Genomic DNA, 56014 nt, shown 5'->3' on the forward strand with positions numbered 1-56014 from the left:
CACCCGTTCCCATACCGAACACGGAAGTTAAGCTTCTCAGCGCCGATGGTAGTTGGGGCCTTGCCCCTGTGAGAGTAGGACGCTGCCGGGCAAATAAAAAGACAATCTATAAAAGGTTGTCTTTTTTGTGTTGTCTTTTAAAAAGAAGCTTCTCATAAAGTTGAAAAATTGATCAAGCCTGTGTTATGGAAAAGTTAACTTCAAGGCACATAGCCCCAGTCTATCTACCGTTTAACCGGCAAAAAGTTAGTACTGAGGGTCCATAGATCCTCTCTATCAGCCATCTACCCAGTGAAAGATCAATACATAGGGGATATAGACCAAAGTTATCGCCCTGTATCATATCCAAGTAAAAGCTCAATACAGAGGTTATATAGAGAGAACCTAATCTCCCTTATCTTGGAAAGAATATAAAAGTATTCTTTAATTACCTCAAACCTCCCGTAAGTCCCCAAAAAATCCCAAAATTCATCCAGATAATTTATAAAAAAAGCAGAACCTCTAACTAAAATAGTATTTTTTCCCGCAAATTAGAGGTTTCATAACCGCGAGATTTGGAAAAAATCATAATGTAGTGAATCGTTGCATCTTGAAAAAATTTTAAGTATAATTAATGTCAAATATAGTCAAAGTCAGATATAATAAATGGGGGGTGGAAAGATGAGGAACATCTCCGATATTATTGAAAAATATTTAAAGCAAGTTTTAGAATTGAGTGAAGCTGATCATGTGGAAATTAAACGTGCCGAAGTTGCTGATAAATTTCAATGTGTTCCTTCACAAATAAATTATGTAATAAACACCCGTTTCACTATTGAAAGGGGTTATATTGTCGAAAGCAAACGCGGCGGCGGCGGGTATATCCGTATCATGAAGGTGGAATCCAATGATTATATTGAATTAATTGATCAATTATTGTCGTTAATTCAAAGCAGGATTAGTCAAGTGAGTGCCGAAAATGTTATAGAGAGATTAATACAAGAAGAAATCATTACAAAACGGGAAGCTAAAATTATGCTGAGTGTTATTGACCGATCCGTATTATATATTGATCTCCCATATCGTGATGAACTAAGAGCAAGAATGTTAAAAGCCATGCTTACTACTTTGAAATATAAATAAATTTTTACAATGATTCTCCTCCTGCATCGTGGAGAGAGTACCAAGCTTTAGGAGAGGTGAAAAATATGCTTTGCCAAGAGTGTGGTCAAAGACCTGCGGCACTTCATTTTACTAAAATTATTAATGGTGAAAAAACCGAAGTAAATCTTTGTGAAGTATGTGCCCAGGAAAAAAGTGGAATGTTGATGTTTAGCGGACAACCAGGATTTGATTTTAATAATTTATTAGCTGGTTTATTAAAGATAGATCCTTCATTTCAAAAGCCGAGTCAAAGCCCGCTTCAGCAGGAGGAACTGCTCCATTGTGAATACTGTTCCATGACATTTCCGCAATTTCTGAAGTTAGGCCGATTTGGATGTGCTCATTGTTATGAAACTTTTAAAGACCAGCTCCAACCTGTTTTGAGAAGGCTTCACAGTGGGAACTGGACACATAATGGGAAGATTCCAAAAAGAATTGGCGGCGACATCCATCTACGCAAACATGTAGATGAACTAAAACAAAGCCTGCAACAATGCATTGCCAGTGAAGAGTTTGAGAAGGCAGCTCAAATCCGCGATGAAATTCGCAGTATTGAGAAGAAATTAGCAGGCAATGCTGAGGGAGGGGAATAATTATGTCGCTCGAGCATTTTTTAAACCAAGCGGTAAGCTCTTGGATGAGTGAGGAAGGTCCAGACTCCGATATCGTCTTAAGTACACGTATCCGCTTAGCACGTAATATTGAGCAATATAAATTTCCATCCTTGTTTTCACATGAAGAAGCTAAAATGGTTGTTGCAAAGATGGAACATCTTTTAAAAACATCAGGATTTGAAACGTTTGGACCAATGGAGCTGTTAAAAATTAACGAAATGCAGCCGCTTCAGAAGAGAGTCTTGATGGAAAAACATTTAATAAGTCCTCAGCTCGCAGAAGAATCACCTAATGGGGCAGTGGTATTAACCGAAAATGAAGAAGTTAGTATTATGATTAATGAAGAAGATCATATCCGGATTCAATGTTTATTCCCTGGTCTTCAATTAGCCAATGCCCTGGAGGCAGCAAACGAGATTGATGATTGGCTTGAAGATCATATTCAATACGCTTTTGATGAAAAGTATGGCTATTTGACCAGTTGTCCGACAAATGTCGGTACAGGGATTCGGGCTTCTGTAATGATGCATCTGCCGGGGCTGATTTTGACTCAGCAAATGAATCGAATTGTTCCAGCAATTAATCAATTGGGCTTTGTCGTAAGAGGAATTTATGGAGAAGGCAGTGAAGCGCTGGGGAATATCTTTCAAATATCCAATCAAATTACCCTGGGAAAATCAGAAGAAGATATTTGCCGGGATTTGATGGGGGTTGTCAGCCAGCTAATTTCACAAGAAAGGTCAGCAAGAGAAGCATTACAAAGAACTTCCAACATACAATTAGAAGACAGGGTGTTCCGCTCTTTGGGCGTTTTAACTAATAGCAGGATTATTGAATCTAAGGAAGCAGCCCGTTGTTTATCCGATGTTCGACTCGGTATTGACATGGGCTACATTCATCAAATGTCAAAAAGCATCCTTAATGAATTAATGATCCTGACCCAGCCTGGCTTCCTGCAGCAGTATGCTGGGGGACAGCTAAGGCCGCATGAAAGGGATATCAGACGTGCCGCTTTAATCCGCGAACGTCTTAAAATGGAATCTAAAAACATAAAAGGTGAGGAGTGAACGCTATGATGTTTGGCCGTTTTACTGAAAGAGCACAAAAGGTGCTGGCTTTAGCACAGGAAGAGGCAATCCGCCTTGGACACAATAATATTGGTACTGAACATATTTTATTGGGACTTATTCGTGAAGGAGAAGGAATTGCAGCTAAAGCCCTTTATGGACTTGGATTAGGTTCTGATAAGATTCAAAAAGAAGTAGAAAACCTAATTGGCAAAGGCCAAGAATCCTCACAGATTATTCACTATACACCTAGAGCAAAAAAAGTTATCGAGCTTTCCATGGATGAGGCAAGAAAATTAGGACACTCCTATGTGGGTACTGAGCACATTCTGCTTGGTTTAATCCGTGAGGGAGAAGGGGTTGCTGCCCGTGTCCTCAATAATTTAGGCGTCAGCTTAAATAAAGCTCGCCAACAGGTTCTACAGCTGCTTGGCAGCAATGAATCAGGCGGACATCAAGGCGGTGCTGCTGCAAATGCCAACACACCGACACTTGACAGCCTTGCCCGTGATTTAACTGCAATTGCAAGAGAAGGAAGCCTTGACCCCGTTATTGGTCGCAGTAAGGAAATCCAGCGTGTCATTGAAGTATTAAGCCGCCGGACAAAAAATAACCCGGTATTAATTGGTGAGCCTGGTGTTGGTAAAACAGCTATTGCAGAGGGCCTTGCACAGCAGATTGTGAATAATGAAGTTCCGGAAATACTCCGCGATAAGCGGGTTATGACCTTGGATATGGGGACTGTGGTTGCCGGTACGAAATACCGTGGTGAATTCGAAGACCGTTTGAAAAAGGTTATGGATGAAATCCGCCAGGCAGGTAATATTATTCTATTTATTGATGAGCTGCACACATTAATTGGTGCCGGTGGAGCAGAGGGAGCCATTGATGCTTCTAACATCTTAAAGCCGTCTCTTGCCCGTGGAGAGCTTCAATGTATTGGAGCTACAACACTTGACGAATACCGTAAATATATCGAAAAGGACGCAGCACTTGAGCGCCGCTTCCAGCCAATTCGGGTGGATGAGCCGACTGCGGAGGAATCCATTCAAATTTTAGAAGGATTGCGTGACCGTTATGAAGCTCATCACCGTGTATCAATTACAGACGATGCGATTGAAGCAGCAGTTAAGTTATCTGACAGGTATATTTCAGATCGATTCCTGCCGGATAAAGCGATTGACCTAATTGATGAGGCTGGTTCAAAGGTAAGACTTCGTTCTTATACCACTCCTCCAAATTTAAAAGAGCTGGAGGTTAAACTTGAGGAAGTACGTAAGGAAAAGGATGCAGCTGTTCAAAGCCAGGAATTTGAAAAAGCTGCCTCATTAAGAGATTCCGAGCAGCGATTGCGTGAACAATTGGAGGAAACGAAGAAAACGTGGAAAGAAAAACAAGGAAAAGAAAACAGTGAGGTGACAGTTGAGGACATTGCAGCAGTTGTTTCCAGCTGGACAGGAATTCCAGTTTCTAAACTAGCAGAAACAGAGACTGCTAAGCTTCTTCACTTAGAGGAAATCCTGCATTCACGTGTTATCGGACAGGATGAAGCAGTTGTGGCTGTTGCGAAGGCTGTCCGCCGTGCAAGGGCTGGATTAAAAGATCCGAAACGCCCTATTGGTTCCTTTATCTTCCTTGGCCCTACAGGTGTTGGTAAAACAGAATTAGCCCGCGCCCTGGCAGAAGCTATGTTTGGTGATGAAGATGCTATGATCCGTATCGATATGTCCGAGTATATGGAGAAACACTCGACATCTCGTCTAGTTGGTTCGCCTCCAGGATATGTAGGTTATGAGGAAGGCGGACAGTTAACTGAAAAGGTCCGCAGAAAGCCCTATTCTGTCATTCTCTTGGATGAAATTGAAAAGGCGCATCCAGATGTGTTTAATATCTTGCTTCAAGTACTTGAAGATGGCCGGTTGACAGATTCAAAGGGACGTACCGTTGATTTCCGCAACACAGTTCTGATTATGACATCTAACGTCGGTGCTGAAGCATTGAAACGGAATAAGTTTGTCGGCTTTAACATTCAGGATACAGCTGCACAAGATTACAAGGATATGAAAGGAAAAGTAATGGAAGAGTTGAAAAGGGCTTTCCGTCCTGAATTCTTGAACCGAATTGATGAAATCATCGTCTTCCATGCACTTGAAAGAAAGCATTTAAATGAGATTGTTACACTGTTAGCGGATAGTTTAATTAAACGTTTAAAAGAACAGAATATTTCTGTTGAATTGACACCTGCTGCAAGAGATAAAATCTCAGATGAGGGATATGATCCTGAATACGGTGCAAGACCGTTGAAGAGGGCTATTCAAAAACATATTGAAGACCGTCTCTCAGAGGAGCTGTTAAAAGGTACTTTATTAACAGGCCAGCATGCTATAATAGATGTTGAGAATGGTGAATTCACAGTAAAAACAGCTGAGAAAGAAACTGTAGCAAAGTAATTCAGCTGTAAAGTATTTTAACCGGTTTTTAAAATAAGAGGTACACGTGAATAAAATTAACCCGTGTACCTCTTTTTACATATGACACTAAATTCTCTGTAAGACTAGAGGGGAAGAACAGATGGTAAAAAGGAAAACAAAGTTTATCTGTCAAGAGTGCGGGTATGAATCCCCAAAATGGATGGGGAAATGCCCGGGCTGCGGTACTTGGAATAAGATGGTGGAGGAAGTAGAGGTAACAGGAGCTTCGAGAAGGGGAGCGTTTGCCCACTCTCAAGGCGGTACGATTTTAACCAAACCTACTCCGATTACGTCCATTGAAACCGTGAGTGAACCAAGGATTTATACAGATTTGGTGGAGTTTAACCGTGTCCTTGGCGGCGGTGTGGTTAAGGGGTCGTTAGTACTGATTGGGGGAGACCCGGGAATCGGTAAGTCGACACTTCTTCTTCAAGTTTCATCACAGCTTGCCGGGAAAGGACAAAAGGTTTTATACATATCAGGTGAGGAATCACTAAGACAGACTAAATTAAGGGCGGAACGTTTAGGTATTTCTTCTGAAAACTTGTTTGTCTATGCAGAAACGAATTTGGAGGAAATAAACCGGACCATTGATCAGACCAATCCAAACTTCGTCATTGTTGATTCCATTCAAACCGTTTTTCACCCCGATGTTACATCAGCGCCGGGGAGTGTGTCCCAGGTTCGTGAATGTACGTCAGAATTGATGCGGATAGGAAAAACAAAGGGGATTGCCATATTTATTGTCGGTCATGTGACAAAGGAAGGGTCGATTGCAGGTCCTAGATTGTTAGAGCATATGGTGGATACGGTACTTTACTTTGAGGGGGAAAGACACCATACCTACCGGATTCTTAGGGCAGTTAAAAACCGATTTGGGTCTACAAATGAAATGGGTATTTTTGAAATGAAGGAATTCGGGCTGGAAGAAGTGGCTAATCCTTCTGAAATATTTCTTGAAGAGCGATCCCGCGGAGCGGCTGGTTCAACGGTGGTTGCTTCAATGGAGGGAACCAGGCCGGTCCTGGTTGAAATTCAAGCCTTAATCTCCCCGACGAGTTTTGGAAATCCAAGGAGAATGGCAACAGGAATTGATCATAACCGGGTTCCATTATTAATGGCTGTCCTCGAAAAAAGGGTTGGAATGCTTTTAGCCAATCAAGATGCCTATGTAAAAGTAGCCGGCGGTGTGAAATTGGATGAACCGGCTATTGATTTAGCAGTGGCCATCAGTATTGCCTCAAGTTTTAGGGACCAGCCGACAAGACCAACAGACTGCATAATTGGAGAAGTCGGTTTAACCGGAGAAATAAGGCGGGTGTCAAGGATAGAACAGCGCGTTCAAGAGGCAGCAAAGCTTGGTTTTGAGCGGGTTATTTTACCAGCTAATAATTTAGGCGGCTGGAGGGGACCAAAGGGTGTCGAACTTATTGGGGTTTCATCAGTAAGCGAGGCACTTAAAGCAGCATTAGGGGGATAAGAGATGGAGCATAAAAAGACTGGAGAACAGTCTATTACAGATTTATTGCAATTAATCGCCCCGGGCACGCCCATCCGGGAAGGACTGGATAATGTCCTGCGGGCGAATACTGGCGGATTGATTGTTATTGGCTGTAATGAAAAGGTAAAAAGCGTGGTAGATGGCGGTTTTGTAATCAACTGCCCATTTTCGCCAAGCTTTTTATATGAGCTGGCAAAAATGGATGGAGCCATTATCCTTAATGAAGAGGCCAATAAAATTTTAATTGCCAATGCGCAGCTGGCTCCGGACCCGCAAATTTCGTCCACTGAGACTGGAATGCGGCACCGCACGGCGGAAAGAGTAGCCAAACAAACGAAGGCGCTTATCATTGCGATATCACAGCGAAGGAATGTGATTACCTTGTACCAGGGCAATCACCGCTATGCGTTAAAAGATATTGCGGTGATTTTAACGAAAGCCAATCAGGCCATTCAAACACTGGAAAAGTATAAGGCCGTGATGGAGCAGACGATTATGAACTTCAGCATTCTGGAGTTTGAGGAGTCCGTTACATATAATGATTTTTTATTGGTGCTTCATCGGTTTGAAATGGTTTTGAAAATAAAAACTGAGCTGCTGACGTATTTGTATGAGCTGGGAACAGAAGGGCGGCTCATCCGCTTGCAGATGAATGAAATATTAACAGAGCTGGAAAATGAAATGATGCTGATTATTAAGGACTATGCTTTTGACCGGGAAATTAAGCCGGAGGAAGTCTTGCAACGTATCCAAGTGTCGGTAACCAGCAGTAATCTGGAGGATGCATTCCTGCTTAAATTATTGGGCTATCTTGGATATGTTCATCTGGAGGAAAATAAAAAGTCCCGCGGCTACCGGATTCTTCATAAAATTCCAAGACTTCCTGGTGTGATTATTGAGAATCTAATTGAAAACTTTGGTGACCTTTGCAGCATCATTGCGGCATCCGTTGAGGAGCTGGATGAAGTAGAAGGGATTGGAGAAGTAAGGGCAAAGAAAATCAAAGAGGGATTTAAATTAATTAAAGACCGGCTTTATACAGATAGACATCTTTAAAAAGGTTTATTTTGGAGGAATTTTATTTTTTATCCTGCCTGTAAATGCCGCTGGATCAATCCGTAACAAATGGATTTCAAGATGTTTACATTTTCGAAAAATAATTGGCAAATCACGGTTTCATTTTTACAAATATGTTTATAATTATTAGAGGAGGTGAAGAAATGTTAAAACGTATTGTGCAAGCATGCTTCCTGATCATCGGCGGTACGCTTGGAATATTATTTTTGCCGGAATTATTTAAAGTTTTAGGTTTAGGGTCAGCTGGTCTTATAAATAATTCCTATGTTACTGCTATTTTAGGGGCTATTATTTTTTATCTTCTTACCTTTTGGGCAGTAGATTATGTGTTTGATTTTATTAAGTGGGCTGAGGATTCGCTCGTTAAAATTCCGGTTACCGATGTATTATTTGGAAGCGTCGGATTATTTTTTGGATTATTAGTCGCCTTTTTAGTTGGGTTTGCATTAAATGCTGTCCAAGTGCCAATCTTGAACGCGGTTGCCCCGATTGTTCTAACATTATTATTCGGCTACCTTGGTTTTCAGGTTGGGTTTAAAAAGCGCGATGAACTGCTTAGTCTTTTTGGAAAAGGCGGCAGTAAGAAAAAGTCTGTTGAAGAGGAGTCAGAAAAGCCTTCCGGACGGTCTTTGAAGATTTTGGATACAAGTGTCATTATTGATGGACGGGTAGCGGATATCTGCCAAACAGGATTTTTGGAAGGAACCATTGTTATTCCACAGTTTGTCCTTGAAGAGCTGCAGCATATTGCCGATTCCTCTGATGTGCTAAAGCGGAACCGTGGGAGAAGGGGCCTGGATATTTTAAATCGAATTCAAAAAGAGCTGGCTATTAAGGTGGAAATTTATGAAGGTGATTTTGAAGAAATTCAAGAGGTAGATTCCAAGCTTGTGAAGCTTGCGAAATTAACAAATGGTATGCTTGTCACCAATGATTTTAATTTGAATAAAGTATGTGAGTTTCAAAAAGTGGCTGTTTTAAATATCAATGATCTGGCAAATGCAGTAAAGCCGGTTGTACTTCCGGGAGAGGAGTTAACCGTTCAGGTCATTAAAGACGGTAAAGAACACCATCAGGGGGTTGCTTATCTTGATGATGGTACCATGATTGTAGTGGAGGAAGGCAGAGAGTATATTGGAAAGAGAATTGAAGTTCTTGTGACCAGTGTTCTTCAGACATCTGCCGGCAGAATGATTTTTGCTAAACCAAAGCTGTTAGAAAAGGCATTATAAAGAAAAACCTAGTAAAAAGACTTGGGTTGAACAAATAGAGAGAATGAGGTTTTAGTATGACTTACCAGGTCATTATCCCGGCTGCTGGTCAGGGGAAAAGAATGGGAGCAGGGAAGAATAAACTGCTGCTTGAACTGGATGGAATTCCTGTACTGGTCCATACGTTAAAGGTATTTGAAGCTGATGCGGCCTGTACAGGAATTATTTTAGCCATTCATCCACAGGATGAGGCAGCATTTAAAGTGATAATTCGTAAACATAAACTGACGAAGGCAAAACGTTTGGTGCCTGGCGGGGAGGAACGCCAGCATAGTATTTTTAATGCTTTAAAGACAGTTACAGATCATGGGATTATTCTTGTTCATGATGCTGCTAGACCTTTTATACAAAAGGACGATATTAAGCGTTTGACAGAAACAGCGGAAAAAACAGGCGCTGCCATTATTGGTGTTCCGGCAAAAGACACGATGAAAAAGGTGGAAAATGGTGTTGTGACAACGACTGTTGAACGTTCTAGCTTGTGGGCAGTTCAAACCCCGCAAGCTTTTCGTGTTCCATTGCTCTTGCAGGCATATGAGCAGGCAGACAGAGATCACTTTCTTGGCACAGATGATGCCAGTCTTGTCGAGCGAATAGGCTATCCGGTTACCATTGTAGAAGGCAGTTACGATAATATAAAATTAACAACACCAGAGGATTTATTTTTTGCGGAAGCTATTTTGAAAAAGCGAAAGACGTAGGCGTGCCCTAAATCAGGCACTGAAGCTGGATAAAAGGAGTTTATGAAAATGTTTCGAATAGGACAAGGGTTTGATGTGCATCAATTAACAGAGGGAAGACCGCTTATTATCGGCGGCATTACAATCCCTTATGAAAAAGGGCTGCTGGGGCATTCAGATGCAGATGTATTATTGCATACAGTTTCTGATGCCTGTCTTGGTGCGATTGGTGAGGGAGATATCGGCAAACATTTCCCTGATACGGACCCCCAGTTTAAGGATGCTGATTCCGCCAAACTGATGGAACATATCTGGCAGCTGGTCAAAAATCAGGGATATGAGCTTGTGAATGCAGATTGCACGATAATTGCCCAAAAGCCTAAAATGGCGCCATACATTGAACAAATTCAGGCAAGAATTGCGGAATTGCTGGAGGCTGAAACAAGCCAAATTAATGTTAAGGCGACAACAACAGAGAAGTTAGGCTTTACCGGAAGAGGCGAAGGGATTGCAGCACAAGCTATTGTTCTGCTTAAAAAGGTGAATGTTTAGACTTTATCCGGTAAAATCATAGTGGTAAAATGAATCAGGTGAAAACCAACTGGGAAAGCGGAGGCATTAGAATGTCAAATGAAATACGTGTAAGATATGCACCAAGTCCGACCGGACATTTACATATCGGAAATGCCCGTACGGCGTTGTTTAATTATTTATTTGCCCGTAATAAAGGCGGGAAATTTATTATCCGGATAGAAGACACTGATAAGAAGCGCAATATTGAAGGCGGCGAACAAAGCCAGTTGAAATATTTGAAATGGCTTGGAATCGACTGGGATGAAAGTGTAGATATCGGCGGAGAATACGGCCCCTACCGTCAATCAGAGCGGAATGATATTTATGAGGGCTACTACAAACAGTTATTAGAAAATGGACAAGCATATAAATGTTATTGTACGGAAGAAGAATTAGAAAAAGAGCGGGAAGAGCAGATTGCCCGCGGCGAAACACCGCATTATTCAGGTAAATGCCGTCACTTGACTGCAGAAGACCGGGCACGATTGGAAAATGAAGGGCGGAAACCAAGCATTCGGATCATTGTTCCAGAGGATAAAACTTATACCTGGGATGATATGGTAAAGGGCGTTGTTTCTTTTGAATCTGAAGGCATGGGTGATTGGGTTATAGTGAAAAAAGATGGTACACCGACCTATAACTTTGCGGTTTCCATCGATGATCACTTAATGGAAATGTCACACGTACTTCGTGGTGATGATCATATTTCAAACACTCCGAAGCAGTTGATGGTTTATGAGGCACTAGGCTGGGAACCGCCTATTTTTGGCCACATGACTTTAATTGTAAACGAAAGCCGGAAAAAGCTGAGTAAGCGTGATGAATCTATCATTCAATTTATCGAGCAATACGAAGAATTAGGCTATCTGCCGGAAGCCATTTTTAACTTTATTACTTTGCTCGGCTGGTCGCCTGCAGGCGAAGAAGAGCTGTACTCGAAGGAAGAGTTTATTAAGCTTTTTGATGCAAATCGTCTTTCTAAATCACCGGCACTATTTGATAAACAAAAGCTGTTGTGGATGAACAACCAATACATTAAAAAGGTTGACGTGGAACGGGTGATAGACCTTGCCTTACCACATCTTATTAAGGCTGGCCGTGTACAGGAGAACATGACAGCGGATGAGAAAGAATGGGTGCATCATCTTGTATCCCTGCTGCAGGAAAAAATGAGCTATGGTGCGGAAATTGTGGAGCTTTCTGATTTGTTCTTTAAAGATCAGGTAGAATATGAAGAAGAAGCAAAAGAAGTTCTTGCAGGTGAACAGGTGCCGGAAGTATTAAAGGCATTCTCTGAAGAGATTGACCACATGGAAGGCTTCGAAGCTGACAAAATCAAAGCGGCCATGAAGGCTGTTCAAAAGTCTACTGGACATAAAGGGAAAAACTTGTTTATGCCGATTCGTGCTGCGGTCACAGGACAAACCCACGGTCCTGATTTACCTAAATCCATTGAACTTATAGGAAAAGAAAAGGTTCAACAAAGAATTAAGCAAATTATTAGTTAACATTAAGGTTAAGATGTAATATAGTAAATATAAATATTTTATCCTGCTTAAAGGGACAGTAAGATCCCCGCTTCAATGCTAAGTACAAGCAGGATGCTTAAACGGGTGATCAACGGCCCGTAAAAGCCCGATTAGTTCAACTAACAATCTGCGGGAGAAAAAGTCTCCTACAGACTCAGTTACACCTTATATGAGCTAAAACGTAGAAGAGGAAAAGTAAAAAAATGATTGCTTGAAAGAGAGAACCATCACCGGCTGAAAGTGGTTTAAGCCCCTCATTTTTTGAAATGCACCTCTGAGTCCCATTTCAAAAGAATGTAATCGAGTAGATTTGGGCGGAACCTTTCCGTTAACAAGCAAGAGTGAGGCATGGAAGCTTGCTGCTATTCCTTTTAAGAGATTGCAGGGAAGTTTTATCCGGCCTAATCAGAGTGGAACCACGCACGAGCGTCTCTGTCATTATGACAGGGGCGTTTTTTAATAGTAAAGAACGAAAAATTTCGTAATTCAAGCTGCTGACCAAGGCGCCTTACGCTTTTCGTATTGTTTAGCTTCAGGCGCCAGCGGCTCGAGGTCACAAGCCAATCCGTCTAAAAGGTTAAAAAGCAACCTTTCAGCCGGCTTGTCTTGTGCTTGTCGCCGCTAAGCAGGCGCCTTACGCTTTTAGTATTGTCTAGCTTCAGGCGCCAGCGGCTCGAGGTCACAAGCCAATCCGTCTAAAAGGTTAAAAAGCAACCTTTCAGCCATCTTGTCTTGTGCTTGTCGCCGCTAAGCAGGCGCCTTACGCTTTTAGTATTGTCTGGCTTCAGCGCCTAGCCCCTCGAGGTCATAAGCCAATCCGTCAAGAAGGCTAAAAAGCAGCCTTCTAGCCGGCTCGTCTTATGCTTGTCGGGGCTGACCAAGGCGCTTACGCTTTTCGTATTAGGGGGGATGGAAATGTTTAGAATGTTAATGGAAGATGTTGATGTTGTATTTGATCAAGACCCGGCGGCACGGACGAAATTAGAGGTGGTTTTAACCTATTCAGGTCTGCATGCAATTTGGGCGCACAGGTTTGCTCATTCGTTCTATAAGCGGAAATTATTTTTTCTGGCACGGGTTATTTCCCAAATCAGCCGCTTTTTCACGGGAATTGAAATTCATCCAGGGGCAAAAATAGGCAGGAGATTTTTTATTGACCACGGGATGGGCGTGGTTATTGGAGAAACCTGTGAAATCGGAGATAATGTAACTATCTATCAAGGGGTAACATTAGGCGGAACAGGGAAAGAAAAAGGAAAGCGGCATCCGACCATTAAGGATAATGTTCTTATTTCTACAGGGGCAAAAGTGCTTGGCTCCATTACCATTGGGGAAAATTCTAAGATTGGCGGCGGGTCGGTGGTCTTAAAAGAGGTGCCCCCTAACTCTACTGTGGTAGGTATTCCAGGAAGGGTCGTCATTCAGGACGGCAAGCGGATTAAAAGAGATCTAAATCATAGTGATCTGCCAGATCCAGTTTCTGATCGTTTTAAAGAAATGCAGGCCGAATTAGAATGGCTGAAATCTGAACTAAAAGAATTAAAACAGGAAGGGAAAAACGTTAATGACCATTCAACTGTATAATACACTGACACGAAAAAAAGAAACATTCGTACCGCTGGAAGAAGGAAAAGTGAAAATGTATGTGTGCGGTCCGACTGTCTATAATTATATTCATATTGGTAATGCTCGTCCGGCCATTGTTTTTGACACGGTCCGCCGTTATTTTGAATTTCGCGGCTATAATGTCCAATATGTTTCTAACTTTACCGATGTGGATGATAAATTAATCCGGGCAGCGAAACAACTTGGGGAAGATGTTCCTACGATTTCCAATCGCTTTATTAATGCTTATTTCGAGGACGTATCAGCATTGGGCTGCAAGAAGGCCGATATTCATCCAAGGGTAATGGAAAATATGGATATCATTATTGACTTTATTGAACAGCTTGTTGAAAAAGGATATGCATATGAATCAGAGGGGGATGTCTATTTCCGGACACGCAGCTTTGATGATTATGGGAAACTTTCGCACCAGTCCATTGATGAACTGCAGGCAGGAGCCAGAATTGAAGTGGGCAATAAAAAAGAAGATGATTTGGACTTTGCTTTATGGAAAGCCGCAAAGGAAGGGGAAATCTTCTGGGAAAGTCCATGGGGACCAGGACGCCCAGGATGGCATATTGAATGTTCAGCGATGGCAAAGAAATATCTTGGAGAAACAATCGATATTCACGCCGGCGGCCAGGATTTGACCTTCCCGCACCATGAGAATGAAATTGCCCAATCTGAAAGCTTATCAGGGAAAAACTTTGCAAACTATTGGATGCACAATGGTTATATCAATATTGACAATGAAAAGATGTCAAAGTCACTCGGTAACTTTGTCTTGGTACATGATATTATCAAGAAGCATAATCCGCAGGTTTTACGATTTTTTATGCTTTCGGTTCATTACCGCAATCCAATTAACTATAGTGAAGAGCTGCTGGAAAGCACAAAGGCAGCATTTGAACGATTAACAACATCTTATCAAAATTTAAAGTACCGCCGGGAAGCAAGTACAAATTTAACAGAAAATAATCAGGAGTGGATTGATAAAATAAAAGCATTAAGGGCGGAATTTATCGAAGCCATGGATGATGATTTTAATACCGCACTGGCTATTTCTGTACTGTTCGAACTATCCAAATTGGCGAATTATTATCTTTTAGAAAAGAATACAGCGGTGGAAGTTATTGATGCATTTACAAAACAATTTGAGGAATTATTTACCGTTCTTGGTTTAACGATTGGTCAGGAGGAAATGCTGGATGAAGAGATTGATGCGTTAATTGAAACTCGGATCCAAGCAAGGAAGGACCGGAACTTTCAATTAGCTGACCAGATTCGTGATCAGTTAAAGGAAATGAACATTATCTTGGAAGATACTCCTCAAGGTACAAGGTGGAAAAGAGGCTAATTCATGCTTGATTATGAAAATACATTAGATGCATTCCAGTTAAAAGCTCTTGCCCTTGCTTATATGGGTGACGCAGTATTTGAAATATATGTCCGCCGTCACCTTCTTTACAGCGGTCAGGTCCGGCCGCACCTTTTGCATCGTGCTGCAACGGGATATGTCTCTGCTAAGGCTCAATGTAAGATTCTGTTTCAGATGATGGACGACGACCTTTTACATGAGGACGAGTTGTCAGTCGTATCACGTGGAAGGAATGCAAAGTCGGGGACAGTTCCAAAAAATACGGATGTGCAAACCTATCGATATAGTACGGCCTTCGAAGCATTAATGGGCTATTTATATTTATCAGGTAAACAAGAGCGGCTGGAAGAGCTTATCCAGAAGGCCATTCGATATGTTGAAGAACAGCAGAAAGGAGGAGCATCACATTGAATCAAGAATACATCATTGGCAAAAACCCGGTGATTGAGGCTTTAAAATCCGGCCGGGATATTAATAAAATTTTAATTGCGGAAGGGTCCCAGCATGGCCAGATGCAGCAAATTACCAGGCTTGCAAAAGAGGGAAATGTTTTGGTCCAATTTGTGCCAAAGAAAAAGATTGACCAAATCACTGATCAAAACCATCAGGGTGTTCTCGCCTATATTGCAGCCTATCAATATGCTGAACTAGATGATATTTTTACTGCTGCCGAAAGGAAAAATGAGCCTCCTTTCTTTTTATTATTGGATGAAATCGAGGACCCGCATAATTTGGGCTCCATTATGAGAACAGCGGATGCTTCCGGTGCTCACGGAATTATTATCCCAAAACGCCGGGCTGTCGGATTAACTGCAACGGTTGCAAAAGCTTCAACAGGGGCAATTGAATATATACCTGTAGTCAGGGTCACGAATATGGCCCGAACCATTGATGAACTAAAAGAACGAGGAATTTGGATTGCCGGAACGGACGCTGCTGGTACTCAGGATTATCGGCAGTTTGATGGTACACTGCCGCTTGGACTGGTCATTGGCAGTGAAGGAAAAGGAATGGGCCGGCTGATTAGGGAGAAGTGTGATTTCCTTATTCGTCTTCCGATGATTGGGAAAGTTACATCATTAAATGCGTCTGTTGCAGCAGCATTGCTTATGTATGAGGTTTATCGAAATCGACACCCTCTTGGGGACTAGGGCTTATGGATATCCTGCTTGTAGACGGCTATAACATTATTGGTGCATGGCCCGAGTTAAAAGCGCTAAAGGATTACGACCTAGCTGCAGCAAGGGACCGCTTAATTGATAGAATGGCAGAGTACCAGGCCATTTCAGGCTATCGGGTAATAGTGGTTTTTGACGCATATTATGTACCTGGGACGGAAAAAAAGTATAGAAATTATAAGGTGGAAGTTATTTTTACAAAAGAGAATGAGACGGCTGACGAACGAATTGAAAAGCTGGCCATCAGTTTAAATAATCGAAGGACGCAAATCCATGTGGCCACCTCTGATTATACGGAGCAGTGGGCGATTTTTGGACAAGGGGCATTAAGAAAATCTGCTCGTGAACTGTTGAATGAGATGTCTTCAGTCGAAAAAGGCATTGAAAGGAAAGTGAAAAACATACAAGAAACAAAACCGGTCAGCAAAATCCCAATTAGCGATGAGATGGCGGAAATTTTCGAAAAGTGGCGCAGAGGACAGGAATGACCCTCGACTTCAAAAAATTTCTAATGTATAATAATGTTATCTATGCTTGTTCGGTGGAGGGGATCGCGCTTGAGTACTGACTTCGGAGCAAAGGTCAATGAGCAGCTGTTCGTTATGGAAGACGAGAGTATTATTGATTTAGTGCACAAAGGTGACAGTGATGCATTGGATTATTTAATTCATAAGTATCGGAATTTTGTTCGTGCAAAGGCAAGATCCTACTTTTTGGTGGGAGCAGATAAGGAAGACATTGTCCAAGAGGGAATGATTGGACTATATAAAGCAATTCGTGATTACCGCGAGGACAAGCTTACTTCATTTAAGGCATTTGCTGAGTTATGCATTACCCGCCAGATTATTACGGCTATTAAAACAGCCACAAGGCAGAAGCATATTCCATTAAATTCATATGTTTCCCTAGACAAGCCTATCTATGATGAGGAATCAGACCGAACGCTGATGGATGTATTGTCAGGTGCGAAAGTATTGGACCCGGAGGAACTCATTATTAATCAAGAGGAGTTTGATCATATTGAGTTTAAAATGACTGAATTATTGAGCGACCTGGAACGTAAAGTCCTTGCACTATACTTGGATGGTCAATCTTATCAGGAGATTTCTGAAGAACTGAACCGTCATGTGAAGTCCATTGATAATGCCCTCCAAAGAGTCAAGAGGAAGCTTGAGCGTTATCTGGAGATACGTGAATTTTCTTTATGAACGCTTTAGCAGTTGAAAAGATGGGTGCTCTTTGAGTAAGGTTTCGATGGTTGTTGACAATAAATTGGGTCACATGTTACATTTTTAAGATATACAGAAGGTGCTAAAAATGAGTAAAAAAGTGGTACTTGCTTGTGTTGAATGTGGTTCGCGAAATTATTCAACTATCAGCAAAGAGACACAAAACACTAGATTGGAATTGAAAAAGTTCTGCAAAACTTGTGCAACCCATACCATTCACCGAGAAACAAAATAAGGTACAGATTTTAGCAGTGCTATTTGCCATAGTTGGGGGTTACAAAGAATGCAACGCATTAAGAAATTCTTCAGCGATGTTGTTCGCGAAATGAGAAAAGTCAGCTGGCCAAGGAAGGGCGAGCTTACCCGTTCGACGGTTACTGTACTAACAACAGTTGTATTTTTTACCGTGTTCTTTGCGGTATTGGACTTAGGAATTTCAAAGTTGATTCGTTTAATTCTTGAATAATTAATAATATTTCATGGTATAATGGTAATCAATAAGGAAATTTTATCTAAAGGCCCGTTTTGACGGGTTTTTTAATTTGGTTTAAAAAGTGAAATACTGCTTTTTAGGCGGCTGGAACGCGGCTGAACAAAATAGATGAATCTCCAATTTATCAAGCAGGGAGGGACGGACAATCTAGTCCTCTGAAATGGAAAAGAACTGGTATGTTGTTCACACTTATTCAGGTTATGAAAATAAGGTAAAAGCGAATTTGGAAAAGCGTGTTGAATCAATGGGTATGACAGATAAAATATTTCGTGTTGTCGTACCAGAGGAAGAAGAAACAGAAATCAAAAACGGCAAGAAAAAGGTTGTAAAAAGAAAGGTATTCCCTGGTTATGTACTTGTGGAACTCGTGATGACTGATGACTCCTGGTATGTTGTAAGGAATACACCTGGTGTAACAGGATTTGTCGGTTCTGCCGGTTCAGGTTCAAAGCCCACTCCATTGCTTCCGGAAGAAGTAACGTCGCTTTTGAAACGCATGGGTGTGGAAGAAAAACGTGTGGATGCTGACTTTGAAATTGGCGAAACGGTACGCGTGAAGGAAGGGCCATTTGCGAACTTCACTGGTAATATTGAGGAAATGGACAAGGATAAGGCGAAACTGAAAGTGCTGGTTAATATGTTTGGACGGGACACTCCAGTAGAGCTTGACTTCACACAAATTGATAAATTATAAACTGTTATTGTAAAAAAACTTGAAATCAATTATAAAAAGTGGTAATATTTCAAGGGTCAGTATGTCTCAATTTAAGAGACAGGACTATTGTCGATTTCTTTATTTTTAATATAAAGAAGATAGATGAGTGGGAGGGAACAACCTAAAAGGTGCCCTATTAACCACATCACGGACTTTAAGGAGGTGTGTCTCGTGGCTAAAAAAGTAATTAAACTTGTTAAATTGCAAATCCCTGCTGGTAAAGCAAATCCAGCGCCGCCAGTTGGTCCTGCATTAGGTCAAGCCGGTGTTAATATCATGGGATTCTGTAAGGAATTTAACGCTCGTACAGCAGATCAAGCTGGATTGATTATTCCTGTTGAAATTACGGTATTTGAAGACCGTTCATTTACATTTATTACGAAAACTCCTCCTGCTGCCGTTCTTTTGAAAAAAGCAGCTGGAATCGAGTCTGGTTCAGGCCAGCCTAACCGTAATAAAGTAGCAACAGTAAAGCGTGATAAAGTACGCGAGATTGCGGAAACAAAAATGCCCGACCTAAACGCAGCTAGCGTTGAAGCAGCAATGCGCATGGTCGAAGGTACTGCACGCAGCATGGGCATCACTATTGAAGACTAATCCATGTAAACTGTGAATGTAATGAAAGGGTTGCGTAGTCCAAAAGTACTCGCAACCTTTTTCGTGGGAGGTCCATTCCGCTAAAACCACAAATCGAGGAGGAAATTTTAAAATGGCTAAAAAAGGCAAAAAATATATTGAAGCTGCGAAACTAATTGATCGTTCAAAAGCTTATCCAGTTGCAGAAGCAATTGACCTAGCTAAGAAAACAAACTTTACAAAATTTGATGCAACCGTAGAAGTTGCTTTCCGTTTAGGCGTTGACCCTAAGAAAGCTGACCAAAACATCCGCGGTGCTGTAGTGCTTCCAAACGGAACTGGTAAAACTCAACGCGTATTAGTATTCGCAAAAGGTGAAAAAGTGAAGGAAGCTGAAGCAGCAGGCGCTGATTATGTAGGAGATTCAGAATACATTAATAAAATTCAGCAAGGCTGGTTTGATTTTGATGTAATCGTAGCAACTCCAGACATGATGGGTGAAGTTGGTAAGCTTGGCCGTGTATTAGGACCTAAAGGCTTAATGCCAAACCCTAAAACAGGTACAGTTACATTTGATGTAACAAAAGCAATTAACGAAATCAAAGCAGGTAAAGTAGAATACCGTGTTGACAAGGCTGGAAATGTCCACGTGCCAATCGGTAAAACTTCTTTTGAAAACGAAAAGTTAGTTGAAAACTTTACTACTGTATTTGATACAATGGTAAAAGCAAAACCTTCTGCTGCTAAAGGAACCTACATGAAGAACGTTACTGTTACTTCAACTATGGGTCCTGGCGTGAAGGTAGATCCTTCTTCCGCAGGAGCTAAGTAATTTTTACCAATTGACAATGTAAACAACATTCTCTATAATATGATTTGTTGTTTAAAAAATAAACATTTGTACCGTAGACAGCAGGTGCTGCTAAAGCTTAATTTCCTGCCGAGGTTAGCGTATAGAAATTTATGCATCCTCCATGTCTCGTGTTCGATATGGAGGATTTTTAATGCCTGGTATAAATGTAGACAATCTACAGGAGGTGTAAAAATGGGCAGTGTAATCGAAGCTAAAAAACAAGTTGTTGAAGAAATCTCTGAGAAATTAAAAAACAGTGTGTCAACAATTGTAGTTGACTACCGAGGTTTATCAGTTGCACAAGTAACTGAACTTCGTAAACAACTTCGTGAAGCTGGCGTAGAATTTAAAGTTTACAAAAACTCAATGACACGCCGCGCCGCAGAAGCTGCTGAGCTATCTGGATTAAACGAAGTATTAACAGGTCCAAATGCTATTGCGTTCAGTACTGAAGATGTAGTAGCACCAGCAAAAATTTTAAACGAATTCGCGAAAAAGAACGAAGCGCTTGAATTAAAAGCAGGTGTAATCGAAGGAAACATCGCAACAGTTGAGGAAATTAAAGCTCTTGCTGAACTTCCTTCACGCGAAGGCTTACTATCAATGCTACTCAGCGTACTACAAGCTCCAATCCGCAACCTTGCTCTTGCTGCAAAAGCTGTTGCAGATCAAAAAGAAGAACAAGGCGCATAAGAAGGCGAAAACGTCTTTTTTATGGATGGAAAAGCACAAGTCGTTCTGGCCGGAAGGCTGCTATTTAGCTTTCTTAACGAATGGTCTTGCTGCCTAAAGCCAATAGGCTTCCTGGGCTGGAATATCAAACTTATATAACAATAAATGAACGAAAATTAAGGAGGAAACTTAATCATGACTAAAGAACAAATCATTGAAGCGGTTAAAAACATGACTGTTTTAGAACTTAACGATCTAGTAAAAGCAATCGAAGAAGAATTCGGCGTAACTGCTGCTGCTCCTGTAGCTGTTGTTGGCGCTGCTGGTGCTGCAGCTGAAGAAAAAACTGAATTTGATGTAATCCTATCTGGCGCTGGCGACCAAAAAATCAAAGTTATCAAAGTGGTTCGTGAAATTACTGGTCTTGGACTTAAAGAAGCAAAAGAACTTGTTGACAACACTCCAAAAGCACTTAAAGAAGGCATCTCTAAAGAAGAAGCTGAAGAAATCAAAGCTAAGCTTGATGAAGTTGGAGCTAACGTCGAAGTTAAGTAATTTAGACAATGAAAAAAGAGCTCGCTGCATAAGCGGGCTTTTTTTAACTATTCCTCAATTTCCTCAAATATCTGCTATTTGCCGGAGGTGAGTCTATATGACAGAACACTACTATTCTCGAACCCAGAATGTTGAAAGTAATCCGCAGTATTGGGACTTTTCTCTTAGAAACCATAGGCTTCGCTTTAAGACGGATAATGGTGTCTTTTCAAAAAGGGAAGTAGACTTTGGCTCACGTCTGTTGATCGAATCTTTTATCAGCCCAACAATTGAAGGCCCAATCCTTGATGTGGGCTGCGGTTATGGCCCAATCGGATTATCGATTGCAAAGGATGAACAGGACCGGATGATACATATGGTTGATGTCAATGAACGAGCAATTCAGCTGGCAAAGGAAAATGCCGGGCTGAATAAAATTCAAAACGTAGAAATCTATGAAAGTGACCGGCTGTCATCAGTTAACGAAATGAACTTTGCTGCTATTTTAACCAATCCACCTATTCGGGCAGGTAAAAAAACCGTTCATGATATTTTTGAACAAAGCGCTTTGCATCTTGTGCCAAACGGAGAGCTTTGGATAGTGATTCAAAAAAAACAAGGTGCACCTTCCGCTTTGGAAAAGTTGAAAACAATTTTTTCACAAGTTGAAACAGTAGACAAATCCAAAGGCTATTTTATTTTTAAAGCAGTAAAAAACAGTTGACTTGGAAGTTGCTGTGTGTTAGCATTATAAAATGCCATCATAATATTTACCGTTTTATTCCTTTAAATACTAATTTTACAGTATAAAATCAGGATAAAAAGGGAATGATGACAAAATAATACTCAAAATGTGAAAATGTGGTTTTTGAGCAAAAAACCCTTTTTCTTTTTGTCTTGCGAGAGAGCTTTTGCTCTGACTCAAAAGATATAAATTTTTTTAAATAACGCTTGATTTGAGGGGTGAATCAGTTGACAGGTCAACTAGTTCAGTATGGACGACACCGCCAACGAAGAAGTTACGCACGAATCAGTGAGGTTTTAGAATTACCAAATCTAATTGAAATCCAAACCTCTTCATATCAGTGGTTTCTTGATGAGGGATTGCGTGAAATGTTCCAGGATATTTCACCGATTGAGGACTTTACTGGTAACCTATCACTAGAATTTATTGATTACAGTCTTGGCGATCCAAAGTATTCTGTTGAAGAATCAAAAGAACGGGACGTTACATATTCTGCTCCATTACGTGTAAAAGTACGTCTTGTAAACAAAGAAACAGGCGAAGTGAAAGATCAAGATGTATTCATGGGTGATTTTCCACTTATGACGGAAACAGGTACATTTGTTATTAATGGAGCAGAGCGCGTTATTGTTTCCCAGTTAGTACGCTCACCAAGCGTATACTTTAACGGGAAAGTCGATAAGAATGGGAAAAAAGGATTTACAGCTACGGTAATTCCGAACCGCGGCGCTTGGCTGGAATATGAAACAGATGCCAAAGATGTCGTATATGTCAGAATCGATCGTACTCGGAAACTGCCCGTTACGGTTCTTTTGCGTGCATTAGGGTTCGGCTCTGATCAAGAAATCATCGACTTAATCGGTGATAATGAATATTTGCGCAACACTCTTGAGAAGGACAATACAGAGGGTGTAGACAAAGCATTACTTGAAATCTACGAACGTCTTCGTCCAGGAGAACCTCCAACTGTTGAAAATGCGAGAAGTTTACTAATTTCCCGCTTCTTTGACCCTAAGCGCTATGATCTTGCAAACGTAGGACGTTATAAAATTAATAAAAAGCTTCATATCAAGCATCGTCTATTTAATCAACGTTTAGCGGAGACTTTAGCTGATCCTGAAACAGGTGAAGTTATTGCTGAGAAGGGTACTATTCTTGATCGTAGAAACCTAGATCGCATTTTACCTGCGCTTGAGAAAAATATTAATTTTAAGAGCTTTAACCCTGTTGGGGGAGTAGTAGAAGATGAAATTATTCTTCAGGCTATTAAAATTCTTGTTCCTGGCGATGAAAATGAAAAAGTCATTAATGTATTAGGCAACGCCTACGTGGCTGAGCCAATCAAACATATTACACCTGCAGATATCATTGCATCTATCAGCTATTTCTTTGATTTGCTCCATGGTGTTGGTGATACAGACGATATTGACCACTTAGGTAACAGACGTCTGCGTTCTGTTGGTGAACTCTTGCAAAATCAGTTCCGAATTGGCTTATCCCGGATGGAACGTGTTGTTCGTGAAAGAATGTCGATTCAAGATACGGCAACCATTACACCACAGCAATTAATAAACATTCGTCCAGTAATTGCATCCATCAAGGAGTTTTTCGGAAGTTCACAGTTATCCCAGTTCATGGACCAAACGAACCCGCTTGCGGAATTAACCCATAAGCGCCGTTTATCTGCACTCGGACCGGGAGGATTGACTCGTGAACGTGCTGGAATGGAAGTACGTGACGTACACTATTCTCACTATGGCCGGATGTGTCCAATCGAAACACCTGAAGGTCCGAACATCGGCTTAATTAACTCACTATCATCCTATGCAAAGGTAAACCGTTTTGGTTTTATTGAAACACCTTACCGAAGGGTTGACCCTGATACTGGCCGAGTCACAAGTCATATTGATTATCTGACAGCAGATGAAGAAGATCATTATGTGGTTGCCCAAGCAAACTCACGGGTTGATGAAAATGGTTCCTTCCTTGATGAAGAAGTAGTGGCTCGTTTCCGTGGTGAAAACACCGCTGTAAAACGCGAACGGATCGATTACATGGATGTATCGCCAAAACAGGTTGTTTCGGCAGCGACTGCATGTATTCCGTTCCTTGAAAATGATGACTCTAACCGTGCCTTGATGGGGGCGAACATGCAGCGGCAGGCTGTTCCGCTCTTGCAGCCAGAAGCTCCAAGAGTTGGTACTGGAATGGAGTATGTATCAGCAAAGGACTCAGGCGCAGCTGTTATTTGTAAACATCCAGGTATAGTGGAACATGTCGAAGCACGTGAAGTTTGGGTGCGCCGCATTAAAGAAGTGGACGGTCAGGAAGTTAAAGGCGATCTCGATAAATATCGGTTCTTGAAATTTGTTCGTTCCAACCAAGGAATGTGCTACAACCAGCGTCCAATTGTTAAAGTTGGAGACCGAGTTGTAAAAGGAGAAGTTCTTGGTGACGGTCCATCTATGGAATTAGGCGAATTAGCATTAGGACGCAATGTCCTCGTTGCCTTTATGACATGGGATGGATATAACTATGAAGATGCGATTATCATGAGTGAGCGCCTTGTTAAAGATGATGTTTATACATCTATTCACATTGAAGAATATGAATCAGAATCACGTGATACAAAGCTTGGACCTGAAGAAATCACCCGTGATATTCCAAACGTAGGTGAAGATGCATTAAAAAATCTTGATGAGCGTGGAATTATCCGAATTGGTGCGGAAGTAAAAGATGGCGACCTTCTAGTTGGAAAGGTAACACCAAAAGGGGTTACAGAGCTGACTGCGGAGGAAAGACTACTTCATGCCATTTTCGGTGAAAAGGCACGTGAAGTGCGTGATACATCTCTTCGTGTTCCACACGGAGGCGGTGGAATTGTCCATGATGTAAAGGTATTTAACCGCGAAGATGGTGATGAGCTCCCTCCAGGTGTAAATCAGCTTGTCCGCGTTTATATTGTTCAAAAACGTAAGATTCACCAGGGCGATAAGATGGCCGGACGACATGGAAATAAAGGGGTTATCTCGAGAATCTTACCTGAAGAAGATATGCCGTTCATGCCAGATGGAACACCTGTTGATATCATGTTAAATCCGCTGGGTGTGCCATCTCGGATGAACATCGGACAGGTGCTGGAGCTTCACTTAGGTATGGCAGCAAGACAATTAGGACTTCATGTAGCTACTCCTGTATTTGACGGTGCACGTGAAGAAGATGTTTGGGCTACGATTGAAGAAGCAGGCATGGCTCGTGATGCCAAAACTATTCTTTATGATGGCCGTACAGGTGAACCATTCGATAACCGTGTATCTGTCGGAGTCATGTATATGATCAAGCTGGCACACATGGTTGATGATAAATTACATGCGCGTTCAACAGGACCGTACTCACTTGTTACGCAGCAGCCGCTTGGCGGTAAAGCCCAATTCGGCGGACAGCGTTTTGGTGAAATGGAGGTTTGGGCACTTGAAGCATACGGTGCAGCTTACACGCTTCAAGAAATCCTAACTGTTAAATCAGATGATGTAGTGGGCCGTGTAAAAACATATGAATCCATTGTTAAGGGTGAAAATGTACCGGAACCAGGCGTCCCTGAGTCATTTAAAGTATTGATTAAAGAACTTCAAAGCCTTGGTATGGATGTCAAGATTCTTTCCGGCGATGAAGAGGAAATTGAAATGCGGGATATGGAAGATGAGGAAGACTTACAGCAAGTCGAAACCTTAAATATTGTTCCAGAAACTCCGGACACGGAATCTGAAAAGGTCGGTGTGAAAGAATAATAATTTGTTTAAGCGCACGGCATTCCGCGTGTTCGCTTAAATTTTTATTCATAAAGGGTAAGATGAAGCGCAGCAGCGTTTTTAAACATTTAGAGGCTGGATGTCAGAAGAAGCAATCGGCGCCAGCCGGTTGCTTCAATTAAAAGGGAGGTAGGCCCCTTGCTTGATGTTAATAATTTTGAGTATATGAAAATTGGCCTTGCTTCACCGGATAAGATCCGTTCATGGTCTTTCGGAGAGGTCAAAAAACCAGAAACCATTAATTATCGTACATTAAAGCCTGAGAAAGACGGCTTATTCTGTGAAAGAATTTTCGGTCCGACAAAGGACTGGGAATGTCATTGCGGTAAATACAAACGTGTACGTTACAAAGGCGTTGTTTGTGATCGATGTGGTGTTGAAGTAACACGTGCAAAGGTACGTCGTGAACGAATGGGGCATATTGAGCTGGCTGCTCCTGTTTCACATATATGGTATTTTAAAGGAATTCCTAGCCGTATGGGGCTTGTATTAGACATGTCTCCCAGGGCATTAGAAGAGGTTATTTACTTTGCTTCCTATGTTGTAACAGAAGCTGGAGATACGGCTCTTGAAAGGAAACAATTATTATCTGAGAAAGAATATCGTGCCTATCGTGAAAAATACGGCAATAAGTTCCAAGCAGCAATGGGTGCTGAAGCAATTAGACGTCTTCTTTCTGATATTGATTTGGATAAAGAAGTAGATATCTTAAAAGAGGAATTAAAGACAGCGCAGGGACAGCGGCGTACCCGTGCAATTAAAAGACTAGAGGTGTTGGAAGCATTCCGCAACTCTGGAAATGAACCATCATGGATGGTGCTGGATGTACTGCCTGTTATTCCGCCGGAACTTCGTCCAATGGTACAGCTGGATGGAGGAAGATTTGCTACATCTGATTTGAACGACCTATACCGCCGTGTAATCAACCGTAACAATCGCTTAAAGCGTTTGTTGGATTTGGGAGCACCAAGTATTATTGTTCAAAACGAAAAGAGAATGCTGCAAGAAGCGGTTGACGCATTAATTGACAACGGCCGCCGCGGTCGTCCAGTTACAGGACCTGGTAACCGTCCATTGAAATCACTTTCTCATATGTTAAAAGGTAAACAAGGACGTTTCCGTCAGAACCTGCTGGGTAAACGTGTTGACTACTCTGGCCGTTCGGTTATCGTTGTAGGCCCATACTTAAAAATGTATCAATGCGGGCTTCCAAAGGAAATGGCTCTTGAATTATTCAAACCGTTTATTATGAAAGAGCTGGTTGAAAAAGGTTTAGCTCATAATATCAAATCGGCAAAACGTAAAATTGAAAGAGTATCTCCGGATGTTTGGGATGTACTTGAAGATGTCATTAAAGAACATCCAGTTCTACTAAACCGTGCCCCTACTTTGCATAGATTAGGGATTCAAGCATTTGAACCAACGCTTGTTGAAGGACGGGCAATTCGTCTTCACCCGCTGGTTTGTACTGCATATAATGCGGACTTTGACGGCGACCAGATGGCTGTTCACGTACCGCTGTCAGCTGAAGCACAGGCGGAAGCACGATTATTAATGCTTGCAGCGCAAAACATTCTAAACCCTAAGGATGGTAAACCAGTTGTTACACCATCACAGGACATGGTATTAGGTAACTATTACTTAACATTAGAACGAGAAGACGCTGTCGGCGAAGGTATGGTTTTTAAAGACACAAATGAAGCACTTCTTGCTTATCAAAATGGTTTTGTTCATTTTCACAGCCGGGTAGCAGTTCATGCTGGTTCATTGAAAAATGAAACATTTACGGAAGAACAAAATAATAAGCTTCTCATTACTACAGTAGGGAAACTTATTTTTAATGAAATTCTTCCAAAATCATTCCCTTATCTCAACGAGCCTACTAAGAGTAATCTTGAGGAAAAAACACCTGAGAAGTATTTCGTTGAAAAAGGGGAAGATATTAAGGCGAAAATTAAGAGTATGCCTATAATAGATCCATTTAAAAAGAAAGTTCTTGGAAATATCATCGCTGAGGTATTCAAGCGTTTCAAGATTACGGAAACATCCAAAATGCTTGACCGCATGAAAGACCTTGGATTTAAATATTCCACTAAGGCGGGTATTACCGTTGGGGTTGCTGACATCGTCGTTCTTGGCGAAAAGCAGCAGATTCTTCATGATGCCCAAGGAAAAGTGGATAATGTTCAGAAGCAGTTTAGACGTGGTCTTATTACAGAAGACGAGCGTTATGACCGTGTAATCTCCATTTGGAGCCAAGCAAAGGATACGATTCAGGGAAAACTGATGAAATCCTTGCATAACACGAACCCAATCTTTATGATGAGTGACTCTGGTGCCCGTGGTAACGCATCTAACTTTACACAGCTTGCTGGTATGCGTGGTTTGATGGCGAACCCGGCTGGACGTATTATTGAATTACCAATTAAATCAAGTTTCCGTGAAGGTTTAACCGTATTGGAATACTTTATTTCCACTCACGGTGCACGTAAAGGTCTTGCGGATACAGCACTGAAGACAGCTGACTCTGGTTACTTAACCCGTCGACTTGTTGATGTTGCACAGGATGTCATTGTCCGCGAAGATGACTGTGGAACTGACCGCGGTTTTGCTATTCGTGCATTGAAAGATGGAACAGAGATTATCGAATCTTTGGAAGAACGGTTAATTGGCCGTTATGCCCGAAATACTATCAAACATCCTGAGACTAATGAAGTGCTTGTTAGTGAAAATGATTTGATTACAGAAGATATTGCACTAGCGATTGTGGATGCAGGTATCGAAGAGGTTAAAATTCGCTCTGCATTTACATGTAATACCCGTCATGGTGTATGTAAAAAATGTTATGGACGGAACCTGGCAACCGGACAAGAGGTTGAAGTCGGTGAAGCAGTTGGTATTATTGCTGCCCAATCTATTGGTGAACCAGGCACACAATTAACAATGCGTACATTCCACACAGGCGGTGTTGCAGGAGACGATATCACCCAAGGTTTACCGCGTATCCAGGAAATTTTCGAAGCGCGTAATCCAAAAGGGCAGGCTGTCATTTCTGAAATCGGCGGTGAAGTAGTCGGACTTAACGAAGGCCGTGACCGCCAGCATGAAATTGTGATTCAAGGTGAAGTAGAATCACGCACCTATAATGCACCGTATACTGCACGTTTAAAGGTTGCAATTGGAGATAGGGTTGAACCAGGACAGGAACTAACAGAAGGTTCAATTGACCCTAAAGAACTGATCAAGGTGAAAGATGTTATTTCAGTTCAAGAGTATTTGCTGCGTGAAGTACAGAAAGTATACCGCATGCAAGGGGTTGAAATTGGCGATAAACACGTAGAGGTTATGGTACGGCAGATGCTTCGCAAGATCCGCGTAAGTGATGCTGGCGAAACGGATGTACTTCCAGGTACCCTGCTTGATATTCACCAATTTACAGATGCCAATGAAAAAGCATTATTAGAGGGCAGATTACCGGCAACAGGACGTCCTGTATTGCTTGGTATCACGAAAGCCTCTCTTGAAACAGATTCATTCCTATCGGCAGCATCTTTCCAAGAAACAACAAGAGTTCTTACAGATGCGGCTATCAAAGGTAAGCGGGATGAATTGCTTGGCTTAAAAGAAAATGTTATCATCGGTAAACTTGTACCAGCTGGTACAGGAATGCAGCGCTACCGCAAGGCTGAACCGATACTTCTTGAGACAGAATCAGAAGAGCCGATAACGGTTGAATAACAAATCTGCGGTACTTGCTTAAACGGCAAGTACCGTATTTTAAGAAAAAGAAACATAAACTTTTGTTGACATCTTATTTATAAGGTGGTAATATATCAAAGGTGCTCCTATACACCTGATACTTTGGAGGATATCAACTATGTCTTATGAAAAAGTATTACAGGCTGGCAAGTTTGTTATAGGAACAAAACAAGCAGTGAAGGCACTTCAAGAAGGAATTGTTCAAAAGCTTATTATCGCTGCTGATGCTGATCCAAAGATAACTGCGGATGCGGTAAAACAAGCGAGTGAACGCGAAGTTCCAATCATTTATGCCGATTCTATGAAAAAATTAGGGAAGGCATGTAATATACAAGTCGGTGCTGCAACTGTAGCCATAATCCATTAAAAACTGTTTTTGTAGATTGAATGATCTGCAGAAACTTTGTTTTTGCAAAAAAATGAACCACCTGGATGTGTGGGCTTACAAATAATGAAGGGAGGATATACAAATGCCTACAATTAATCAATTAGTGCGCAAACCACGTCAATCAGTGACAGAGAAGTCAAAATCTCCTGCGCTAAACAAAGGTTATAACAGCTTTAAAAAATCACAAACAAACGTATCATCACCACAAAAACGCGGGGTATGTACTCGTGTTGGTACGATGACACCAAAGAAACCAAACTCAGCGTTACGTAAATATGCTCGTGTACGTTTGACAAATGGTATTGAGGTGACTGCGTACATTCCTGGTATCGGCCACAACCTTCAAGAACACAGTGTTGTTCTTATCCGTGGCGGACGTGTAAAAGACTTACCAGGGGTACGTTATCATATCGTTCGTGGAGCGCTTGATACTGCTGGTGTTAACAACCGTATGCAAGGCCGCTCGAAATATGGTACAAAGAAACCAAAAGCAGCTAAGAAATAATCATACTAAATAGAAGCTTCTTTGAAAGGAGGAAGAAATATGCCACGTAAAGGTCCTGTAACAAAAAGAGATGTGTTACCAGATCCGATTTACAATTCAAAATTAGTTACTCGTTTAATCAACAAAATGATGATTGACGGTAAAAGAGGTAAATCTCAAGAAATTCTTTACTCAGCATTTGATACTATTCGTGAACGCACTGGCAAAGAGCCAATGGAAGTTTTCGATGCAGCTATGAAAAACATCATGCCTGTACTTGAAGTTAGAGCACGTCGTGTGGGTGGTGCAAACTATCAAGTACCAGTTGAGGTGCGCCCTGATCGCAGATCAACTCTTGGTCTACGCTGGTTAGTAAACTACGCTCGTCTTCGCGGAGAAAAAACAATGGAAGAGCGTTTAGCTAACGAAATTATGGATGCAGCAAATAACACTGGTGCATCTGTTAAGAAACGTGAAGATACACACAAAATGGCAGAAGCAAACAAAGCGTTTGCTCACTATCGTTGGTAATTTTACCTTCAAAAAATACTTTTATACTAGGAAGGAGAAAGACTTAGATGGCAAGAGAGTTCTCCTTAGAAAAGACTCGTAATATTGGCATCATGGCTCACATCGACGCCGGTAAAACAACGACCACTGAGCGTATCCTTTATTACACCGGTAAAATTCACAAAATCGGTGAAACACATGAAGGTGCATCTCAGATGGACTGGATGGAACAAGAGCAAGAACGCGGTATTACCATTACATCTGCTGCTACAACAGCACAATGGAAAAACCACCGTGTAAACATCATTGACACTCCAGGGCACGTAGACTTCACTGTTGAAGTTGAACGTTCTCTTCGTGTACTAGATGGCGCTGTAGCCGTTCTTGATGCACAATCTGGAGTTGAGCCTCAAACTGAAACAGTTTGGCGTCAGGCAACGACATATGGTGTACCTCGTGTAGTATTTGTCAACAAGATGGACAAACTTGGAGCAGATTTCTTATATTCTGTAAAGACTTTGCATGACCGTCTTCAGGCAAACGCACACCCAATTCAACTGCCAATTGGAGCTGAAGATCAATTCTCAGCTATTATTGACCTAGTTGAAATGAATGCAGTGTTCTATGGAAACGACTTAGGTACTGAAATTGAAGTTGGCGAAATTCCAGAAGAATATAAAGCACAAGCTGAAGAATATCGTGAAAAACTGCTTGAAGCAGTTGCAGAACTAGATGAAGAATTAATGGAAAAATACCTTGGCGGTGAAGAAATCACTAAAGAAGAGCTAAAAGCAGCAATTCGTAAAGGTACTCTTAACGTTGAATTCTATCCAGTTGTCTGTGGATCTGCATTCAAAAACAAAGGTGTACAGTTAATGCTTGATGCAGTTATTGATTATCTTCCATCACCATTAGATGTTCCTTCTATTAAAGGACATGCAGTTGATGATGAAGAAGAAATCGTTGAACGTCACTCAAATGATGAAGAGCCATTCTCTGCACTGGCTTTCAAAGTTATGACTGACCCTTATGTAGGTAAGTTAACGTTCTTCCGTGTTTACTCTGGTACTTTAGATTCTGGATCATATGTTCAGAACTCTACGAAAGGCAAGCGTGAACGTATTGGACGTATCCTGCAAATGCATGCTAATCACCGTCAAGAAATCTCAACAGTTTATGCCGGTGACATTGCTGCAGCAGTTGGTTTGAAAGATACAACTACTGGTGACACACTTTGTGATGACAAAAATCTTGTTATCTTAGAGTCTATGCAGTTCCCTGAACCAGTAATCCAATTATCTGTAGAGCCAAAATCAAAAGCTGACCAAGATAAGATGACAACAGCACTTCAAAAGCTTCAAGAAGAAGACCCAACATTCCGTGCTCATACTGACCAGGAAACTGGACAGGTAATCATAGCTGGTATGGGTGAGCTTCACCTTGATATCATCGTTGACCGTATGAAGCGTGAATTTAAGGTAGAAGCAAATGTAGGTGCACCTCAAGTTGCATATCGTGAAACTTTCCGTTCTTCTGCCCAAGTTCAGGGTAAGTTCGCTCGTCAGTCTGGTGGTCGTGGACAATACGGGGATGTTTGGATTGAATTCTCTCCAAACGAAGAAGGAAAAGGTTTTGAATTTGAAAATGCAATTGTCGGTGGTGTTGTTCCTCGTGAATACATCCCTGCAGTTGAAGCTGGTTTAAAAGATGCACTTGACAGAGGAGTACTTGCTGGATATCCATTGGTTGATATCAAAGCAAAACTATATGATGGTTCATACCATGATGTTGACTCATCTGAAATGGCATTTAAAATTGCGGCCTCTTTAGCTCTTAGAAATGCTGCGTCTAAATGTAATCCTGTAATCCTTGAACCTGTAATGAGAGTGGAAGTTGTCATTCCAGAGGAATATCTTGGAGATATTATGGGCCAAATAACAGCACGTCGCGGACGAGTTGAAGGTATGGAAGCTCGCGGCAACGCTCAAGTAGTACGTGCGATGGTTCCGCTGTCTGAAATGTTCGGATATGCAACAGCTCTTCGTTCCAGCACACAAGGACGCGGAGTATTCTCTATGCATTTTGATCACTATGAAGAGGTTCCAAAATCAATTTCTGAAGAAATTATTAAAAAAAATAAAGGTGAATAATTGATTTTCACCTTTCTTTCAAGTATAACTACTTATGTAAGAATGGAAACTGTTTCAAAAGGCTCTTCTTATGAAACAGTTTCCGCTTAAAAATATACTTAAACTTTATAATCCAAAGGAGGATTTTTTCAAATGGGAAAAGCTAAATTCGACCGTTCTAAACCCCACGTTAACATTGGTACAATTGGTCACGTTGACCATGGTAAAACTACTTTAACTGCTGCAATTACAGCTGTACTTGCTAAGTCAGGTAAAGCTGAAGCTCGTGCATATGATCAAATTGACGGTGCTCCAGAAGAAAAAGAACGTGGAATCACAATCTCTACTGCACACGTTGAATATGAAACTGATACTCGTCACTATGCACACGTTGACTGCCCAGGACACGCAGACTACGTTAAAAACATGATCACTGGTGCTGCACAAATGGATGGCGGTATCCTAGTTGTGTCTGCTGCTGACGGCCCAATGCCACAAACTCGTGAGCATATTCTTCTTTCTCGTCAGGTTGGCGTACCTTACCTTGTTGTATTCATGAACAAGTGTGATATGGTTGACGACGAAGAATTACTTGAATTAGTTGAAATGGAAGTTCGTGATCTTCTTTCTGAATATGACTTCCCTGGCGATGATATTCCAGTAATCAAAGGTTCTGCTCTTAAAGCATTAGAAGGCGATGCACAATGGGAAGAAAAAATTATTGAATTAATGAATGCTGTTGACGAGTACATTCCAACACCAACTCGTGACACTGACAAACCTTTCATGATGCCAGTTGAGGATGTATTCTCAATCACTGGTCGTGGAACAGTTGCTACTGGCCGTGTAGAACGTGGACAAGTTAAAGTTGGTGACGTAGTTGAAATCGTTGGTTTCACTGAAGAACCAAAATCTACTACTGTAACAGGCGTTGAAATGTTCCGTAAGCTTCTTGACTTTGCTGAAGCTGGTGACAACATCGGTGCCCTTCTTCGTGGTGTAGCTCGTGAAGAAGTAGAACGTGGACAAGTTTTGGCTAAACCAAAATCAATTACTCCACACAAAAAGTTTAAAGCACAAGTTTACGTATTATCAAAAGAAGAAGGCGGACGTCATACTCCATTCTTCTCAAACTATCGTCCACAATTCTATTTCCGTACTTCTGATATTACTGGAATTATCACTCTTCCAGAAGGTACTGAAATGGTAATGCCTGGCGATAATACTGAAATGACTGTTGAGCTAATTGCTCCAGTTGCGATTGAAGAAGGAACAAAGTTCTCTATCCGTGAAGGTGGACGTACTGTAGGTTCAGGTTCAATCACTACTGTTATCGAGTAAAATAATATTAAAGCAGCTGGGTGACGATCCAGCTGCTTTTTTTCTTCTATTATATACTGTTTATTTAGAATGGATAATTTGGTAGAATGCTGGATATTTCGATTATGTGTTGAAAATCATTGTGTCTGCCGCTATAATAATAAAAGTGTCTAGAACATGAAGAGAAAACAATAAAAAATGTTGCGTTTGCTTTATGTTTTATGTATAATAGACAATGTTGGTCTTTGACTGCGATGAAGTGAGAGGTTGCTGACACACCCGGCCGCTTTGCCATGGCGCTGTGTTAGGGAAATTCTCACGGAGAATGTCTATTTTAAAAATAGGCGAATAAAGGAGGGAAAATAATGGCAAAACAAAAAATTCGTATCCGCTTAAAAGCATATGATCACAGAATTCTTGATCAATCTGCTGAAAAGATTGTTGAAACAGCGAAACGTTCAGGAGCAGCCGTTTCTGGTCCGATTCCGCTTCCAACTGAAAAGTCTGTTTACACTATTCTTCGTGCGGTTCATAAGTACAAAGATTCTCGTGAACAGTTTGAAATGCGGACACATAAGCGTCTAATCGATATTGTGAATCCAACTCCACAAACAGTTGATGCATTAATGCGTTTAGACTTACCATCAGGTGTCGATATTGAAATTAAACTTTAATTAAAAATAAAAGCTAAAGAAATTAGGAGGTGTGACTGATATGACCAAAGGAATCTTAGGAAGAAAGATTGGTATGACTCAAGTATTTGCGGAGAACGGAAACTTAATTCCTGTAACTGTAGTTGAGGTAGCTCCAAACGTTGTTCTTCAAAAGAAATCTGTTGAGAATGATGGATATGAGTCTATTCAGCTTGGTTTTGAAGACAAACGTGAAAAGTTATCAAACAAACCAGAAAAGGGACATGTTGCTAAGGCAAATACTGCTCCTAAGCGCTTCATTCGCGAATTCCGCGGAGACGACTTAGCAAGCTATGAAGTTGGTCAAGAAGTCAAAGTTGATATTTTCGCTGCAGGCGATTTAGTAGATGTAACAGGAATCTCAAAGGGAAAAGGTTTCCAAGGCTCCATCAAACGCCACGGACAATCACGCGGCCCAATGGCTCACGGTTCACGTTACCATCGTCGTCCTGGTTCAATGGGACCGGTTGCTCCAAACCGTGTATTTAAAGGTAAATTATTGCCTGGACGCATGGGCGGAGAACAAGTTACTGTACAAAACCTTGAGATCGTTAAGATTGATACAGAACGCAACTTGCTTTTAATCAAAGGCAATGTACCGGGTGCGAAAAAAGCATTATTAAAAATCAAAGGTGCGGTAAAGGCATAACGATTTCATAAGAAAGGAGGAAGAAAGAATGCCGAAAGTTGCATTATTTAACCAAAGCGGTTCACAAGTTGGGGATATTGAACTAAACGAGTCCGTTTTTGGTATTGAACCTAACCAACACGTATTATTTGAAGCTATTGTTATGCAAAGAGCTTCACTACGTCAAGGAACACATAAAGTAAAAAACCGTTCAGAAGTTCGCGGCGGTGGACGTAAACCATGGCGTCAAAAAGGAACAGGCCGTGCTCGTCAAGGCTCAATCCGCTCACCACAATGGCGCGGAGGCGGTATTGTATTTGGACCACAGCCACGCAGCTATAGCTATAAATTGCCTAAGAAAGTTCGTCGCTTAGCAATTAAGTCTGCTTTATCTTCTAAAGTATTAGATGAAAATATTTTAGTGGTAGATGGCTTAAGCTTTGATGCTCCAAAAACAAAAGATTTCAAAGCTGTTTTAAACGGTCTTTCTGTTGAGAAAAAAGCTTTAATTGTAACTGCTGACCTAGATGAAAACGTAGCATTATCTGCTCGTAACATCCCTGGAGTTACAGTTGTAACAGCTGATGGAATCAACGTACTAGATGTTGTAAATCATGATAAATTAATCATGACTAAAGCAGCGGTTGAAAAAGTAGAGGAGGTGCTTGCATAATGGATGCACGCGATATCATTAAGCGCCCCGTTATCACTGAACGTTCTACTGACCTAATGGCTGAAAAGAAATATACTTTTGATGTTGATGTGAGAGCTAACAAAACTCAAGTAAAAGACGCGGTTGAAGAAATCTTCGGCGTTGAAGTTGAGAAAGTTAACATCATGAACTACAAAGGTAAATTTAAGCGCATGGGTAAATTTGGCGGTTATACAAACAAACGCCGTAAGGCAATTGTGAAACTTACTGCTGACAGTAAAGAAATTGAATACTTTGAAGCATAAACTCTAACAAGAAGAGGAGGGAAATAAAATGGCGATTAAAAAGTACAAACCTACCTCAAATGGTCGTCGTGGAATGACTAGTTTAACTTTCGATGAAATTACAACCAGCACTCCAGAAAAATCTCTTTTAGCTCCACTTAGCAAAAGAGGCGGCCGAAACAATCAAGGTAAGTTAACTGTTCGTCATCAAGGTGGCGGCCATAAGCGTCAATATCGTATTATTGACTTTAAACGCAATAAAGATGGCATTCCAGGACGCGTTGCCACTATCGAGTACGATCCAAATCGTTCTGCAAATATTGCATTAATTAATTATGCAGATGGAGAAAAACGTTATATCATAGCTCCAAAAAATCTACAAGTTGGAATGGAAGTAATGTCTGGTCCAGAGGCTGACATTAAAGTGGGGAATGCTCTTCCACTAGCAAACATTCCTGTTGGTACTGTGGTACACAACATCGAATTAAAACCAGGTAAAGGCGGACAATTAGTTCGTTCTGCAGGTACATCTGCACAAGTGCTTGGTAAAGAAGGCAAGTATGTCCTTGTTCGTTTAACTTCCGGCGAAGTTCGTATGATCTTAGCTGAGTGCCGTGCAACAGTCGGTCAAGTTGGTAATGAACAGTATGAACTTGTTCACATTGGTAAAGCCGGCCGGTCTCGCTGGTTAGGCAAACGCCCAACTGTTCGTGGTTCTGTCATGAACCCTAATGATCACCCGCATGGTGGTGGTGAAGGACGTGCTCCAATCGGACGTAAATCACCAATGTCGCCTTGGGGTAAACCAACTCTTGGTTACAAAACTCGTAAGAAGAAAAACAAGTCAGATAAACTTATTATTCGTCGTCGTAAAAAATAACGGGATTGCACTACGGTTCACGATAGGAACCGTAGAACAATCACGAAGGGAGGTTCATCCATGGGTCGCAGCTTAAAAAAAGGACCATTTGTCGATGATCATTTAATGGTTAAGGTCGAAAAGATAAACGAATCGGATAAGAAGCAGGTAATTAAAACTTGGTCTCGCCGTTCAACGATCTTCCCACAATTTATCGGTAACACGATTGCCGTTTATGATGGCCGTAAACATGTGCCTGTTTATATTACGGAAGACATGGTAGGACACAAGCTGGGGGAATTCGCTCCATCTCGTACTTACAAAGGTCATGCCGCTGATGATAAGAAAACAAGACGTTAAGAGAGGAGGGCATCCTAATGCAAGCTAAAGCTGTTGTAAGAACAGTTCGTATTGCTCCTCGTAAAGCACGTTTAGTCGTTGATTTAATCCGAGGAAAGCAAGTTGGTGAAGCGGTAGCCATTTTGAAACTCACTCCAAAGGCTGCTTCTCCAATCGTTGAGAAAGTATTAAAGTCTGCTATGGCAAACGCTGAGCACAATTATGAAATGGACGTTAATAGTTTAGTTGTTGCTCAAGCATTTGTTGACGAAGGGCCAACATTGAAACGTTTCCGTCCTCGTGCACAAGGCCGTGCAAGCCAAATTAACAAACGCACAAGCCATATTACAATTGTTTTATCTGAGAAGAAGGAGGGATAATCTGTGGGTCAAAAAGTAAATCCAGTCGGTTTGCGTATCGGGATCATCCGTGATTGGGAATCTAGATGGTATGCAGGCAAAGACTTTGCTGAACTTTTACATGAAGACATTAAAGTTCGTGAATACATTACAAAGCGTTTAAAAGATGCTTCTGTATCTAAAGTAGAAATCGAACGCGCTGCAAATCGTGTGAACGTAACGGTCCATACTGCTAAGCCTGGTATGGTTATCGGTAAAGGCGGTACAGAAGTTGAAGCTTTACGCCGCGCTTTAAATCAACTTACCGGCAAACGTGTTCACATCAATATTCTTGAAATTAAAAAGGCTGATATTGATGCAAAATTAGTTGCAGAAAATATTGCTCGTCAATTAGAAAACCGTGTATCATTCCGTCGTGCGCAAAAGCAATCAATTCAACGTGCAATGCGTGCAGGTGCTAAAGGTATTAAAACAATGGTATCCGGCCGTTTAGGCGGTGCTGATATTGCTCGTGCAGAGCATTACAGCGAAGGAACAGTTCCACTTCATACACTTCGCGCTGATATCGACTATGCTACAGCTGAAGCTGACACTACTTATGGTAAGCTTGGTGTAAAAGTATGGATCTACCGTGGAGAGGTCCTTCCTACTAAGAAGAAAACTGAGGAAGGAGGCAAATAATATGTTATTGCCAAAACGCGTAAAATTCCGCCGTCAACATCGTGGCAAAATGCGTGGTAACGCAAAAGGCGGTACTGAAGTAACTTTTGGTGAATTCGGCCTGCAAGCTACAGAGGCTTCTTGGATTACAAACCGTCAAATTGAAGCAGCACGTATTGCTATGACTCGTTATATGAAACGTGGCGGTAAAGTTTGGATTAAAATTTTCCCTCATAAGCCTTACACTGCTAAGCCTCTAGAAGTCCGGATGGGTTCTGGTAAAGGTGCTCCAGAAGGATGGGTAGCTGTTGTGAAACCTGGGAGAATTATGTTTGAAATCGCAGGCGTTTCTGAAGAAATCGCTCGTGAAGCTCTTCGTCTAGCATCACACAAACTTCCTGTAAAATGTAAGTTTGTAAAACGTGAAGAAATTGGTGGTGAATCAAATGAAAGCTAATGAAATTCGTGACCTTACCACTGCTGAAATTGAACAAAAAGTTAAAAGTTTAAAAGAAGAGCTTTTCAACCTTCGCTTTCAATTGGCGACTGGACAACTTGAAAATACAGCTCGTATTCGTGAAGTACGCAAAGCGATTGCTCGCATGAAAACTGTTATTCGTGAAAGAGAAATCAGCGTTAACAAGTAAATCTAAAGAGAGGAGGTTCACATAGATGAGTGAACGTAATCAACGCAAGGTTTACACAGGACGCGTTGTTTCTGACAAAATGGATAAAACCATTACTGTTCTTGTTGAAACATACAAAAAGCATCCACTTTACGGTAAACGCGTTAAGTACTCTAAAAAGTTTAAAGCTCATGATGAGCAAAACCAAGCAAAAGCAGGCGACATCGTGCGTATCATGGAAACTCGTCCGCTTTCAGCTACAAAGCGCTTCCGTCTTGTTGAGGTAGTGGAAAAAGCAGTTATTATTTAATTGTTCGGATAAGCAATAGTTCCGAAGGGAGGTTACACACATGATTCAACAAGAATCACGTTTAAAAGTTGCTGACAACTCCGGTGCTCGTGAAGTACTTACGATCAAAGTTCTTGGTGGCTCTGGCCGTAAAACTGCTAATATCGGCGACGTTATTGTTTGCACAGTAAAACAAGCAACACCAGGTGGCGTTGTTAAAAAAGGCGACGTTGTTAAAGCAGTAGTAGTTCGTACAAAGAGCGGTGTACGCCGTCCAGATGGTTCATACATTCGTTTTGATGAAAACGCATGTGTTATTATCAAAGATGATAAGAGCCCGCGTGGTACCCGTATTTTCGGACCAGTTGCCCGCGAACTTCGCGACAGCAACTTTATGAAAATTATTTCTTTAGCTCCAGAAGTTCTATAATATAAATCAAATTGCCTTTAAGGAGGTGCTTACAGATGCATGTGAAAAAGGGTGATAAAGTTAGAGTCATCTCTGGTAAGGATAAAGGCAAAACAGGCGTAATCCTAGCTGCCTATCCAAAAGATAACCGCGTATTAGTTGAAGGTGTTAACATTGTGAAAAAACACTCTAAGCCTTCTCAAGCTAACCCACAAGGCGGTATCTTCAGCCATGAGGCACCAATTCATGTATCAAACGTAATGCCTATCGATCCTAAGTCTGGTAACCCAACTCGTGTAGGTTATAAAACGGTTGATGGCAACAAAGTACGCGTAGCAAAATCCGGTGAAGTTCTAGATAAATAGTTCATAGAAGAAGGGAGGTACACAATATGAACCGCCTAAAAGAAAAGTATGTTAGTGAAATTACTCCAGCTCTTGTGAGCAAGTTTAATTATAAATCTGTAATGCAAGTACCAAAAATCGAAAAGATTGTTATTAACATGGGTGTTGGTGACGCAGTTCAAAATTCAAAAGCTCTTGATAATGCAGTTGAAGAACTATCTTTGATTACTGGTCAAAAACCTGTTGTTACACGCGCAAAGAAATCTATTGCTGGTTTCCGTCTTCGTGAAGGCATGCCAATCGGCGCAAAGGTTACACTTCGCGGTGAACGCATGTACCAATTCCTGGATAAATTAGTTTCTGTTTCTTTACCTCGTGTTCGTGACTTCCGCGGGATTTCTAAAAAAGCTTTCGATGGTCGCGGCAACTATACATTAGGTATTAAAGAACAGCTAATCTTCCCTGAAATTGATTACGATAAGGTAAGCAAAGTTCGTGGTATGGATATCGTTATTGTAACAACTGCCAACACTGATGAAGAGGCTCGTGAACTCTTAACTCAATTTGGAATGCCATTCCAAAAGTAATCGCTAAATAAGGGAGGCGAAAGACTTGGCTAAAAAGTCAATGATTGCGAAACAAAAACGCACGCCTAAATTCAAAGTACAAGAGTACACACGCTGCGAACGCTGCGGACGTCCACACTCTGTATATCGTAAATTTAAGCTTTGCCGTATTTGTTTCCGTGAATTAGCATATAAAGGACAAATTCCTGGTGTCAAAAAAGCTAGCTGGTAAAACTAGAGTTTGTGGAAGGAGGTAAAAATAATGGTCATGACAGATCCAATTGCTGATATGCTTACTCGTATTCGTAATGCGAATATGGTACGTCACGAAAAATTAGAAGTACCTGCTTCTAATATCAAAAAAGAGATCGCTGAAATATTAAAACGTGAAGGTTTCGTTCGTGATGTTGAATATATCGATGACGATAAACAAGGTATTATCCGTATCTTCTTAAAATACGGAGCTAATAACGAACGTGTTATTACTGGTTTAAAACGTATAAGCAAGCCTGGTTTACGTGTTTATGCTAAATCAAATGAGGTACCACGCGTCCTTAATGGTCTTGGCGTTGCACTTGTATCAACTTCTCAAGGTGTTGTAACTGATAAGGAAGCTCGTGCAAAGCAAATCGGCGGAGAAGTATTAGCTTACGTTTGGTAAGAGTTTTTGAATGAATGGAGGTGCACTAAATGTCTCGCGTAGGGAAAAAACCTATTGAAATTCCAGCAGGTGTAACAGTTACTCTTAACAACCATACTGTTACTGTGAAAGGACCAAAAGGCGAATTAACTCGTTCTTTTAATCCTGAGATTTCTATTAATGTGGAAGAGAACGTAGTAACAGTTACTCGTCCTTCTGACTCTAAAGAACACCGTACAAATCACGGAACTACCCGTGCGCTGATTGCGAATATGGTTGAAGGTGTTTCTGACGGATTTGTGAAAAACTTAGAATTAATCGGGGTTGGATACCGTGCTCAAAAACAAGGTAAAAAGCTTGTTTTGAACGTCGGCTATTCCCATCCGGTTGAAATTGAACCAGAAGAAGGCATTGAAATTGAAGTGCCTGCAAATACAAAGATTTCAGTAAAAGGTACTGACAAAGAACGTGTTGGTGCGTTAGCTGCTAACATTCGTCAAGTTCGTCCTCCAGAGCCATATAAAGGCAAAGGAATTCGTTACGAAGGCGAATATGTACGCCGTAAAGAAGGTAAAACTGGTAAGTAATGCCGGATAGGTAAACGAAAGGAGTGACGTAAATGATTACGAAGCAAGATAAAAACGCTGTTCGCCGGAAAAGACATACTCGTGTACGTGCGAAATTAAGCGGTACTTCTGCTCGTCCACGTCTAAATGTGTTTCGCTCAAACAAGCATATTTATGCTCAGTTAGTCGATGACACTAAAGGAGTTACTTTAGCAAGTGCTTCTACACTAGATAAGGAACTTAACCTTGAGTCTTCAAGCAATGTTGAGGCAGCTAAAGCGGTCGGTGAATTAGTTGCAAAGCGTGCTGTGGAAAAAGGGATTACTTCTATTGTCTTTGACCGTGGAGGATACCTATACCATGGACGTATTCAAGCATTAGCTGATGCAGCTCGTGAAAATGGACTACAATTTTAATAGACAAAGGAGGGACTAAAGAATAATGCGTCGTATTGATCCAAACAAACTTGAACTAGAAGAACGCGTGGTTACAATTAACCGTGTTGCGAAAGTTGTAAAAGGCGGACGTCGTTTCCGTTTCTCTGCTCTTGTTGTTGTCGGAGACAGAAATGGCCATGTCGGTTTCGGAACCGGTAAAGCACAGGAAGTTCCAGATGCAATTCGTAAGGCAATTGAAGATGCCAAGAAAAACCTAATTGAAGTACCAATGGTTGGAACAACTGTTCCTCACGAAGTAGTTGGACGTTTTGGAGCTGGTGAGATCCTGCTTAAACCTGCAGCAGAAGGTACAGGAGTTATTGCAGGCGGTCCAGTTCGTGCGGTTCTTGAATTAGCTGGGGTTCAGGATATCCTTTCAAAATCTCTAGGAACAAATACTCCAATTAACGTCATTCGTGCAACAATTGAAGGCTTGACACAATTAAAACGTGCTGAAGACGTAGCAAAATTACGTGGTAAATCAGTAGAAGAACTGTTAGGATAAGGAGGGAAATCAAATGGCAAATAAACTTGTAATTACCCTCAGCAAGAGCGTTATTGGTCGCCCTGAAAATCAGCGTCAAACAGTTAAAGCACTAGGTTTACGTAAATTAAATCAAACAGTTGAGCATCAAGATAATGCAGCTATTCGCGGTATGATCACTAAAGTTGCTCACCTTGTAACAGTTAAAGAACAATAATCAATTGTTTTCTTTCATAAGGAGGTGCCGATATGAATCTACATGAATTAAAGCCTGCTGAAGGTTCCCGTCAAGAGCGCAAACGTAAAGGACGCGGTATTGGTTCAGGAAATGGTAAAACTGCCGGTAAAGGTCATAAGGGTCAAAAGGCTCGTTCTGGCGGCGGTGTACGTGTTGGTTTTGAAGGTGGTCAAACACCTTTAGCTCGCCGTTTACCAAAACGCGGTTTTACGAACATCAGCCGTAAAGAATTTGCAATTGTAAACCTTGACGCTTTAAACCGTTTTGAAGATGGTACAGAAGTTTCTCCAGAACTTCTAATCGAAACTGGTGTTGTAAGTAACGAAAAATCAGGAATTAAGATTCTTGCAAAAGGGAACGTAGAGAAAAAGCTGACAGTAAAAGCTCATAAATTCTCCTCTGCCGCTAAGGAAGCTATTGAAGCTGCTGGCGGAACTACTGAGGTGATCTAATGTTCCAAACAATCTCCAATTTTATGCGCGTGGGTGATATACGTCGAAAGATCATATTCACCCTTTTAATGTTAGTCGTCTTTCGTATTGGTACATTTATTCCAGTACCGAATGTAAATGCGGAGGTATTGGCTGATCAAGATAAATTAAGTGTGTTCGGTATTTTAAATACCTTTGGCGGTGGAGCGTTGAAACAATTCTCCATATTTGCCATGGGTATTATGCCGTACATCACTGCATCGATTATTATTCAGCTGCTTCAAATGGATGTTGTGCCGAAGTTTACGGAATGGGCTAAGCAAGGAGAAGCTGGCCGCAGAAAGACAGCACAGTTTACCCGGTACGCTACAGTCATCCTCGGTTTTATTCAAGCTTTAGGTATGTCCTATGGCTTTAATAACTTGGCAAATGGACAATTAATTGAAAATCCCGGTATTTCTACTTATTTATTAATAGCGGTTGTTTTAACGGCAGGTACATCCTTCTTAATGTGGTTAGGTGAACAAGTTACTGAGAAGGGTGTTGGAAATGGTATTTCCATCATCATTTTTGCTGGTATCGTTGCCGGAATACCAAGTGTTATTAATCAAATATATGTTCAGCAGTTTGAAAATGCAGGCGAAGCGCTATTCTTACGAATTGTAACAGTTGCTGTAATTGTATTAGTAATTATTGCAATCTTTGTTGGTGTTATTTTCATTCAGCAGGCAAGCCGGAAGATTCCAATCCAGTATGCAAAGCGTATGTCAGTTGGGCGTACACCGGTTGGCGGTCAATCAACCCATATGCCTTTGAAGGTTAATGCGGCTGGTGTAATTCCTGTAATCTTTGCGGTTTCATTTCTTGTCACGCCAAGAACGATCGCATCATTCTTTCCGCAAAATGGTGTAACGCTTTGGATTATGAAGGTATTTGATTATTCTCATCCAATCGGGATGGTCATTTATGCAGCTTTAATTATCGCGTTTACTTATTTTTATGCTTTTATTCAAGTCAAACCTGATCAAGCAGCAGAAAACTTGCAAAAGCAGGGCGGCTATATCCCGGGTATTAGGCCGGGTAAGAGCACTGAAGAATATTTAACCCGCGTTTTATATCGTTTAACCTTTGTTGGTTCCATCTATCTTGCACTTATTGCGGTTCTTCCTGTTTTCTTTATAAAAATTGGAAACCTGCCGCAGTCGGCTCAAATCGGCGGAACAAGCTTACTTATTGTTGTCGGTGTTGCACTTGAAACATATAAGCAGCTTGAAGCACAATTAGTTAAACGTCATTATAAAGGATTTATCAAGTAATATTTTTTACCAGGGAGCCCTCCATATAGAGGGTCCCAAAAGTAAGTCTAAAGCACGAGGGGGAACACGTGTGAATTTAGTATTAATGGGCCTTCCAGGTGCCGGTAAAGGTACTCAGGCAGAAAAAATTGTCGAGAAATACCGCATCCCTCATATCTCAACAGGAGATATGTTCCGTGCAGCTATGAAAGAGGGAACAGAATTAGGATTAAAAGCAAAATCATTTATGGATAAAGGCGAACTGGTTCCTGATGAAGTAACCATTGGGATTGTCCGTGAGCGTTTAGCCAAAGATGATTGCAAAGAAGGCTTCTTACTAGATGGCTTTCCTAGAACAGTACCTCAAGCAGAAGCATTAGAAACTCTTCTTGAAGAGTTAGGTAAAAAGATTGATTACGTTTTGAATATCAATGTTGATAAAAGTATTTTAATGGAGCGTTTGACTGGACGCCGTATCTGTAAAGACTGTGGGGCTACTTATCATCTTGTCTTTAATCCTCCTGCAAAAGAGGGTGTATGTGATCGCTGCGGCGGTGAGTTATACCAAAGAGCAGATGATAATGCTGAAACTGTTCAAAATAGATTAGATGTTAATATCAAACAACAGCAGCCATTACTTACTTTCTATGAAACAAAAGGATATTTACGTACAATCAATGGTCAGCAGGATATTGAAAAGGTATTTGCTGATATTGAAGAATATTTAAGGGTTATCCGTTAATGCCTTACCCAGAAAATTATGGCTTACGACTCTCGAATATCTCCCGAACGCTTCGATAGTATGTAAAAGCAAAAGGCTTTTCAGTTGTCCTTTAGTATACAGGACCGAGAGTTGGGCAAGAATGACATGAGGACTTTAATTTTCCTCTATAATACAAAATTTACTTGCGGACAAAAGACGTATAGTATGGTAAGATTGAAAGGTTGCTAACAACTTGCGATAGAGAAGACTCGCTTTATACTACTAGTCTTTACGAACGCTTAATTCGAATAAGAAGGGAGATGGGACCGATGGCCAAAGATGATGTTATTGAAATTGAAGGTAAAGTCATTGAAACTTTGCCAAATGCCATGTTTAAGGTAGAATTAGAAAATGGTCATACAGTGCTAGCTCATGTTTCCGGGAAAATTCGAATGCACTTTATTCGCATTCTTCCAGGCGACAAGGTAACTGTTGAGCTTTCTCCATATGACTTAACGCGCGGAAGAATTACGTACCGCTTTAAATAATTGCTTGCACTCCGTACTATTAAGGAGGTTAGGATAATGAAAGTAAGACCATCTGTTAAGCCGATCTGCGAAAAGTGTAAGGTTATCCGCAGACGCGGTAAAGTTATGGTTATCTGTGAAAACCCTAAACATAAACAAAAACAAGGATAATATCAAGGGAGGTGCACATTCTAAATGGCACGTATTGCTGGTGTAGATATTCCACGTGAAAAGCGTGTAGTAATCTCTTTAACTTACATTTATGGTATTGGTAAAAATACTGCACAAAAAATCTTAGCAGAAGCTGGTGTTTCTGAAGATACTCGTGTGCGTGATTTAACTGAAGATGAACTTAATAAAATCCGTGATATCATTGACAAACTAAAAGTTGAAGGTGACCTTCGTCGTGAAGTTTCCCTTAACATTAAGCGTCTAATGGAAATTGGCTGCTATCGTGGATTACGTCATCGCCGCGGCTTACCAGTTCGTGGTCAAAACACAAAAAACAACGCCCGTACACGCAAAGGTCCTCGTAAGACTGTTGCTAACAAGAAGAAGTAATCGGTAAAGGAGGTTAAATAAAAATGGCACGTAGAACAAATACACGTAAACGCCGTGTTAAAAAGAATATTGAAGCAGGAGTTGCACATATTCGTTCAACTTTTAACAATACAATTGTAACCATCACAGATGTTCATGGTAATGCAATTTCATGGTCAAGTGCTGGTGCGCTTGGATTTAAAGGATCTCGTAAGTCTACACCATTCGCTGCACAAATGGCTGCAGAAACTGCTGCAAAGGCATCTATGGAACATGGAATGAAAACTCTAGAAGTTACTGTAAAAGGACCTGGTGCAGGACGTGAAGCTGCAATTCGTGCTCTTCAGGCTGCTGGACTTGAAGTAACTGCTATTAAAGACGTTACACCTGTTCCTCATAACGGCTGCCGCCCGCCAAAACGTCGTCGTGTGTAATTTTTCTGTATAAGTTTTGTATCATCTGTCTATAATGGGATATGATATGAATTTATTTGAAGTTTATACAGAAGATTTATTCCAGTTGTTGTGCACAAAACGGGAACATATACATGGGGGAATTTCGATTAGCAAACGTCTAATTGAGGTTTCGACGTTTTGAAGGAGGGTTAATTGATGATCGAAATAGAAAAACCAAAAATCGAAACGGTTGAGATCAGCGATGATGCCAAATACGGTAAGTTCGTCGTAGAGCCACTAGAGCGTGGATATGGTACCACTTTGGGTAACTCCTTACGTCGTATCCTTTTATCTTCACTGCCAGGTGCCGCTGTTACTGCGATTCAGGTCGATGGGGTACTTCATGAGTTCTCAACAATTGAAGGCGTCGTAGAGGATGTAACATCTATCATCTTAAACATTAAAAAGATTGCATTAAAAATTTATTCTGAAGAAGAGAAAACATTAGAAATTGATGTTCAAGGTTCTGGTCCTGTTACTGCAGGTAATATCACTCATGACAGTGATGTAGAGATATTAAATCCTGAACAGCACATTGCAACATTAGGATCAAATGGACATCTTCGTATGCGTTTATCTGCTAAGCGAGGTCGCGGCTATACCCCAGCTGATCAAAATAAGCGTGAGGACCAGCCAATCGGTGTTATTCCAATTGATTCTATTTATACACCAGTTTCTCGTGTTACTTATACAGTAGAAAATACACGTGTAGGTCAACTATCTAATTTTGATAAATTGACACTTGATGTTTGGACAGATGGAAGCACTGGACCAAAGGAAGCGATAGCCCTTGGTTCGAAAATCTTATCAGAGCATTTAAATATTTTCGTTGGGTTAACTGATGAAGCACAAAATGCTGAGATTATGATTGAAAAAGAAGAAGATCAAAAAGAAAAAGTTTTAGAAATGACAATTGAAGAACTTGATCTTTCTGTTCGTTCTTATAACTGCTTAAAGCGTGCTGGAATTAATACTGTTCAGGAATTAGCAAATAAGACTGAAGAAGATATGATGAAAGTACGGAATTTAGGCCGCAAATCACTTGAAGAAGTGAAGGCAAAACTAGAAGAGCTTGGATTAGGTTTACGTAAAGACGACTAGTTTGTTTTTTACAATAACCATCCGATTAAATGACTTCAACAAAGGAGGGAACCCTTCATGGCATACAGAAAGCTAGGACGTACAAGCGCACAAAGAAAAGCTATGCTTCGTGATTTAACAACTGATTTAATTATCAATGAGCGCATCCAAACAACAGAAACTCGTGCGAAAGAACTTCGTTCAACTGTTGAGAAGATGATTACTTTAGGAAAACGCGGTGACCTTCATGCACGCCGTCAAGCTGCTGCATATGTTCGCAACGAAGTAGCTAATGCAGAAAATGGTCAAGATGCACTTCAAAAACTATTCTCTGATATTGCTCCTCGTTACCAAGAGCGTCAAGGCGGCTATACTCGAATCATGAAACTTGGACCGCGCCGCGGCGATGGTGCACCAATGGTTATTATCGAGTTAGTTTAATAAAACTCACAGACAACAAGGGCGCTGGACAGTTTAGTAACAAACTTGTTCTCTGCCCTTTTTCTGTAAAGAGGCGGTTTTTTAGCAAAGATATTGTATTCTTTGCAGGAGCATAATTCTGCTCACACTGCCCTTACGATGCGGACCAAGCCAAAAAGAGTGTTATGATGAGCGCACCTCTTAACTTTTTAAGAGCCCTTTAAGATTTGAAGGAAGGAGCCACTCTCCTTTTTGCGACTCGTCTAGCTCATGCACCTCTCCCGTTTTTTATATTTAAATATATATACCAGCTTTTAGAAGCACTGCCCTGGGAAGAGGTGCAGGCTTTTTTTGTATCTGTTAGATTAGCATAGTTGAGATTTGGTGAGGGGGGAAATGCTGCGATGAAAAAAGAAATTGTGTCACTTAAAGATGTGACTTTTCAATATGATGGCCAAGAGCGGAATGCACTGAATCAGGTTTCTTTTGATATTTATGAAGGGGAATGGCTTGCGATAGTCGGTCATAATGGGTCCGGTAAGTCTACAATGGCTAAACTGCTAAATGGTTTACAATTTCCAAAAGAGGGCCGCGTAACTGTATGTGGAATTGAACTCAATGAAGAAAACATTTGGGAGATTCGTAAAAAGATTGGAATGGTCTTTCAAAACCCTGATAACCAATTTGTTGGGACTACGGTCGAAGATGATGTGGCTTTTGGTTTAGAAAATATGGGCATCCCACGGGAAGAAATGATACATCGGGTTGAGGATTCATTAAACAGGGTGAAAATGGATCAGTTTCTGAGTCAAGAGCCCCACCATCTTTCTGGCGGCCAAAAACAGCGGGTCGCAATCGCCGGAGTACTGGCTTTAAGACCAGCTATCATTATTTTAGATGAGGCGACTTCCATGCTTGACCCAAGAGGCCGTGAAGAGGTATTAGAAACAGTAAGGGCTCTAAAGAATGAAAAGTCACTTACAGTCATCTCGATAACCCATGATTTAGAAGAGGCTGCAAAAGCTGATCGGATGATTGTGATGAATAAAGGTGAAGTTTTTCGCGAAGGCACCCCGGATGAAATTTTTTCAATGGACGAGCAATTGATTGCATTAGGATTGGATATACCATTTTCCGTAAAAATGACAAAGGCATTTCGTGAAAAGGGGATTCAGTTATCTAAGCACTATTTATCGGAAGAAGAGTTGGTGACAGAGTTATGGACATCTCGCTCTCGCATGTAGATTACCGATATCAGGCCAATACACCGTTTGAACGGCTTGCTATCCAAGATGTATCAATCGATATACCGTCAGGCACTTATACGGCTATTATTGGGCATACAGGCTCAGGTAAATCGACCGTCTTACAGCATTTAAATGCACTGCTTGTCCCTTCGGAAGGAAGAGTTACGATTGGTGACAGGGAGATTAAAGCTCACAAAAAAAATAAAGACTTACGCCAAGTGAGAAGACGGGTTGGGATTGTATTTCAATTCCCAGAACACCAATTGTTTGAAGAAACAGTTGAGAAGGATATCATGTTTGGGCCCATGAATTTTGGCGTTTCTGAAGCTGAAGCAAGAATTCGGGCGCAGCATGCATTGAAACAGGTCGGACTAGGGGAAGAGATATTAGTTAAATCTCCGTTTGACTTATCGGGCGGCCAAATGCGCCGGGTAGCTATAGCAGGCGTTTTAGCCATGGAGCCTGATGTGATTGTCCTTGACGAACCAACGGCTGGACTGGACCCGAGAGGCCGAAAAGAAATCATGGACATGTTTTACCAGCTTCACCAAGAAAGACAATTATCAACGATATTAGTTACCCACAGCATGGAAGACGCTGCCAGATATGCGGACCGAATTGTCATCTTGCAGGGGGGGAAGGTTGTTAAGAAGGGAACACCGGAAGAAATCTTCTCATCACCAGCTGAACTATTGCAGATGGGGCTGGACGTACCCGAAGTAGTTCGTTTTCAACTCAAGCTTGAAGAAAAGTGTGGAATGAATTTTAACAAAATCTATTTGTCTATTGAGCAATTATCTTCTGCTGTTGCGGAGCAGTTAGGGCGGGGTGTTAAATCATGATGGAGAAAATGATTTTTGGCCGTTATGTCCCTGCTGATTCTGTGCTTCATCGGATGGACCCACGATCCAAATTAACCATGATATTTTTGTTTGTCTGTATTATCTTTCTTGCAAATAATTGGCAGACTTATACGATTATTGGCCTTTATACTTTTTTAATGACTGGGTTATCCAAGATTCCGGTGCGTTTTTTATATGGCGGACTGAAACCGGTAATATGGCTGGTCGTCTTTACGTTTCTTTTGCAGTTGTTTTTTACAAGGGAAGGAACTCTTGTATTTCACTGGGGAGTGATAAAAATTTATTCTGAAGGGATTAAAATGGGATTCTATATCTCTTTCCGATTCTTCTTTCTCATTTTAATGACCTCTCTATTAACGTTAACGACGACCCCTATTGAAATTACCGATGGTCTTGAATCATTATTAGGGCCGTTAAAAAAGATTCGTTTTCCTGTGCATGAAATGGCATTAATGATGTCGATTTCCTTACGATTTATACCGACTTTGATGCAGGAGACCGATAAAATTATGAAGGCACAAATTGCCAGGGGTGTAGAATTTGCCAGCGGCCCCATTAAAAATCGAATTAAGGCGGTTATTCCCTTATTAATTCCGTTATTTGTCAGTTCTTTCAAGCGGGCAGAGGAGCTGGCGGTTGCGATGGAAGCAAGGGGTTACCGGGGCGGTGAAGGAAGGACTAAATACCGTCTATTAAGCTGGAAAGCGGCGGATACCCTGCAGCTGATCTTCTTAGCTGTTATCACGGTTCTGCTTATTTTATTTCGTTCCTAATGGAGAATATGATGCAAAGATATAAAGCAATTGTCGCATATGATGGCACAGACTTTTCAGGGTATCAGGTCCAGCCTCATAAGCGGACAGTCCAGTCGGTGCTGGAAACTGTTCTGGCAAAAATGCATAAAGGTCATGAAGTAAAAGTGTCGGCTTCCGGAAGGACGGATGCTGGGGTCCATGCGAAGGGACAGGTGCTTCATTTTGACTCCCCCCTTTCGATACCTGATGAGAAGTGGGTTATTGCCTTAAACTCATTGCTTCCGGATGATCTATCCATTCTTAAGGTTGAAAAAGTTAAAGAATCCTTTCATGCCCGTTTTGATGCAGTTGGGAAGGAATACCGCTACAGACTGCTCTTGTCTAAAAGTCGAGATCCTTTTGAATGCAGGTATTCGTATCGCTATCCCTATAAACTGAATATTGAAGCAATGCAGGATTCATGCAGATATCTAGTCGGGGAGCCGCATGATTTTACCAGTTTTTGCTCCGCAAAGACAGAAGTTGTCGATAAGGTCCGGACAATTGAAACGATTGATTTTTTAATGGACGGAGATTTGCTGACAATCCGATTTGTTGGGAATGGATTTTTATATAATATGGTCCGTATTTTGGTAGGGACGCTGCTTGAGGTGGGCTCTGGCGAACGTGTTCCGGAGGATCTGGAGGAAATCTTAAAGAAGAAAGACCGGCGTTTTGCAGGAAAAACAGCCCCTGCACATGGGTTATATTTGTGGGAAGTGTTTTATTAATGTTTTTGATCAATTTGCTGAAGGTTAATTAATAAATAGTAAAAGGCGGCGAAGGGGCAATCTGTTTTTAAAACAACCTAACCTGGTGTAACATTTTCTTGACAATTTAATGCCAAGTATTTATTATATTATATGTGTGTGTTTTTAATCCCACGATAAAGCCCCGGAAAGTCTTAATCGTGATTGAAAATATAAGGTTTGAAATTATAGCTGCACAATGGCATAACGTTCATTCCCGGAACAGAATCGGACGTAAATTGCTTATAATAGTGCGAAAACAATAATCTTAAGGATTTATTTAGGAGGGAAACTCATGCGTACAACGTTTATGGCTAATGCCAACAATATCGAGCGCAAATGGTACGTAGTTGATGCTGAGGGCAAAACTCTTGGTCGTCTTGCAACTGAAGTAGCATCAATCTTACGCGGTAAACATAAACCAACTTATACACCACATGTTGACACTGGTGATCATGTTATCATTCTTAATGCTTCTAAAATTGAATTAACTGGTAACAAAATAAATGATAAAATCTACTATCGTCACACTATGCATCCAGGCGGTTTAAAACAAAGAACTGCTCTTGAAATGCGTACAAAATATTCAGAGAAAATGCTTGAGCTTGCTATTAAAGGTATGCTTCCAAAGAATTCTTTAGGACGCCAAATGTTTAAAAAATTACATGTGTATGCAGGCAGTGAGCATCCACACCAAGCACAAAAACCTGAAGTTTACGAACTTCGCGGTTAATTAAAAGGAGGGACAAACTATGGCACAAGTTCAATATATTGGTACTGGTCGTCGTAAGAGCTCAGTCGCACGTGTGCGTCTAGTTCCAGGTACAGGCAAAGTTGTTGTTAACGGACGTGAAATTGAAGATTATATCCCATTTGAAGCTTTACGTGTTGTTGTAAGACAACCATTAGTTGCTACTGAAACTCTTGGCAGCTATGATATTTTCGTAAACGTAAAGGGAGGCGGCTATACAGGTCAAGCTGGCGCAATCCGCCACGGTATTGCTCGTGCATTACTTCAAGCTGATCCAGAATACCGTCCAACATTAAAACGTGCAGGTCTATTAACTCGTGACGCACGTATGAAAGAGCGTAAAAAATACGGTCTTAAAGGCGCCCGTCGTGCACCTCAGTTCTCAAAACGTTAATTTATCGACGTTCAAAGACTCTCAGCCAACATTGGCTGGGGGTCTTTTTTCTTAAAGCTCTGTTAAAGAGTGGTGTTGATTTTTTATAACCCTGTTGATTGTAGCGGAAGGCACGAAGACGCCTGTGGGAGTAGGTGCCAGGGGAGACCCCCGCAGGCGTTAGCGCCGAGGAGGCTCCACGGAACGCGCAGTGCCTGGAGCGAAAATCAACAGCCAAGTTTAACATAGCCTTTCTTAAAAATAGCTTTTGACCACGAAAATATTTTTTCACCATAACTCCATAACTAGATGTTCTTTTAAAGCTTTTGCTTTAAGAAATCTACCACTAATTCGTTAAATAGAACTTCATTGAAATAGGTTCCTTTAAAACAAGTGTAAATAGGAATAATTTATTCAAGCGTGCTTCGTTAAGGGAGCAATACTTTATTACCATCTTCAAAGTAAAATAGGCTATTACATCTGTGGCAACAACCTAAAAAAATCATATTTTGGTGAAGAGAGTACTCGTGGTACCGTAAAGTTTACACAAATAGACAAATACCTTCGTTTCGACTCTCTTTTCAGGTGCAGCCTGTTGAATAAATAAAAAGGGGAGGACAAAATGCATAATTTTCAGTCCGATTTACAATCATTAGGGATGGATCATTATCAAGTTGGTGAATTAATTCCTATAGACCCTCAGAGCCAAGATCCGCGTATGTTTGGAATGCGCTGCGGAGGATTTCGCTGCGGAGGTTTTGGTTGTGGCGGTTTCCGTTGTGGCGGTTTTGGCTGCGGAGGTTTCCGTTGCGGCGGCTGTGGCGGCTGCTTCGGCTTCAGCTGTTTTGGTTTAGGTTTCGGTTTTAGCTGTTTTGGCTTCGGGTTTATTTAGTTATTTTGGAGACTCAGAAAAAAATCGGTATTGGATGAAAACAAAGTGCCTCCTGAATGAATGTGCCGCAGGAGGCACTTCTTTATGGTTAATCATATTGGACAAATAAAAGTACATAAAATGATAATGCATAATTAGGTTCGATCTGAATGAAGGAGGAGCTGAATGACAAAACTTAACTCGTCCACACGTTTAAAGGTCAAAAGAGATACATTTTATTTGCCGGATCCAAAAGGAGGTGTGTATTTTAGAAATAATTTAAACTCTTTACGAATGGAAGGAAATACGATTTACCAATGGATTGAAAAATTAGTGCCGATGTTTAACGGGGAGCAATCATTGGGAGATTTAACAGCGGGATTAACAGCTCCGTACCGCAACAGGGTATATGAAATTGGAGAAACGTTGTACAAGAATGGCTTTGTTCGAGATGTCAGCCAAGATAGGCCGCATGATTTAAACCCAAAAGTCCTAGAAAAGTATGCTTCACAAATTGAATTTATCGAGAATTTTATGGATTCCGGTGCATACCGTTTTCAAGAATACCGTCAAGCTAAAGTTTTAGCTATCGGTTCTGGATCCTTTATGGTTTCACTGGCGGCTGCTTTATTGGAATCGGGACTTCCTAAATTCCATTTCATGTTGACCGATTCAGTGCCAACCAATCAATTGCGGATTAATGAGCTGGTACGCAATGCCTGGCATGTTGACCCTGAAGTGGAGGTTGAGCAGGTACAATTTGAAAAAAAGGACGGAAGGAATTTTTGGGAAGAAGCTTTGCATCCATATGATTGGATTCTATATGTCTCTCAGGTTGGAAATGTAAAGGAACTTCGGGATTTGAATATGGTTTGCAAAGAGCAAAGGAAAGTATTTTTTCCTGCCATATGTTTAGACCAATCGGGGCTTGCAGGTCCATTGGTTCATCCGGACTCAGATGGATGCTGGGAGTCAGCATGGCGCCGAATCCATCAGTCTTCATTGCAATTAGATCGGCAGCCGCAATCTTTCTCTACAACTGCCGGAGCGATTCTGGCCAATGTTACCGTATTCGAATTTTTTAAGAAGGCTGCAGGAATTGCAGAATCCAATCAGAGTAACCAAATTTACAAACTAGATCTTGAAACGCTGGAAGGAGACTGGATTTCGTTCATCACACATCCATTGGTTACAAATATTAATGTCTCACCTAGACTGGTAGAAGATCTTGATGTAAGGATAAAGCAAGAAAAGAGTAAAAAAGAACCTTCGAGTAACCTTTTGGAATCCTTTAGCCTATTAACTTCGGAAGAAACAGGGATTTTCCATACTTGGGAGGAGCGAAACTTGATACAGCTCCCTCTTTCGCAGTGCTATGTTCAAGCGGTTAATCCAGTGTCAGAGGGACCGGCAGACCTCCTGCCAGAAGTAGTCTGTTCGGGATTTACACATGAGGAGGCAAAGCGGGAAGCAGGACTGACTGGTATTGAAATGTATGTTTCACAAATGATCAAAGAATGCCGTGATCAAAAAGAGAAGG

General features: G+C 41.2%; 68 protein-coding genes, 1 rRNA gene and 2 other annotated features (1 of these 71 cut by a window edge). All 69 genes read left to right on the forward strand.

All coding sequences use genetic code 11. The annotated features are described in order from the left end of the window. Nucleotides 1-91 (forward strand): 5S ribosomal RNA (gene rrf / locus M3183_RS18270); the annotation flags it as partial. 569 nt (nucleotides 92-660) lie between these two features. Beyond that, a complete protein-coding gene (locus M3183_RS18275; RefSeq protein WP_251471975.1) occupies nucleotides 661-1122 on the forward strand; it encodes a CtsR family transcriptional regulator in 462 nt (153 codons plus the stop codon). Between the two features lie 65 nt (nucleotides 1123-1187). Beyond that, a complete protein-coding gene (locus tag M3183_RS18280; protein WP_251471978.1) occupies nucleotides 1188-1736 on the forward strand; it encodes a UvrB/UvrC motif-containing protein in 549 nt (182 codons plus the stop codon). A gap of 2 nt (nucleotides 1737-1738) precedes the next feature. Next, on the forward strand, nucleotides 1739-2824 hold the full coding sequence (locus M3183_RS18285) for a protein arginine kinase (protein WP_251471979.1): 1086 nt from the start codon (nucleotides 1739-1741) through the stop codon (nucleotides 2822-2824). Between the two features lie 5 nt (nucleotides 2825-2829). Next, complete coding sequence (gene clpC, locus M3183_RS18290; RefSeq protein ID WP_251471980.1) at nucleotides 2830-5274, forward strand: ATP-dependent protease ATP-binding subunit ClpC; 2445 nt, start codon at nucleotides 2830-2832, stop codon at nucleotides 5272-5274. Between the two features lie 121 nt (nucleotides 5275-5395). Then, nucleotides 5396-6775 (forward strand): DNA repair protein RadA, encoded by a 1380-nt coding sequence (radA, locus tag M3183_RS18295; protein WP_251471981.1) that lies wholly within the window; start codon nucleotides 5396-5398, stop codon nucleotides 6773-6775. A gap of 3 nt (nucleotides 6776-6778) precedes the next feature. Beyond that, a complete protein-coding gene (gene disA, locus M3183_RS18300; protein ID WP_251471982.1) occupies nucleotides 6779-7852 on the forward strand; it encodes a DNA integrity scanning diadenylate cyclase DisA in 1074 nt (357 codons plus the stop codon). Between the two features lie 164 nt (nucleotides 7853-8016). Beyond that, nucleotides 8017-9105 (forward strand): PIN/TRAM domain-containing protein, encoded by a 1089-nt coding sequence (locus M3183_RS18305; protein WP_251471983.1) that lies wholly within the window; start codon nucleotides 8017-8019, stop codon nucleotides 9103-9105. Between the two features lie 56 nt (nucleotides 9106-9161). After that, the gene (ispD, locus tag M3183_RS18310) at nucleotides 9162-9845 is read left to right on the forward strand and encodes a 2-C-methyl-D-erythritol 4-phosphate cytidylyltransferase (protein WP_251471984.1); all 684 of its coding nucleotides are present in this window, start codon (nucleotides 9162-9164) and stop codon (nucleotides 9843-9845) included. 48 nt (nucleotides 9846-9893) lie between these two features. Beyond that, the gene (gene ispF / locus M3183_RS18315) at nucleotides 9894-10376 is read left to right on the forward strand and encodes a 2-C-methyl-D-erythritol 2,4-cyclodiphosphate synthase (protein WP_251471985.1); all 483 of its coding nucleotides are present in this window, start codon (nucleotides 9894-9896) and stop codon (nucleotides 10374-10376) included. Nucleotides 10377-10447: 71 nt separating this feature from the next. Continuing rightward, on the forward strand, nucleotides 10448-11905 hold the full coding sequence (gltX, locus tag M3183_RS18320) for a glutamate--tRNA ligase (RefSeq protein ID WP_251471986.1): 1458 nt from the start codon (nucleotides 10448-10450) through the stop codon (nucleotides 11903-11905). Between the two features lie 194 nt (nucleotides 11906-12099). Then, nucleotides 12100-12363: a binding site (T-box leader), on the forward strand. A gap of 478 nt (nucleotides 12364-12841) precedes the next feature. Next, the gene (gene cysE / locus M3183_RS18325; RefSeq protein ID WP_251471987.1) at nucleotides 12842-13510 is read left to right on the forward strand and encodes a serine O-acetyltransferase; all 669 of its coding nucleotides are present in this window, start codon (nucleotides 12842-12844) and stop codon (nucleotides 13508-13510) included. After that, the gene (cysS, locus tag M3183_RS18330; protein ID WP_251471988.1) at nucleotides 13491-14888 is read left to right on the forward strand and encodes a cysteine--tRNA ligase; all 1398 of its coding nucleotides are present in this window, start codon (nucleotides 13491-13493) and stop codon (nucleotides 14886-14888) included. The genes cysE and cysS overlap by 20 nt, the downstream gene beginning before the upstream one ends. A gap of 3 nt (nucleotides 14889-14891) precedes the next feature. Beyond that, nucleotides 14892-15320 (forward strand): Mini-ribonuclease 3, encoded by a 429-nt coding sequence (locus M3183_RS18335; RefSeq protein ID WP_251471989.1) that lies wholly within the window; start codon nucleotides 14892-14894, stop codon nucleotides 15318-15320. Continuing rightward, a complete protein-coding gene (rlmB, locus tag M3183_RS18340) occupies nucleotides 15317-16060 on the forward strand; it encodes a 23S rRNA (guanosine(2251)-2'-O)-methyltransferase RlmB (RefSeq protein WP_251471990.1) in 744 nt (247 codons plus the stop codon). The genes M3183_RS18335 and rlmB overlap by 4 nt, the downstream gene beginning before the upstream one ends. Before the next feature lie 5 nt (nucleotides 16061-16065). Beyond that, the gene (locus tag M3183_RS18345) at nucleotides 16066-16575 is read left to right on the forward strand and encodes an NYN domain-containing protein (protein ID WP_251471991.1); all 510 of its coding nucleotides are present in this window, start codon (nucleotides 16066-16068) and stop codon (nucleotides 16573-16575) included. Nucleotides 16576-16689: 114 nt separating this feature from the next. Continuing rightward, entirely contained in the window at nucleotides 16690-17295 is a 606-nt protein-coding gene (gene sigH, locus M3183_RS18350; RefSeq protein ID WP_396953735.1) for an RNA polymerase sporulation sigma factor SigH, read from the forward strand. 109 nt (nucleotides 17296-17404) lie between these two features. After that, a complete protein-coding gene (rpmG, locus tag M3183_RS18355) occupies nucleotides 17405-17551 on the forward strand; it encodes a 50S ribosomal protein L33 (protein ID WP_251471994.1) in 147 nt (48 codons plus the stop codon). 48 nt (nucleotides 17552-17599) lie between these two features. Beyond that, on the forward strand, nucleotides 17600-17782 hold the full coding sequence (gene secE / locus M3183_RS18360) for a preprotein translocase subunit SecE (RefSeq protein WP_251471996.1): 183 nt from the start codon (nucleotides 17600-17602) through the stop codon (nucleotides 17780-17782). A gap of 187 nt (nucleotides 17783-17969) precedes the next feature. After that, on the forward strand, nucleotides 17970-18503 hold the full coding sequence (gene nusG, locus M3183_RS18365) for a transcription termination/antitermination protein NusG (RefSeq protein ID WP_251471997.1): 534 nt from the start codon (nucleotides 17970-17972) through the stop codon (nucleotides 18501-18503). 192 nt (nucleotides 18504-18695) lie between these two features. Beyond that, complete coding sequence (gene rplK, locus M3183_RS18370) at nucleotides 18696-19121, forward strand: 50S ribosomal protein L11 (protein WP_251471998.1); 426 nt, start codon at nucleotides 18696-18698, stop codon at nucleotides 19119-19121. Between the two features lie 112 nt (nucleotides 19122-19233). Then, nucleotides 19234-19932, forward strand: a complete 699-nt coding sequence (rplA, locus tag M3183_RS18375) for a 50S ribosomal protein L1 (protein ID WP_251471999.1) — start codon at nucleotides 19234-19236, stop codon at nucleotides 19930-19932. Between the two features lie 53 nt (nucleotides 19933-19985). After that, nucleotides 19986-20112, forward strand: a sequence feature (ribosomal protein L10 leader region). Between the two features lie 33 nt (nucleotides 20113-20145). Continuing rightward, nucleotides 20146-20646 carry a 50S ribosomal protein L10 gene (rplJ, locus tag M3183_RS18380; protein ID WP_251472000.1) on the forward strand — a complete coding sequence of 167 codons (501 nt, stop codon included), beginning with the start codon at nucleotides 20146-20148 and terminating at the stop codon, nucleotides 20644-20646. Between the two features lie 174 nt (nucleotides 20647-20820). Beyond that, nucleotides 20821-21180, forward strand: a complete 360-nt coding sequence (gene rplL / locus M3183_RS18385; protein ID WP_251472001.1) for a 50S ribosomal protein L7/L12 — start codon at nucleotides 20821-20823, stop codon at nucleotides 21178-21180. A 97-nt stretch (nucleotides 21181-21277) separates the two neighbouring features. Continuing rightward, nucleotides 21278-21883 carry a class I SAM-dependent methyltransferase gene (locus M3183_RS18390; protein ID WP_251472002.1) on the forward strand — a complete coding sequence of 202 codons (606 nt, stop codon included), beginning with the start codon at nucleotides 21278-21280 and terminating at the stop codon, nucleotides 21881-21883. Between the two features lie 248 nt (nucleotides 21884-22131). After that, on the forward strand, nucleotides 22132-25692 hold the full coding sequence (rpoB, locus tag M3183_RS18395) for a DNA-directed RNA polymerase subunit beta (protein WP_251472003.1): 3561 nt from the start codon (nucleotides 22132-22134) through the stop codon (nucleotides 25690-25692). A 159-nt stretch (nucleotides 25693-25851) separates the two neighbouring features. Continuing rightward, a complete protein-coding gene (gene rpoC / locus M3183_RS18400) occupies nucleotides 25852-29451 on the forward strand; it encodes a DNA-directed RNA polymerase subunit beta' (RefSeq protein ID WP_251472004.1) in 3600 nt (1199 codons plus the stop codon). 139 nt (nucleotides 29452-29590) lie between these two features. After that, complete coding sequence (locus tag M3183_RS18405; RefSeq protein ID WP_251472006.1) at nucleotides 29591-29839, forward strand: 50S ribosomal protein L7ae-like protein; 249 nt, start codon at nucleotides 29591-29593, stop codon at nucleotides 29837-29839. A 103-nt stretch (nucleotides 29840-29942) separates the two neighbouring features. Further along, nucleotides 29943-30365 (forward strand): 30S ribosomal protein S12, encoded by a 423-nt coding sequence (rpsL, locus tag M3183_RS18410; RefSeq protein WP_251472007.1) that lies wholly within the window; start codon nucleotides 29943-29945, stop codon nucleotides 30363-30365. Nucleotides 30366-30404: 39 nt separating this feature from the next. After that, the gene (gene rpsG / locus M3183_RS18415; RefSeq protein WP_251472008.1) at nucleotides 30405-30875 is read left to right on the forward strand and encodes a 30S ribosomal protein S7; all 471 of its coding nucleotides are present in this window, start codon (nucleotides 30405-30407) and stop codon (nucleotides 30873-30875) included. A 47-nt stretch (nucleotides 30876-30922) separates the two neighbouring features. Next, the gene (gene fusA, locus M3183_RS18420; RefSeq protein ID WP_251472009.1) at nucleotides 30923-33004 is read left to right on the forward strand and encodes an elongation factor G; all 2082 of its coding nucleotides are present in this window, start codon (nucleotides 30923-30925) and stop codon (nucleotides 33002-33004) included. Between the two features lie 132 nt (nucleotides 33005-33136). Further along, complete coding sequence (tuf, locus tag M3183_RS18425) at nucleotides 33137-34324, forward strand: elongation factor Tu (RefSeq protein WP_251472010.1); 1188 nt, start codon at nucleotides 33137-33139, stop codon at nucleotides 34322-34324. Between the two features lie 344 nt (nucleotides 34325-34668). After that, complete coding sequence (rpsJ, locus tag M3183_RS18430) at nucleotides 34669-34977, forward strand: 30S ribosomal protein S10 (RefSeq protein ID WP_007085291.1); 309 nt, start codon at nucleotides 34669-34671, stop codon at nucleotides 34975-34977. 40 nt (nucleotides 34978-35017) lie between these two features. Then, nucleotides 35018-35644 (forward strand): 50S ribosomal protein L3, encoded by a 627-nt coding sequence (gene rplC, locus M3183_RS18435; RefSeq protein ID WP_251472011.1) that lies wholly within the window; start codon nucleotides 35018-35020, stop codon nucleotides 35642-35644. A 28-nt stretch (nucleotides 35645-35672) separates the two neighbouring features. After that, on the forward strand, nucleotides 35673-36296 hold the full coding sequence (gene rplD / locus M3183_RS18440) for a 50S ribosomal protein L4 (RefSeq protein ID WP_251472013.1): 624 nt from the start codon (nucleotides 35673-35675) through the stop codon (nucleotides 36294-36296). Beyond that, nucleotides 36296-36580, forward strand: a complete 285-nt coding sequence (gene rplW / locus M3183_RS18445) for a 50S ribosomal protein L23 (RefSeq protein WP_251472015.1) — start codon at nucleotides 36296-36298, stop codon at nucleotides 36578-36580. The genes rplD and rplW overlap by 1 nt, the downstream gene beginning before the upstream one ends. Before the next feature lie 28 nt (nucleotides 36581-36608). Continuing rightward, entirely contained in the window at nucleotides 36609-37439 is an 831-nt protein-coding gene (rplB, locus tag M3183_RS18450) for a 50S ribosomal protein L2 (RefSeq protein WP_251472017.1), read from the forward strand. Nucleotides 37440-37499: 60 nt separating this feature from the next. Continuing rightward, nucleotides 37500-37778: a 30S ribosomal protein S19 gene (rpsS, locus tag M3183_RS18455; protein ID WP_251472019.1), complete on the forward strand. Its 279-nt coding sequence runs from the start codon at nucleotides 37500-37502 to the stop codon at nucleotides 37776-37778. A 17-nt stretch (nucleotides 37779-37795) separates the two neighbouring features. Continuing rightward, nucleotides 37796-38137, forward strand: a complete 342-nt coding sequence (gene rplV, locus M3183_RS18460; RefSeq protein ID WP_251472020.1) for a 50S ribosomal protein L22 — start codon at nucleotides 37796-37798, stop codon at nucleotides 38135-38137. Nucleotides 38138-38140: 3 nt separating this feature from the next. Continuing rightward, nucleotides 38141-38797: a 30S ribosomal protein S3 gene (rpsC, locus tag M3183_RS18465; RefSeq protein ID WP_251472021.1), complete on the forward strand. Its 657-nt coding sequence runs from the start codon at nucleotides 38141-38143 to the stop codon at nucleotides 38795-38797. Between the two features lies 1 nt (nucleotide 38798). After that, on the forward strand, nucleotides 38799-39233 hold the full coding sequence (gene rplP, locus M3183_RS18470; RefSeq protein WP_042353703.1) for a 50S ribosomal protein L16: 435 nt from the start codon (nucleotides 38799-38801) through the stop codon (nucleotides 39231-39233). After that, entirely contained in the window at nucleotides 39223-39423 is a 201-nt protein-coding gene (gene rpmC, locus M3183_RS18475; RefSeq protein WP_251472022.1) for a 50S ribosomal protein L29, read from the forward strand. The genes rplP and rpmC overlap by 11 nt, the downstream gene beginning before the upstream one ends. Before the next feature lie 25 nt (nucleotides 39424-39448). Then, complete coding sequence (gene rpsQ / locus M3183_RS18480) at nucleotides 39449-39712, forward strand: 30S ribosomal protein S17 (protein ID WP_251472023.1); 264 nt, start codon at nucleotides 39449-39451, stop codon at nucleotides 39710-39712. A gap of 40 nt (nucleotides 39713-39752) precedes the next feature. Further along, nucleotides 39753-40121, forward strand: coding sequence for a 50S ribosomal protein L14 (rplN, locus tag M3183_RS18485; protein WP_251472024.1), 369 nt, complete (start codon nucleotides 39753-39755; stop codon nucleotides 40119-40121). A gap of 35 nt (nucleotides 40122-40156) precedes the next feature. Then, entirely contained in the window at nucleotides 40157-40465 is a 309-nt protein-coding gene (rplX, locus tag M3183_RS18490; RefSeq protein WP_251472025.1) for a 50S ribosomal protein L24, read from the forward strand. 26 nt (nucleotides 40466-40491) lie between these two features. Beyond that, entirely contained in the window at nucleotides 40492-41031 is a 540-nt protein-coding gene (rplE, locus tag M3183_RS18495) for a 50S ribosomal protein L5 (RefSeq protein WP_251472026.1), read from the forward strand. Between the two features lie 25 nt (nucleotides 41032-41056). After that, on the forward strand, nucleotides 41057-41242 hold the full coding sequence (gene rpsN, locus M3183_RS18500; RefSeq protein WP_001085700.1) for a 30S ribosomal protein S14: 186 nt from the start codon (nucleotides 41057-41059) through the stop codon (nucleotides 41240-41242). Nucleotides 41243-41272: 30 nt separating this feature from the next. Continuing rightward, complete coding sequence (rpsH, locus tag M3183_RS18505; protein WP_251472028.1) at nucleotides 41273-41671, forward strand: 30S ribosomal protein S8; 399 nt, start codon at nucleotides 41273-41275, stop codon at nucleotides 41669-41671. Between the two features lie 29 nt (nucleotides 41672-41700). Further along, entirely contained in the window at nucleotides 41701-42237 is a 537-nt protein-coding gene (gene rplF, locus M3183_RS18510; protein ID WP_251472030.1) for a 50S ribosomal protein L6, read from the forward strand. 32 nt (nucleotides 42238-42269) lie between these two features. Beyond that, on the forward strand, nucleotides 42270-42632 hold the full coding sequence (gene rplR / locus M3183_RS18515; RefSeq protein ID WP_251472031.1) for a 50S ribosomal protein L18: 363 nt from the start codon (nucleotides 42270-42272) through the stop codon (nucleotides 42630-42632). Between the two features lie 25 nt (nucleotides 42633-42657). Beyond that, nucleotides 42658-43158 carry a 30S ribosomal protein S5 gene (gene rpsE, locus M3183_RS18520; RefSeq protein ID WP_251472032.1) on the forward strand — a complete coding sequence of 167 codons (501 nt, stop codon included), beginning with the start codon at nucleotides 42658-42660 and terminating at the stop codon, nucleotides 43156-43158. A gap of 13 nt (nucleotides 43159-43171) precedes the next feature. Next, entirely contained in the window at nucleotides 43172-43354 is a 183-nt protein-coding gene (gene rpmD, locus M3183_RS18525; protein WP_251472033.1) for a 50S ribosomal protein L30, read from the forward strand. 32 nt (nucleotides 43355-43386) lie between these two features. Further along, entirely contained in the window at nucleotides 43387-43827 is a 441-nt protein-coding gene (gene rplO / locus M3183_RS18530) for a 50S ribosomal protein L15 (RefSeq protein ID WP_251472034.1), read from the forward strand. Continuing rightward, on the forward strand, nucleotides 43827-45122 hold the full coding sequence (gene secY / locus M3183_RS18535; RefSeq protein WP_251472035.1) for a preprotein translocase subunit SecY: 1296 nt from the start codon (nucleotides 43827-43829) through the stop codon (nucleotides 45120-45122). Before rplO ends, secY begins: the two co-directional genes overlap by 1 nt. A 70-nt stretch (nucleotides 45123-45192) precedes the next feature. Then, a complete protein-coding gene (locus M3183_RS18540; protein WP_251472036.1) occupies nucleotides 45193-45843 on the forward strand; it encodes an adenylate kinase in 651 nt (216 codons plus the stop codon). 290 nt (nucleotides 45844-46133) lie between these two features. Beyond that, complete coding sequence (gene infA / locus M3183_RS18545; protein ID WP_007085268.1) at nucleotides 46134-46352, forward strand: translation initiation factor IF-1; 219 nt, start codon at nucleotides 46134-46136, stop codon at nucleotides 46350-46352. Nucleotides 46353-46388: 36 nt separating this feature from the next. Continuing rightward, on the forward strand, nucleotides 46389-46502 hold the full coding sequence (gene rpmJ / locus M3183_RS18550) for a 50S ribosomal protein L36 (protein WP_000868344.1): 114 nt from the start codon (nucleotides 46389-46391) through the stop codon (nucleotides 46500-46502). A 24-nt stretch (nucleotides 46503-46526) separates the two neighbouring features. Further along, nucleotides 46527-46892, forward strand: a complete 366-nt coding sequence (gene rpsM, locus M3183_RS18555; protein ID WP_066390147.1) for a 30S ribosomal protein S13 — start codon at nucleotides 46527-46529, stop codon at nucleotides 46890-46892. Nucleotides 46893-46915: 23 nt separating this feature from the next. Next, nucleotides 46916-47305: a 30S ribosomal protein S11 gene (rpsK, locus tag M3183_RS18560; protein ID WP_251472037.1), complete on the forward strand. Its 390-nt coding sequence runs from the start codon at nucleotides 46916-46918 to the stop codon at nucleotides 47303-47305. A 177-nt stretch (nucleotides 47306-47482) separates the two neighbouring features. After that, entirely contained in the window at nucleotides 47483-48427 is a 945-nt protein-coding gene (locus M3183_RS18565) for a DNA-directed RNA polymerase subunit alpha (RefSeq protein ID WP_251472039.1), read from the forward strand. A gap of 57 nt (nucleotides 48428-48484) precedes the next feature. Beyond that, nucleotides 48485-48847: a 50S ribosomal protein L17 gene (rplQ, locus tag M3183_RS18570; protein ID WP_251472041.1), complete on the forward strand. Its 363-nt coding sequence runs from the start codon at nucleotides 48485-48487 to the stop codon at nucleotides 48845-48847. Nucleotides 48848-49230: 383 nt separating this feature from the next. Continuing rightward, the gene (locus M3183_RS18575) at nucleotides 49231-50070 is read left to right on the forward strand and encodes an energy-coupling factor ABC transporter ATP-binding protein (protein ID WP_251472044.1); all 840 of its coding nucleotides are present in this window, start codon (nucleotides 49231-49233) and stop codon (nucleotides 50068-50070) included. Continuing rightward, nucleotides 50046-50915, forward strand: a complete 870-nt coding sequence (locus M3183_RS18580) for an energy-coupling factor ABC transporter ATP-binding protein (protein ID WP_251472046.1) — start codon at nucleotides 50046-50048, stop codon at nucleotides 50913-50915. The genes M3183_RS18575 and M3183_RS18580 overlap by 25 nt, the downstream gene beginning before the upstream one ends. Beyond that, complete coding sequence (locus tag M3183_RS18585) at nucleotides 50912-51709, forward strand: energy-coupling factor transporter transmembrane component T family protein (RefSeq protein ID WP_251472048.1); 798 nt, start codon at nucleotides 50912-50914, stop codon at nucleotides 51707-51709. The genes M3183_RS18580 and M3183_RS18585 overlap by 4 nt, the downstream gene beginning before the upstream one ends. 11 nt (nucleotides 51710-51720) lie before the next feature. Further along, nucleotides 51721-52461, forward strand: coding sequence for a tRNA pseudouridine(38-40) synthase TruA (truA, locus tag M3183_RS18590; protein ID WP_251472067.1), 741 nt, complete (start codon nucleotides 51721-51723; stop codon nucleotides 52459-52461). Between the two features lie 313 nt (nucleotides 52462-52774). Continuing rightward, nucleotides 52775-53212 carry a 50S ribosomal protein L13 gene (rplM, locus tag M3183_RS18595; protein ID WP_251472049.1) on the forward strand — a complete coding sequence of 146 codons (438 nt, stop codon included), beginning with the start codon at nucleotides 52775-52777 and terminating at the stop codon, nucleotides 53210-53212. Between the two features lie 19 nt (nucleotides 53213-53231). Beyond that, complete coding sequence (rpsI, locus tag M3183_RS18600) at nucleotides 53232-53624, forward strand: 30S ribosomal protein S9 (protein ID WP_251472050.1); 393 nt, start codon at nucleotides 53232-53234, stop codon at nucleotides 53622-53624. Between the two features lie 601 nt (nucleotides 53625-54225). Beyond that, entirely contained in the window at nucleotides 54226-54495 is a 270-nt protein-coding gene (locus tag M3183_RS18605) for a heterocycloanthracin/sonorensin family bacteriocin (protein ID WP_251472051.1), read from the forward strand. A gap of 165 nt (nucleotides 54496-54660) precedes the next feature. Then, nucleotides 54661-56014, forward strand: the 5' portion of a protein-coding gene (locus M3183_RS18610; RefSeq protein WP_251472052.1) for a putative thiazole-containing bacteriocin maturation protein. It continues 593 nt past the right edge of the window; the window shows 1354 of its 1947 coding nt (coding positions 1-1354); the start codon lies at nucleotides 54661-54663; its stop codon lies beyond the right edge, outside the window.

Source organism: Neobacillus mesonae (genome assembly GCF_023715155.1).
Taxonomy (GTDB): Bacteria; Bacillota; Bacilli; order Bacillales; family Cytobacillaceae; genus Neobacillus; species Neobacillus mesonae_A.

What these genes read in the sequence shown, in the direction of transcription:
- rplM (WP_251472049.1), top strand. Translation starts at nt 52,775, where the DNA reads ATGCGTACAACGTTTATGGCTAATGCCAACAATATCGAGCGCAAATGG.
- M3183_RS18575 (WP_251472044.1), top strand. Translation starts at nt 49,231, where the DNA reads ATGAAAAAAGAAATTGTGTCACTTAAAGATGTGACTTTTCAATATGAT.
- M3183_RS18345 (WP_251471991.1), top strand. Translation starts at nt 16,066, where the DNA reads ATGGATATCCTGCTTGTAGACGGCTATAACATTATTGGTGCATGGCCC.
- ispF (WP_251471985.1), top strand. Translation starts at nt 9,894, where the DNA reads ATGTTTCGAATAGGACAAGGGTTTGATGTGCATCAATTAACAGAGGGA.
- ispD (WP_251471984.1), top strand. Translation starts at nt 9,162, where the DNA reads ATGACTTACCAGGTCATTATCCCGGCTGCTGGTCAGGGGAAAAGAATG.
- rplJ (WP_251472000.1), top strand. Translation starts at nt 20,146, where the DNA reads ATGGGCAGTGTAATCGAAGCTAAAAAACAAGTTGTTGAAGAAATCTCT.
- rpsG (WP_251472008.1), top strand. Translation starts at nt 30,405, where the DNA reads ATGCCACGTAAAGGTCCTGTAACAAAAAGAGATGTGTTACCAGATCCG.
- radA (WP_251471981.1), top strand. Translation starts at nt 5,396, where the DNA reads ATGGTAAAAAGGAAAACAAAGTTTATCTGTCAAGAGTGCGGGTATGAA.
- rpmC (WP_251472022.1), top strand. Translation starts at nt 39,223, where the DNA reads ATGAAAGCTAATGAAATTCGTGACCTTACCACTGCTGAAATTGAACAA.
- nusG (WP_251471997.1), top strand. Translation starts at nt 17,970, where the DNA reads ATGGAAAAGAACTGGTATGTTGTTCACACTTATTCAGGTTATGAAAAT.
- rpmD (WP_251472033.1), top strand. Translation starts at nt 43,172, where the DNA reads ATGGCAAATAAACTTGTAATTACCCTCAGCAAGAGCGTTATTGGTCGC.
- infA (WP_007085268.1), top strand. Translation starts at nt 46,134, where the DNA reads ATGGCCAAAGATGATGTTATTGAAATTGAAGGTAAAGTCATTGAAACT.
- rpsE (WP_251472032.1), top strand. Translation starts at nt 42,658, where the DNA reads ATGCGTCGTATTGATCCAAACAAACTTGAACTAGAAGAACGCGTGGTT.
- rplB (WP_251472017.1), top strand. Translation starts at nt 36,609, where the DNA reads ATGGCGATTAAAAAGTACAAACCTACCTCAAATGGTCGTCGTGGAATG.
- M3183_RS18580 (WP_251472046.1), top strand. Translation starts at nt 50,046, where the DNA reads ATGGACATCTCGCTCTCGCATGTAGATTACCGATATCAGGCCAATACA.
- cysS (WP_251471988.1), top strand. Translation starts at nt 13,491, where the DNA reads ATGACCATTCAACTGTATAATACACTGACACGAAAAAAAGAAACATTC.
- truA (WP_251472067.1), top strand. Translation starts at nt 51,721, where the DNA reads ATGCAAAGATATAAAGCAATTGTCGCATATGATGGCACAGACTTTTCA.
- rplQ (WP_251472041.1), top strand. Translation starts at nt 48,485, where the DNA reads ATGGCATACAGAAAGCTAGGACGTACAAGCGCACAAAGAAAAGCTATG.
- M3183_RS18605 (WP_251472051.1), top strand. Translation starts at nt 54,226, where the DNA reads ATGCATAATTTTCAGTCCGATTTACAATCATTAGGGATGGATCATTAT.
- rplD (WP_251472013.1), top strand. Translation starts at nt 35,673, where the DNA reads ATGCCGAAAGTTGCATTATTTAACCAAAGCGGTTCACAAGTTGGGGAT.
- rplF (WP_251472030.1), top strand. Translation starts at nt 41,701, where the DNA reads ATGTCTCGCGTAGGGAAAAAACCTATTGAAATTCCAGCAGGTGTAACA.
- sigH (WP_396953735.1), top strand. Translation starts at nt 16,690, where the DNA reads ATGGAAGACGAGAGTATTATTGATTTAGTGCACAAAGGTGACAGTGAT.
- M3183_RS18585 (WP_251472048.1), top strand. Translation starts at nt 50,912, where the DNA reads ATGATGGAGAAAATGATTTTTGGCCGTTATGTCCCTGCTGATTCTGTG.
- rpsM (WP_066390147.1), top strand. Translation starts at nt 46,527, where the DNA reads ATGGCACGTATTGCTGGTGTAGATATTCCACGTGAAAAGCGTGTAGTA.
- disA (WP_251471982.1), top strand. Translation starts at nt 6,779, where the DNA reads ATGGAGCATAAAAAGACTGGAGAACAGTCTATTACAGATTTATTGCAA.
- M3183_RS18285 (WP_251471979.1), top strand. Translation starts at nt 1,739, where the DNA reads ATGTCGCTCGAGCATTTTTTAAACCAAGCGGTAAGCTCTTGGATGAGT.
- rplL (WP_251472001.1), top strand. Translation starts at nt 20,821, where the DNA reads ATGACTAAAGAACAAATCATTGAAGCGGTTAAAAACATGACTGTTTTA.
- rplE (WP_251472026.1), top strand. Translation starts at nt 40,492, where the DNA reads ATGAACCGCCTAAAAGAAAAGTATGTTAGTGAAATTACTCCAGCTCTT.
- M3183_RS18390 (WP_251472002.1), top strand. Translation starts at nt 21,278, where the DNA reads ATGACAGAACACTACTATTCTCGAACCCAGAATGTTGAAAGTAATCCG.
- cysE (WP_251471987.1), top strand. Translation starts at nt 12,842, where the DNA reads ATGTTTAGAATGTTAATGGAAGATGTTGATGTTGTATTTGATCAAGAC.
- rplA (WP_251471999.1), top strand. Translation starts at nt 19,234, where the DNA reads ATGGCTAAAAAAGGCAAAAAATATATTGAAGCTGCGAAACTAATTGAT.
- rplC (WP_251472011.1), top strand. Translation starts at nt 35,018, where the DNA reads ATGACCAAAGGAATCTTAGGAAGAAAGATTGGTATGACTCAAGTATTT.
- rplW (WP_251472015.1), top strand. Translation starts at nt 36,296, where the DNA reads ATGGATGCACGCGATATCATTAAGCGCCCCGTTATCACTGAACGTTCT.
- rpsH (WP_251472028.1), top strand. Translation starts at nt 41,273, where the DNA reads ATGGTCATGACAGATCCAATTGCTGATATGCTTACTCGTATTCGTAAT.
- clpC (WP_251471980.1), top strand. Translation starts at nt 2,830, where the DNA reads ATGATGTTTGGCCGTTTTACTGAAAGAGCACAAAAGGTGCTGGCTTTA.
- fusA (WP_251472009.1), top strand. Translation starts at nt 30,923, where the DNA reads ATGGCAAGAGAGTTCTCCTTAGAAAAGACTCGTAATATTGGCATCATG.
- gltX (WP_251471986.1), top strand. Translation starts at nt 10,448, where the DNA reads ATGTCAAATGAAATACGTGTAAGATATGCACCAAGTCCGACCGGACAT.
- rpsI (WP_251472050.1), top strand. Translation starts at nt 53,232, where the DNA reads ATGGCACAAGTTCAATATATTGGTACTGGTCGTCGTAAGAGCTCAGTC.
- rpmG (WP_251471994.1), top strand. Translation starts at nt 17,405, where the DNA reads ATGAGTAAAAAAGTGGTACTTGCTTGTGTTGAATGTGGTTCGCGAAAT.
- M3183_RS18280 (WP_251471978.1), top strand. Translation starts at nt 1,188, where the DNA reads ATGCTTTGCCAAGAGTGTGGTCAAAGACCTGCGGCACTTCATTTTACT.
- rplO (WP_251472034.1), top strand. Translation starts at nt 43,387, where the DNA reads ATGAATCTACATGAATTAAAGCCTGCTGAAGGTTCCCGTCAAGAGCGC.
- tuf (WP_251472010.1), top strand. Translation starts at nt 33,137, where the DNA reads ATGGGAAAAGCTAAATTCGACCGTTCTAAACCCCACGTTAACATTGGT.
- M3183_RS18565 (WP_251472039.1), top strand. Translation starts at nt 47,483, where the DNA reads ATGATCGAAATAGAAAAACCAAAAATCGAAACGGTTGAGATCAGCGAT.
- rplN (WP_251472024.1), top strand. Translation starts at nt 39,753, where the DNA reads ATGATTCAACAAGAATCACGTTTAAAAGTTGCTGACAACTCCGGTGCT.
- M3183_RS18275 (WP_251471975.1), top strand. Translation starts at nt 661, where the DNA reads ATGAGGAACATCTCCGATATTATTGAAAAATATTTAAAGCAAGTTTTA.
- rplV (WP_251472020.1), top strand. Translation starts at nt 37,796, where the DNA reads ATGCAAGCTAAAGCTGTTGTAAGAACAGTTCGTATTGCTCCTCGTAAA.
- secY (WP_251472035.1), top strand. Translation starts at nt 43,827, where the DNA reads ATGTTCCAAACAATCTCCAATTTTATGCGCGTGGGTGATATACGTCGA.
- rpsK (WP_251472037.1), top strand. Translation starts at nt 46,916, where the DNA reads ATGGCACGTAGAACAAATACACGTAAACGCCGTGTTAAAAAGAATATT.
- rpsQ (WP_251472023.1), top strand. Translation starts at nt 39,449, where the DNA reads ATGAGTGAACGTAATCAACGCAAGGTTTACACAGGACGCGTTGTTTCT.
- rplR (WP_251472031.1), top strand. Translation starts at nt 42,270, where the DNA reads ATGATTACGAAGCAAGATAAAAACGCTGTTCGCCGGAAAAGACATACT.
- rpsJ (WP_007085291.1), top strand. Translation starts at nt 34,669, where the DNA reads ATGGCAAAACAAAAAATTCGTATCCGCTTAAAAGCATATGATCACAGA.
- M3183_RS18405 (WP_251472006.1), top strand. Translation starts at nt 29,591, where the DNA reads ATGTCTTATGAAAAAGTATTACAGGCTGGCAAGTTTGTTATAGGAACA.
- rplP (WP_042353703.1), top strand. Translation starts at nt 38,799, where the DNA reads ATGTTATTGCCAAAACGCGTAAAATTCCGCCGTCAACATCGTGGCAAA.
- secE (WP_251471996.1), top strand. Translation starts at nt 17,600, where the DNA reads ATGCAACGCATTAAGAAATTCTTCAGCGATGTTGTTCGCGAAATGAGA.
- M3183_RS18335 (WP_251471989.1), top strand. Translation starts at nt 14,892, where the DNA reads ATGCTTGATTATGAAAATACATTAGATGCATTCCAGTTAAAAGCTCTT.
- rpsL (WP_251472007.1), top strand. Translation starts at nt 29,943, where the DNA reads ATGCCTACAATTAATCAATTAGTGCGCAAACCACGTCAATCAGTGACA.
- rpmJ (WP_000868344.1), top strand. Translation starts at nt 46,389, where the DNA reads ATGAAAGTAAGACCATCTGTTAAGCCGATCTGCGAAAAGTGTAAGGTT.
- rpsS (WP_251472019.1), top strand. Translation starts at nt 37,500, where the DNA reads ATGGGTCGCAGCTTAAAAAAAGGACCATTTGTCGATGATCATTTAATG.
- M3183_RS18305 (WP_251471983.1), top strand. Translation starts at nt 8,017, where the DNA reads ATGTTAAAACGTATTGTGCAAGCATGCTTCCTGATCATCGGCGGTACG.
- rplX (WP_251472025.1), top strand. Translation starts at nt 40,157, where the DNA reads ATGCATGTGAAAAAGGGTGATAAAGTTAGAGTCATCTCTGGTAAGGAT.